The sequence below is a fragment of the Streptomyces sp. NPDC091271 genome (genome assembly GCF_044757505.1).
In the GTDB taxonomy this organism is placed as follows: Bacteria; Actinomycetota; Actinomycetes; order Streptomycetales; family Streptomycetaceae; genus Streptomyces.
In genome coordinates this window covers 873,953-927,950 of the sequence record NZ_JBIVVD010000002.1, presented here as the reverse complement: position 1 = coordinate 927,950, position 53,998 = coordinate 873,953, and the positions used below count along the sequence as shown (strand labels likewise).

General features: G+C 70.9%; 58 protein-coding genes, 1 pseudogene and 1 riboswitch (2 of these 60 cut by a window edge). Of the genes and pseudogenes, 20 read left to right on the top strand and 39 right to left on the bottom strand.

Annotation, left to right across the window (positions count from 1 at the left end; all coding sequences use genetic code 11):
• The 5 genes from ACIQM3_RS11305 to ACIQM3_RS11285 form a co-directional block, all read right to left on the bottom strand.
• Positions 1-193, bottom strand: the 5' end (the start) of a protein-coding gene (locus ACIQM3_RS11305; RefSeq protein ID WP_401622077.1) for an SAM-dependent methyltransferase. It extends 608 nt beyond the left edge of the window; only the first 193 of its 801 coding nucleotides appear in the window; it begins with the start codon at positions 191-193; the stop codon falls past the left edge of the window.
• A gap of 124 nt (positions 194-317) precedes the next feature.
• On the bottom strand, positions 318-1,154 hold the full coding sequence (locus tag ACIQM3_RS11300; protein ID WP_401622074.1) for an SGNH/GDSL hydrolase family protein: 837 nt from the start codon (positions 1,152-1,154) through the stop codon (positions 318-320).
• A 114-nt stretch (positions 1,155-1,268) separates the two neighbouring features.
• Positions 1,269-2,288, bottom strand: coding sequence for a hemolysin family protein (locus ACIQM3_RS11295; protein ID WP_401622071.1), 1,020 nt, complete (start codon positions 2,286-2,288; stop codon positions 1,269-1,271).
• Complete coding sequence (locus ACIQM3_RS11290) at positions 2,285-3,622, bottom strand: hemolysin family protein (protein ID WP_401622068.1); 1,338 nt, start codon at positions 3,620-3,622, stop codon at positions 2,285-2,287. The genes ACIQM3_RS11295 and ACIQM3_RS11290 overlap by 4 nt, the downstream gene beginning before the upstream one ends.
• A gap of 209 nt (positions 3,623-3,831) precedes the next feature.
• Entirely contained in the window at positions 3,832-4,251 is a 420-nt protein-coding gene (locus tag ACIQM3_RS11285) for a GNAT family N-acetyltransferase (protein ID WP_401622065.1), read from the bottom strand.
• Between the two features lie 121 nt (positions 4,252-4,372).
• Between ACIQM3_RS11285 and ACIQM3_RS11280 the strand changes: the two genes are divergently transcribed.
• Positions 4,373-4,600 carry a hypothetical protein gene (locus ACIQM3_RS11280; RefSeq protein WP_014157595.1) on the top strand — a complete coding sequence of 76 codons (228 nt, stop codon included), beginning with the start codon at positions 4,373-4,375 and terminating at the stop codon, positions 4,598-4,600.
• A complete protein-coding gene (locus tag ACIQM3_RS11275; protein WP_401622062.1) occupies positions 4,597-4,968 on the top strand; it encodes a fic family toxin-antitoxin system, toxin component in 372 nt (123 codons plus the stop codon). The genes ACIQM3_RS11280 and ACIQM3_RS11275 overlap by 4 nt, the downstream gene beginning before the upstream one ends.
• 9 nt (positions 4,969-4,977) lie before the next feature.
• Here the strand turns inward: ACIQM3_RS11275 and ACIQM3_RS11270 are convergent, their stop codons facing one another.
• From ACIQM3_RS11270 to bioB, 4 genes are all read right to left on the bottom strand, one after another.
• Positions 4,978-5,673: a class I SAM-dependent methyltransferase gene (locus tag ACIQM3_RS11270; protein WP_401622059.1), complete on the bottom strand. Its 696-nt coding sequence runs from the start codon at positions 5,671-5,673 to the stop codon at positions 4,978-4,980.
• A gap of 65 nt (positions 5,674-5,738) precedes the next feature.
• On the bottom strand, positions 5,739-6,428 hold the full coding sequence (gene bioD / locus ACIQM3_RS11265; protein ID WP_401622056.1) for a dethiobiotin synthase: 690 nt from the start codon (positions 6,426-6,428) through the stop codon (positions 5,739-5,741).
• A gap of 1 nt (position 6,429) precedes the next feature.
• Positions 6,430-7,734: an adenosylmethionine--8-amino-7-oxononanoate transaminase gene (locus ACIQM3_RS11260; RefSeq protein WP_401622053.1), complete on the bottom strand. Its 1,305-nt coding sequence runs from the start codon at positions 7,732-7,734 to the stop codon at positions 6,430-6,432.
• Positions 7,727-8,890, bottom strand: coding sequence for a biotin synthase BioB (gene bioB / locus ACIQM3_RS11255; protein WP_401622050.1), 1,164 nt, complete (start codon positions 8,888-8,890; stop codon positions 7,727-7,729). The genes ACIQM3_RS11260 and bioB overlap by 8 nt, the downstream gene beginning before the upstream one ends.
• A 144-nt stretch (positions 8,891-9,034) precedes the next feature.
• On the opposite strand from bioB, the gene ACIQM3_RS11250 reads away from it, so the two are divergent.
• On the top strand, positions 9,035-10,183 hold the full coding sequence (locus ACIQM3_RS11250; protein WP_401622047.1) for an 8-amino-7-oxononanoate synthase: 1,149 nt from the start codon (positions 9,035-9,037) through the stop codon (positions 10,181-10,183).
• On the opposite strand, the gene ACIQM3_RS11245 is transcribed toward ACIQM3_RS11250, so the two are convergent.
• Both ACIQM3_RS11245 and ACIQM3_RS11240 read right to left on the bottom strand, forming a co-directional pair.
• Positions 10,176-10,382: a DUF397 domain-containing protein gene (locus ACIQM3_RS11245; RefSeq protein ID WP_401622044.1), complete on the bottom strand. Its 207-nt coding sequence runs from the start codon at positions 10,380-10,382 to the stop codon at positions 10,176-10,178. The two genes, ACIQM3_RS11250 and ACIQM3_RS11245, sit on opposite strands and share 8 nt — an antisense overlap.
• Positions 10,319-11,272, bottom strand: a complete 954-nt coding sequence (locus ACIQM3_RS11240; RefSeq protein WP_401622041.1) for a helix-turn-helix domain-containing protein — start codon at positions 11,270-11,272, stop codon at positions 10,319-10,321. Before ACIQM3_RS11240 ends, ACIQM3_RS11245 begins: the two co-directional genes overlap by 64 nt.
• 230 nt (positions 11,273-11,502) lie before the next feature.
• Here ACIQM3_RS11240 and ACIQM3_RS11235 point away from each other — a divergent pair, with 230 nt between their 5' ends.
• A complete protein-coding gene (locus ACIQM3_RS11235; RefSeq protein ID WP_401622038.1) occupies positions 11,503-11,934 on the top strand; it encodes an ATP-binding protein in 432 nt (143 codons plus the stop codon).
• A gap of 82 nt (positions 11,935-12,016) precedes the next feature.
• Here the strand turns inward: ACIQM3_RS11235 and ACIQM3_RS11230 are convergent, their stop codons facing one another.
• Positions 12,017-12,931 carry a LysR family transcriptional regulator gene (locus ACIQM3_RS11230; RefSeq protein WP_401622035.1) on the bottom strand — a complete coding sequence of 305 codons (915 nt, stop codon included), beginning with the start codon at positions 12,929-12,931 and terminating at the stop codon, positions 12,017-12,019.
• A gap of 72 nt (positions 12,932-13,003) precedes the next feature.
• On the opposite strand from ACIQM3_RS11230, the gene ACIQM3_RS11225 reads away from it, so the two are divergent.
• Positions 13,004-13,645, top strand: a complete 642-nt coding sequence (locus ACIQM3_RS11225) for a LysE family translocator (protein ID WP_401622032.1) — start codon at positions 13,004-13,006, stop codon at positions 13,643-13,645.
• Between the two features lie 18 nt (positions 13,646-13,663).
• Here the strand turns inward: ACIQM3_RS11225 and ACIQM3_RS11220 are convergent, their stop codons facing one another.
• The 3 genes from ACIQM3_RS11220 to ACIQM3_RS11210 all read right to left on the bottom strand — a co-directional run bounded on the left by ACIQM3_RS11220 (position 13,664) and on the right by ACIQM3_RS11210 (position 15,625).
• The gene (locus ACIQM3_RS11220) at positions 13,664-14,134 is read right to left on the bottom strand and encodes a C40 family peptidase (RefSeq protein WP_401622029.1); all 471 of its coding nucleotides are present in this window, start codon (positions 14,132-14,134) and stop codon (positions 13,664-13,666) included.
• A 3-nt stretch (positions 14,135-14,137) separates the two neighbouring features.
• Positions 14,138-14,334: riboswitch (cyclic di-AMP (ydaO/yuaA leader) on the bottom strand.
• Positions 14,335-14,673: 339 nt separating this feature from the next.
• Positions 14,674-14,982, bottom strand: coding sequence for a hypothetical protein (locus ACIQM3_RS11215; RefSeq protein ID WP_401622026.1), 309 nt, complete (start codon positions 14,980-14,982; stop codon positions 14,674-14,676).
• A gap of 7 nt (positions 14,983-14,989) precedes the next feature.
• Complete coding sequence (locus ACIQM3_RS11210) at positions 14,990-15,625, bottom strand: ATP-dependent Clp protease proteolytic subunit (protein WP_401622023.1); 636 nt, start codon at positions 15,623-15,625, stop codon at positions 14,990-14,992.
• A 79-nt stretch (positions 15,626-15,704) separates the two neighbouring features.
• Here ACIQM3_RS11210 and ACIQM3_RS11205 point away from each other — a divergent pair, with 79 nt between their 5' ends.
• On the top strand, positions 15,705-16,004 hold the full coding sequence (locus tag ACIQM3_RS11205) for a type II toxin-antitoxin system Phd/YefM family antitoxin (RefSeq protein WP_401622020.1): 300 nt from the start codon (positions 15,705-15,707) through the stop codon (positions 16,002-16,004).
• 101 nt (positions 16,005-16,105) lie between these two features.
• Here the strand turns inward: ACIQM3_RS11205 and ACIQM3_RS11200 are convergent, their stop codons facing one another.
• Entirely contained in the window at positions 16,106-17,101 is a 996-nt protein-coding gene (locus ACIQM3_RS11200; RefSeq protein ID WP_401622018.1) for an ABC transporter permease, read from the bottom strand.
• A gap of 110 nt (positions 17,102-17,211) precedes the next feature.
• Here ACIQM3_RS11200 and ACIQM3_RS11195 point away from each other — a divergent pair, with 110 nt between their 5' ends.
• From ACIQM3_RS11195 to ACIQM3_RS11160, 8 genes are all read left to right on the top strand, one after another.
• Complete coding sequence (locus ACIQM3_RS11195; RefSeq protein ID WP_401622015.1) at positions 17,212-17,832, top strand: TetR/AcrR family transcriptional regulator; 621 nt, start codon at positions 17,212-17,214, stop codon at positions 17,830-17,832.
• 139 nt (positions 17,833-17,971) lie between these two features.
• Entirely contained in the window at positions 17,972-18,274 is a 303-nt protein-coding gene (locus tag ACIQM3_RS11190; protein WP_104790628.1) for an urease subunit gamma, read from the top strand.
• Between the two features lie 14 nt (positions 18,275-18,288).
• Positions 18,289-18,600 carry an urease subunit beta gene (locus ACIQM3_RS11185; protein WP_393756989.1) on the top strand — a complete coding sequence of 104 codons (312 nt, stop codon included), beginning with the start codon at positions 18,289-18,291 and terminating at the stop codon, positions 18,598-18,600.
• The gene (locus ACIQM3_RS11180) at positions 18,593-20,314 is read left to right on the top strand and encodes an urease subunit alpha (RefSeq protein ID WP_401622012.1); all 1,722 of its coding nucleotides are present in this window, start codon (positions 18,593-18,595) and stop codon (positions 20,312-20,314) included. Before ACIQM3_RS11185 ends, ACIQM3_RS11180 begins: the two co-directional genes overlap by 8 nt.
• Before the next feature lie 17 nt (positions 20,315-20,331).
• The gene (locus tag ACIQM3_RS11175; RefSeq protein WP_401622010.1) at positions 20,332-20,997 is read left to right on the top strand and encodes an urease accessory protein UreF; all 666 of its coding nucleotides are present in this window, start codon (positions 20,332-20,334) and stop codon (positions 20,995-20,997) included.
• A gap of 43 nt (positions 20,998-21,040) precedes the next feature.
• Positions 21,041-21,718: an urease accessory protein UreG gene (ureG, locus tag ACIQM3_RS11170; protein WP_401622008.1), complete on the top strand. Its 678-nt coding sequence runs from the start codon at positions 21,041-21,043 to the stop codon at positions 21,716-21,718.
• On the top strand, positions 21,715-22,500 hold the full coding sequence (locus tag ACIQM3_RS11165) for an urease accessory protein UreD (RefSeq protein WP_401622005.1): 786 nt from the start codon (positions 21,715-21,717) through the stop codon (positions 22,498-22,500). The genes ureG and ACIQM3_RS11165 overlap by 4 nt, the downstream gene beginning before the upstream one ends.
• 154 nt (positions 22,501-22,654) lie before the next feature.
• Positions 22,655-24,232 carry an alpha/beta hydrolase gene (locus ACIQM3_RS11160; protein ID WP_401622002.1) on the top strand — a complete coding sequence of 526 codons (1,578 nt, stop codon included), beginning with the start codon at positions 22,655-22,657 and terminating at the stop codon, positions 24,230-24,232.
• 81 nt (positions 24,233-24,313) lie between these two features.
• On the opposite strand, the gene ACIQM3_RS11155 is transcribed toward ACIQM3_RS11160, so the two are convergent.
• From ACIQM3_RS11155 to ACIQM3_RS11115, 9 genes are all read right to left on the bottom strand, one after another.
• On the bottom strand, positions 24,314-25,342 hold the full coding sequence (locus ACIQM3_RS11155) for an NAD-dependent epimerase/dehydratase family protein (RefSeq protein WP_401622426.1): 1,029 nt from the start codon (positions 25,340-25,342) through the stop codon (positions 24,314-24,316).
• An 87-nt stretch (positions 25,343-25,429) separates the two neighbouring features.
• Positions 25,430-26,140, bottom strand: a complete 711-nt coding sequence (locus ACIQM3_RS11150) for a lysophospholipid acyltransferase family protein (RefSeq protein ID WP_401621999.1) — start codon at positions 26,138-26,140, stop codon at positions 25,430-25,432.
• Between the two features lie 368 nt (positions 26,141-26,508).
• The gene (locus tag ACIQM3_RS11145) at positions 26,509-26,895 is read right to left on the bottom strand and encodes a polyketide cyclase/dehydrase (protein ID WP_401621996.1); all 387 of its coding nucleotides are present in this window, start codon (positions 26,893-26,895) and stop codon (positions 26,509-26,511) included.
• 15 nt (positions 26,896-26,910) lie between these two features.
• A complete protein-coding gene (locus tag ACIQM3_RS11140; protein ID WP_401621993.1) occupies positions 26,911-27,165 on the bottom strand; it encodes an HU family DNA-binding protein in 255 nt (84 codons plus the stop codon).
• Positions 27,166-27,371: 206 nt separating this feature from the next.
• Complete coding sequence (locus tag ACIQM3_RS11135) at positions 27,372-27,530, bottom strand: hypothetical protein (RefSeq protein WP_107103313.1); 159 nt, start codon at positions 27,528-27,530, stop codon at positions 27,372-27,374.
• Between the two features lie 67 nt (positions 27,531-27,597).
• Entirely contained in the window at positions 27,598-28,548 is a 951-nt protein-coding gene (locus ACIQM3_RS11130) for a cytochrome c oxidase assembly protein (protein ID WP_362927752.1), read from the bottom strand.
• A gap of 111 nt (positions 28,549-28,659) precedes the next feature.
• On the bottom strand, positions 28,660-29,685 hold the full coding sequence (locus ACIQM3_RS11125; protein WP_401621989.1) for a 6-phosphofructokinase: 1,026 nt from the start codon (positions 29,683-29,685) through the stop codon (positions 28,660-28,662).
• Positions 29,686-29,884: 199 nt separating this feature from the next.
• Positions 29,885-30,613: a type 1 glutamine amidotransferase gene (locus tag ACIQM3_RS11120; protein WP_393756960.1), complete on the bottom strand. Its 729-nt coding sequence runs from the start codon at positions 30,611-30,613 to the stop codon at positions 29,885-29,887.
• A 34-nt stretch (positions 30,614-30,647) separates the two neighbouring features.
• Positions 30,648-31,886 (bottom strand): MurT ligase domain-containing protein, encoded by a 1,239-nt coding sequence (locus ACIQM3_RS11115; RefSeq protein WP_031094061.1) that lies wholly within the window; start codon positions 31,884-31,886, stop codon positions 30,648-30,650.
• Between the two features lie 114 nt (positions 31,887-32,000).
• Here ACIQM3_RS11115 and def point away from each other — a divergent pair, with 114 nt between their 5' ends.
• A complete protein-coding gene (gene def / locus ACIQM3_RS11110) occupies positions 32,001-32,555 on the top strand; it encodes a peptide deformylase (protein ID WP_401621985.1) in 555 nt (184 codons plus the stop codon).
• A gap of 21 nt (positions 32,556-32,576) precedes the next feature.
• On the opposite strand, the gene ACIQM3_RS11105 is transcribed toward def, so the two are convergent.
• A complete protein-coding gene (locus ACIQM3_RS11105; protein ID WP_362927748.1) occupies positions 32,577-33,227 on the bottom strand; it encodes a TetR family transcriptional regulator in 651 nt (216 codons plus the stop codon).
• Between the two features lie 174 nt (positions 33,228-33,401).
• Between ACIQM3_RS11105 and ACIQM3_RS11100 the strand changes: the two genes are divergently transcribed.
• Positions 33,402-34,628, top strand: coding sequence for an acyl-CoA dehydrogenase family protein (locus ACIQM3_RS11100; RefSeq protein WP_401621982.1), 1,227 nt, complete (start codon positions 33,402-33,404; stop codon positions 34,626-34,628).
• A 285-nt stretch (positions 34,629-34,913) separates the two neighbouring features.
• Here the strand turns inward: ACIQM3_RS11100 and ACIQM3_RS11095 are convergent, their stop codons facing one another.
• From ACIQM3_RS11095 to ACIQM3_RS11085, 3 genes are read right to left on the bottom strand one after another with little or no spacing between them, the layout of a single operon-like run.
• A complete protein-coding gene (locus ACIQM3_RS11095; RefSeq protein ID WP_401621979.1) occupies positions 34,914-35,402 on the bottom strand; it encodes a glutathione peroxidase in 489 nt (162 codons plus the stop codon).
• A 31-nt stretch (positions 35,403-35,433) separates the two neighbouring features.
• On the bottom strand, positions 35,434-35,985 hold the full coding sequence (locus tag ACIQM3_RS11090; RefSeq protein WP_401621976.1) for a GNAT family N-acetyltransferase: 552 nt from the start codon (positions 35,983-35,985) through the stop codon (positions 35,434-35,436).
• A 19-nt stretch (positions 35,986-36,004) separates the two neighbouring features.
• Positions 36,005-36,583 carry a helix-turn-helix domain-containing protein gene (locus ACIQM3_RS11085; RefSeq protein WP_401621973.1) on the bottom strand — a complete coding sequence of 193 codons (579 nt, stop codon included), beginning with the start codon at positions 36,581-36,583 and terminating at the stop codon, positions 36,005-36,007.
• A gap of 129 nt (positions 36,584-36,712) precedes the next feature.
• Between ACIQM3_RS11085 and ACIQM3_RS11080 the strand changes: the two genes are divergently transcribed.
• Positions 36,713-37,147, top strand: a complete 435-nt coding sequence (locus tag ACIQM3_RS11080) for a hypothetical protein (RefSeq protein ID WP_401621970.1) — start codon at positions 36,713-36,715, stop codon at positions 37,145-37,147.
• Here ACIQM3_RS11080 and ACIQM3_RS11075 read toward each other — a convergent pair.
• The 4 genes and pseudogenes from ACIQM3_RS11075 to ACIQM3_RS11060 all read right to left on the bottom strand — a co-directional run bounded on the left by ACIQM3_RS11075 (position 37,101) and on the right by ACIQM3_RS11060 (position 41,558).
• Entirely contained in the window at positions 37,101-38,435 is a 1,335-nt protein-coding gene (locus ACIQM3_RS11075; protein WP_401621967.1) for a chloride channel protein, read from the bottom strand. The two genes, ACIQM3_RS11080 and ACIQM3_RS11075, sit on opposite strands and share 47 nt — an antisense overlap.
• A 130-nt stretch (positions 38,436-38,565) precedes the next feature.
• Positions 38,566-39,993 carry a DUF2252 domain-containing protein gene (locus ACIQM3_RS11070; protein WP_401621964.1) on the bottom strand — a complete coding sequence of 476 codons (1,428 nt, stop codon included), beginning with the start codon at positions 39,991-39,993 and terminating at the stop codon, positions 38,566-38,568.
• Positions 39,994-40,101: 108 nt separating this feature from the next.
• Positions 40,102-40,741, bottom strand: a pseudogene (locus ACIQM3_RS11065) (DUF389 domain-containing protein); the annotation flags it as partial.
• 127 nt (positions 40,742-40,868) lie between these two features.
• A complete protein-coding gene (locus ACIQM3_RS11060) occupies positions 40,869-41,558 on the bottom strand; it encodes a hypothetical protein (RefSeq protein ID WP_401621962.1) in 690 nt (229 codons plus the stop codon).
• Between the two features lie 48 nt (positions 41,559-41,606).
• Here ACIQM3_RS11060 and ACIQM3_RS11055 point away from each other — a divergent pair, with 48 nt between their 5' ends.
• Positions 41,607-41,837, top strand: coding sequence for a DUF6011 domain-containing protein (locus ACIQM3_RS11055; protein WP_401621959.1), 231 nt, complete (start codon positions 41,607-41,609; stop codon positions 41,835-41,837).
• A gap of 19 nt (positions 41,838-41,856) precedes the next feature.
• On the opposite strand, the gene ACIQM3_RS11050 is transcribed toward ACIQM3_RS11055, so the two are convergent.
• Positions 41,857-42,732 carry an acyl-CoA thioesterase gene (locus ACIQM3_RS11050; protein WP_401621956.1) on the bottom strand — a complete coding sequence of 292 codons (876 nt, stop codon included), beginning with the start codon at positions 42,730-42,732 and terminating at the stop codon, positions 41,857-41,859.
• Between the two features lie 34 nt (positions 42,733-42,766).
• Entirely contained in the window at positions 42,767-45,280 is a 2,514-nt protein-coding gene (locus ACIQM3_RS11045) for a DEAD/DEAH box helicase (protein ID WP_401621953.1), read from the bottom strand.
• Between the two features lie 156 nt (positions 45,281-45,436).
• Between ACIQM3_RS11045 and ACIQM3_RS11040 the strand changes: the two genes are divergently transcribed.
• Both ACIQM3_RS11040 and ACIQM3_RS11035 read left to right on the top strand, forming a co-directional pair.
• Positions 45,437-46,228, top strand: coding sequence for a metal-dependent hydrolase (locus ACIQM3_RS11040; protein WP_401621950.1), 792 nt, complete (start codon positions 45,437-45,439; stop codon positions 46,226-46,228).
• 54 nt (positions 46,229-46,282) lie between these two features.
• Positions 46,283-47,818 carry an ATP-dependent DNA ligase gene (locus tag ACIQM3_RS11035; RefSeq protein WP_401621947.1) on the top strand — a complete coding sequence of 512 codons (1,536 nt, stop codon included), beginning with the start codon at positions 46,283-46,285 and terminating at the stop codon, positions 47,816-47,818.
• Positions 47,819-47,864: 46 nt separating this feature from the next.
• Here ACIQM3_RS11035 and ACIQM3_RS11030 read toward each other — a convergent pair whose 3' ends face one another.
• The 4 genes from ACIQM3_RS11030 to ACIQM3_RS11015 all read right to left on the bottom strand — a co-directional run.
• On the bottom strand, positions 47,865-49,226 hold the full coding sequence (locus ACIQM3_RS11030; RefSeq protein ID WP_401621944.1) for an NAD(P)/FAD-dependent oxidoreductase: 1,362 nt from the start codon (positions 49,224-49,226) through the stop codon (positions 47,865-47,867).
• A gap of 177 nt (positions 49,227-49,403) precedes the next feature.
• Positions 49,404-51,185: an ABC transporter ATP-binding protein gene (locus tag ACIQM3_RS11025; protein WP_401621941.1), complete on the bottom strand. Its 1,782-nt coding sequence runs from the start codon at positions 51,183-51,185 to the stop codon at positions 49,404-49,406.
• Positions 51,182-53,005 (bottom strand): ABC transporter transmembrane domain-containing protein, encoded by a 1,824-nt coding sequence (locus tag ACIQM3_RS11020; RefSeq protein ID WP_401621939.1) that lies wholly within the window; start codon positions 53,003-53,005, stop codon positions 51,182-51,184. Before ACIQM3_RS11020 ends, ACIQM3_RS11025 begins: the two co-directional genes overlap by 4 nt.
• A 150-nt stretch (positions 53,006-53,155) precedes the next feature.
• Positions 53,156-53,998, bottom strand: partial view of a Gfo/Idh/MocA family protein gene (locus ACIQM3_RS11015; protein ID WP_401621936.1) — the 3' portion only. 600 nt of this gene lie beyond the right edge of the window; only the last 843 of its 1,443 coding nucleotides appear in the window; its start codon lies beyond the right edge, outside the window; it ends in the stop codon at positions 53,156-53,158.

The window sequence follows — 53,998 nt, the reverse complement described above, 5'->3', positions numbered from 1 at the left end:
GGGCCTGGAAGCGGCGGGAAGCCCGGGCGATGTCGATGATCTGCGGATAGAGCTCTTCCATCGCCGCGCCGAGCCGACGGTCCACTTCGTAGTTGTCCTTGCCGCCCAGCCAGTAGTTCCAGACCCGCGCCGAGTGAGGCGTGCCGGTGTCGATGCCGTCCGCCGGTTCCTGGATGTCCGGTACGCCGCTCATGGGCACTCCCCGCTCCGGTGCCCAGGGAGTTCCTGCGCGCTGAGCGCCCATGCTGCCCCACCGGTCACATGCGCAACAGAAACAACTGCGCCAACCGGTCAGCCGTTCAGCGGACGCGCACCGGTCAGCCGTCCAGCCGACGCCAGCCGCTCACCGGCCCCGGGCTCGCCGTGTCCGCGGGAGTGATCCAGTACGCCTTGCCCAGCTCCGAGTCGTACTGCGCGCCTGCCCGGCCGTCCCCGGACGAGCGCCCGGTCAGGCGCCGCCCGATCCAGGGCATCAGATGGTGCCGGGCGAACCGTACGTCGTCGATCCGCCGCTGTGCCCACCGGGCGGGCGCGGACACCGGCATCGGGGTCTGCCAGTCGCTCTCCGCGGGCAGCCCCAGCGTCTGCCAGACAGCCTCCGCGACCCTGCGGTGTCCCTCGGCCGTCAGGTGCAGCCGGTCCACGTCCCACATCCGTGGATCCCCCAGCGACGCCGCGCCGTACAGGTCGGTCACCACCGCGCCATGGCGCTCGGCCAAGTCGCCGACCAGCGAGAACAGCTCCTCCATGCGCGGACGGAAACGTTCCATCACCGGACCGTTCCGGCCCGGGCTGCGCATCAGCACCAGGGTCTTGCACGCCGGTGCGAGTCGCTCCACCGCCTCCTCCAGCCGGCCGCGGACCATGCCCATGTCGCACTTCGGCCGCAGGGTGTCGTTGAGCCCGCCGACGAGCGTGATCACATCCGGCTGCAGTGCGGCGGCGATCGCGACCTGCTCGTCCACGATCTGGCCGATGAGCTTTCCCCGTACGGCGAGATTGGCGTACCGGAATCCGGGTGCGCGTGCCGCGAGACGGGCGGCGAGGACGTCGGCCCAGCCGCGGTAGGAACCGTCGGGCAGCAGATCCGACATGCCCTCGGTGAACGAGTCGCCGACCGCGACGAGACTGGTGTAGGAGGCATTCAATTCCATGGCGCTGCCGATCGTACCGCGACCGAGGCCCTCACCAGGGGCGCGGAAGCACGGAAGAGGGGCGCGACCTGGGTCCGCCCCTCTTCGTACCGTCATCCGACGTTGACGCGGGCGTCAGCGGGGCTGCGGCCTGCCCACCAGCTCACGCAGTACGTCCTCCATCGTGATCATGCCGGCCAGCCGGCCGTCCTCGTCGAGGACGGCGGCCAGGTGCGTACGACTGCGCCGCAGCGCGGTCAGCACGTCGTCCAGAGGTGTCGCCGCACGCACCCGGGCGATCGGCCGCAGGGCCGTCACCGGGAAGGGCACATCGCGCGGCGTGGCGTCCAGAGCGTCCTTCACGTGGAGGTACCCGATGATGCGCTGCTCGCTGTCCATCACCGGGAAGCGCGAGAAGCCGGACTCGTGCGAGAGCCGCTCCAGCTCCTCCGGGGTCGTGCCGACCCTGGTGTAGAGCACCCGGTCGACCGGGAGGAGCACGTCCTGGACCGGGCGCCGGCCCAGTTCCAGCGCGTGGCGCAGACGGTCCGCCGAGCGGTCGTCGACGAGCCCGGAGTCCTCCGCGTCCTTGACGAGGCGTGCCAGTTCGTCGTCGGAGAAGGTCGCGGAGACCTCGTCCTTGGTCTCCACCCGCAACAGCTTGAGCAGCGCGTTCGCGAAGGCGTTGATCGCGAAGATCACCGGCTTGAGCGCCCTCGCGAGCGTGACCAGCGGCGGTCCGAGCAGCAGCGCCGTGCGGGCCGGCTCGGCCAGCGCGATGTTCTTCGGCACCATCTCGCCGAGCAGCATGTGCAGATAGGTCGCCACGGTCAGGGCGATGACGAACGAGATCGGGTGCACCAGCCCGTGCGGTACGCCGACCCCGTCGAAGACGGGCTCCAGCAGATGGGCGATGGCGGGCTCGGCGACGATGCCCAGCACCAGGGTGCAGAGTGTGATGCCCAGCTGTGCCGCCGCGAGGAGCGCCGAAACGTGCTCGAGCCCCCAGATGACACTGCGGGCCCGCCGGTTCCCGGCTTCGGCCTCGGGCTCGATCTGACTGCGGCGTACGGAGATCAGCGCGAACTCCGCGCCGACGAAGAAGGCGTTGACGACCAGGGTCAGCAGGCCGATGAAGAGCTGGACGGCGATCATCGTTCGTCCTCCGACGGCTCGTCGCTGCCGGGCAGCGGGGCGTGCAGCAGCGCACGCGCGGCGCGGTGCCCCGAAGCGTCCACCACGTCGATGCGCCACCCGGTGAGCTCGACGGTGTCGCCGACCACCGGGATGCGGCCCACCTCCGTGGCGATCAGACCGGCCAGCGTCTCGTACGGTCCGTCCGGTACCCGAAGCCCGATGGTGCGGAGCTGGTCCGTGCGGGCCGCTCCGTCGGCGGACCACAGGGTGCGTCCGTCCGCGTCCTCGCCCGCGGCCGCCAGGTCGGGGGTCTCGTGCGGGTCGTGCTCGTCCCGCACCTCGCCGACCACTTCCTCCACGATGTCCTCCAGCGTCACGACTCCCGCCGTGCCGCCGTACTCGTCGATGACGACGGCCATGGCCAGCTTCCCGGAGAGCCGGTCCAGGAGGCGGTCGACGGTGAGTGTCTCCGGCACGAGCAGTGGTTCGCGCAGCATGTCGGACACCCGCTTACGGGGCCGCTGGTCCGCGGGAACGGCCAGCACGTCCTTGATGTGGGCGACGCCGACCACCGTGTCCAGGCTGCCCCGGTAGACGGGGAACCGGGACAGGCCGGTCGCCCGGGTGGCGTTCGCGACGTCCTCGGCGGTCGCCTGGACCTCGAGCGCGGTGACCTGGACGCGGGGGGTCATCACGTTCTCCGCGGTCAGTTCGGACAGGTTGAGGGTGCGTACGAAGAGTTCGGCGGTGTCCGCCTCGAGCGCGCCCTCCTTGGCGGAGTGGCGCGCCAGAGCCACCAGCTCCTGCGGGCTGCGAGCCGATGCCAGCTCCTCGGCCGGCTCGAGGCCGAAGCGCCGGACGATCCGGTTGGCGGTGTTGTTGAGGTGACTGATGAAGGGCCGGAAGACCGCCGTGAACGCGCGTTGCGGCGCTGCGACCGTCCGGGCGACGGCCAGGGGGGAGGAGATCGCCCAGTTCTTCGGGACGAGCTCACCGACCACCATCAGGACGACGGTGGACAGCGCCGTACCGATCACGAGTGCCAGCGAGGAGGACACGCCGGGCGACAGCCCTGTCGCTTCCACCGGCCCCCGGATCAGCTTGGAGATGGACGGCTCGGAGAGCATGCCCACGATCAGGTTGGTGACGGTGATGCCGAGCTGTGCGCCGGAGAGCTGGTAGGTGAGGCTGCGTACGGCCTTGAGTGCTCCCGCCGCACCCCGGTCCCCTCGCTCGACCGCCCGTTCGAGATCGCCGCGCTCCACGGTGGTCAGGGAGAACTCCGCCGCCACGAACGCTCCGCAGGCGAGGGAGAGCAGTACCGCCACGAGGAGCAGGAGCACTTCGGTCATCGGTTCACCTCCGTCCCATGATCGGGCAGGGGCAGAAGGTTCGCGCGATGTCGGCAGTGTCTACTACTGGGGGGCTCGCCCATGGGCGGACGCTCACACCTTTCGAAAGTGTCGGACGGTCGAGATTACATAGTAAAGGATCGGCAAAATGCCCTGTACGGGCGGACGGACCGCGGCAGGACAGGGGCCCTCGGTGGTTCCGGGCGTGGTCACAGGGACTTGACCCAGCGCCGCCAGTGGTCCTCGCGATGGTAGCCAGCCGCGCCCCACGCGTGATGGGCCCGCTCGTTGGATTCCAGGACCATGGCGTCGACCCGGCGGCCGCCCAGGCCCATGAATCGTTGTTCCGCGGCTTCCAGCAGTGCGGTCGCGACGCCCTGCCGGCGGCAGGCGGGATGTACGGCGAGCCGGTACGCGGAGCATCGCCATCCGTCGAAGCCGGCTATGACGGTCCCGGCGATCCGGCCGTCGCGTTCCGCGAGGAGCAGGGCCTCGGGGTCCCGCGTGATCAGCCGGGCGACCCCGTCGTGGTCGTCGGTGATGCTGGTGCCCTCCGCGGCCTCGCGCCAGAAGGCCAGGACGTCGTCGATGTCGGAGAGGGCCGCGCAGCGGATATCGAGATCGGTCATGGCCAGAGCCAATCAGAGCGCTCGGGGGAAGGGCGAACTGTTTCGCCCCGGGTCCTGTCGGGTGCGTCGCCCCGCCCCTCTCCTCTTGCGAGTGCTAGCGCACACGCGCTAGCGTGATGGCGTGCCCAAGACTCAGCTGAACGTTCGAGTGGACGAGGCCACCGCCGAGGCGGCGCGACAGCGCGCCCTTCAGCGGGGGATGAGCGTGAACCGCTACATAGAGGAGCTCGTCAAACAGGATGCGGGCGAGGTGGGACACACCTTCGTCGAGGCCGCGGCCGACTTCATGAAGCAGTACGAGTCGGTGTTCGCCGAGGAGTTCGGCCCGGAGCGCGAAGGCACCCGTTGAACCTGCAGATCGACCTTTCCTGGCTGCTGATGGTCGCCGAGCACAAGACGCCCGGTGATCCGCAGGTCGCCGACTGGGGTGCGCTCGTGGCCGCCGTCAGCCGGCACGAGGCGGAGATCTTCGGCAGCCCCGTCTACAGCGACCCGTACTCCCGGGCGGCCGCCCTGCTCCAGCTGCTCCTGCACGTGCCCGCGCTCGAGCACTCCAACGCCATGTTCGCCTCCGCCGTCGCCTACGGCTATCTCGTCGCCTCGGGGCTGAAGGTCATCACCTCTCCCGAGCAGGTGCGCGATCTCGCGCGGCTGGTGAAGGAGGGCAAGGCCGACGTCCGGACCATCGCCGAAGAGCTCCGCCGGTGGAGCCTTTGACCGGCGTTCTCAGCCTGCCTCCGCCGAGCGGTCCACCACAGCCGACCGGCGGGCCACGCCGAGCACACACGGCGAGCTCGGCAGCTGAACGCCCGTGTCCGGGATACGGAACCTGCGGCACGTCTCCAGCTCGAAGCCGGCCTTTTCGATGGCGGCCACGGTGTCCCGCGCCGTGTGACAGCCCCCGAAGAGCAGCGGCCAGAAGGTGCGGTCCGCCGCCCGCTGCGCGGTCGCCAGCGCCCGGCCCGGGGCCAGGGTGTGCTCGAAGAAGCGCAGCTCACCGCCCGGCCTCAGCACGCGCTTGATCTCCGCCAGCGCCCGGGGCAGGTCCCGCACGGTGCACAGGACCAGTGAGGCCACCGCCGCGTCGAACGCCTCACTCTTGACCGGCAGCGCCTCGGCCGTGCCCGGCACCACGTCGACCGGCACCTCCGCGCGCAGCGCCGCACCGGCCGCCAGCTGCCGCAGGCTGCGCTCGGGCTCGATCGCGACGACTTCGGAGACGGCCCCCGTGTAGTGCGCGAAGTTGAGGCCGTTGCCCGCGCCGATCTCGAGGACACGGCCGGAGAGACCCGCGAGAAGCTCGTCGCGACGGTCCGCCACACCTCCCTTGAGGTCTGCCGCCACGCTCATCCGGGCGTAGAAGCGGGCGAAGACCGGGTGGTGCACCGCGTCCCGGGGGACAGGTGTGCTGCGCCGACGCATGATCGGGCCTCCTCGGAGGGCACGTGGATACGGCTCTCCTCAGATTCTCCCCCGTAGGGCCCCGCTCAGCCGCTTCTACGGTGACCGCCGAGTTCCGGGGCCAGCCAACCCGCCGCCCGCGCCCGGAAATCGGCCGGTTCCAGCGCTCCGGAGCCGGCCGGTACCGCGCCGAGCAGCGGGGCGCGCGCGGCGACCGGGAGGTCCTCGATGTTGCACCGCGAGGCCAGGTCAGGATCGGCCGGCATGCTCCCCACCACCACTCCGGGACACGTGAGTCCCCGGGCCCGCAGCGCCTCCGTCGTCAGGGCGGTGGCGTTGAGCGTGCCCAGGCCCGCCGGGGCCACCACCAGCACGGGCGCCGCCATCAGCCGCGCGGCGTCCGCGAGCGTGGCCCCCTGCTCGTCGTAGCGGACGAGCAGCCCGCCCGCGCCCTCGACCAGCACCAGGTCGTGCTCCGTCGCCAGCTTCTGGGCGGCCTCGGCGATCTCGTACGGGCGTACGGGGGTGAGGCCTGCCCGGCGTGCGGCTGTCTCCGGTGCCAACGGCTCAGGGAACCGGGCCAGTTCGACGGCCGTCACATGAGCGCCGGCCAGCCGTGCCACCTCGGCGGCGTCCCCCGGCTCGCCCGGTGCGAGACCCGTCTGGGCGGGCTTGAGGACCGCGACCCGGCGGTCCCGGTAGGCCGCCGCAACCGCCGCGGTCACGATCGTCTTGCCGATCTCGGTGCCCGTTCCGGTCACCACGAGGATCGTCATCTCAGCCCTCCTTCGCCGCGGCGCACACGGCCCGGCAGATCCTTGCCACATCGTCGTCGCCGGTCACGTACGGCGGCATCGTGTACACGAGATCGCGGAACGGACGCAGCCAGACGCCCTCGCGCACCGCGGCCCGTGTCGCGGCCTCCATGTCGACCTCGTGATCGAGCTGCACTACCCCGATCGCGCCCAGCACCCGGACGTCCCGTACGCCCGGAACACCGGCGGCCTCCGCCAGCCCCTGGCGCAGTCCCGTGCCGATCCGCTTCACCTCAAGCTGCCAGTCCTGGCCCAGCAGGAGATCGACGGAGGCGCAGGCCACCGCCGAGGCGAGCGGATTACCCATGAACGTCGGCCCGTGCGCGAGCACCGGCACATCCCCGCTTGAGATGCCCTCCGCCACCCGCGAGGTGCACAGCGTCGCCGCGAGCGTCAGATAGCCCCCGGTCAGCGCCTTGCCGACACACATGACATCCGGGGAGACCCCGGCGTGCTCCGCCGCGAACAGCTGCCCGGTACGGCCGAACCCCGTCGCGATCTCGTCGAACACCAGCAGCACGTCATTCGCGTCGCACGCCTCGCGGAGCACCCGCAGGTACGCGGGGGAGTGGAAGCGCATCCCGCCCGCCCCCTGCACCACGGGCTCCACGATGACCGCCGCCGTCTCGTCGGCGTGCGCGGCCACCAGCTCGCGCAGATGCCTCACGTAGGTCTCGTCGGGCTCGGCGTCGAAGCCGTCCGGAGGGGTGTCCGCGAAGATCTGCCGGGGGAGGGATCCCGACCACAGCTCGTGCATCCCGCCCTCGGGGTCGCACACCGACATCGGCTGCCAGGTGTCACCGTGATAGCCGCCGCGCCAGGTCAGCAGCCGGTGCTTGGCGGGCCGCCCCGCCGAACGCCAGTACTGCAGGCACATCTTCACCGCGACCTCGACGGAGACCGAACCCGAATCGGCGAGGAAGACGTGCTGCAGCGGCTCCGGAGTGATCTCCACCAGCCGGGTCGCCAGCCGGACGGCGGGCTCGTGGGTGAGCCCGCCGAACATCACGTGACTCATCCGGTCCAGCTGGCCGCGGGCGGCCTCGTTGAGCACCGGATGGTTGTAGCCGTGGACCGCGGACCACCAGGACGACATGCCGTCCACCAACTCCTGCCGGCCGTGGGCAGGTTCGGCGAGGCGAAGACGTACCCCGGACGCGGACTCCACGACGAGCGGCTCCTGCCGGCCCGGCATCGGGCCGTAGGGGTGCCAGACGTGGGCCCGGTCCAGGGCGCGGAGTTCGGCGGGGCGGAGCGGATCAGGCATTGGGCGCGAGGTCCGTCCCGGTACCGCGACGGCGGACCGTCACGAGATCCGTACGCGCCGCCAGGGCCTCGGAAGGCTCCGGAGCGGCCTCGGCGGTCTCACCGCACGGAGCGCAGCCGCCCTCGTGCGAACCGCAGCCGCCGCCCGTCGGAGCGCGGTGCTCGGGAAGCGTCGTGGTGTCCGCCCCCTCCACCTCGAAACCGGCGTCCGCGATCATGTCGAGGTCGGACTGGCCCGACTGGCCCTCGGTGGTCAGGTAGTCACCCAGGAAGATCGAGTTGACCAGGTTCAGCGCCAGTGGCTGCATCGAACGCAGATGGACCTCACGGCCGCCGGCGAGCCGCACCTCGACGTCCGGGCAGACGAACCGGACCATCGCCAGGATGCGCAGGCACCGCTGGGGAGTGAGGTGCCACTCCTTGGCGAGCGGGGTGCCCTCGATGGGGATCAGGAAGTTCACCGGCACCGAGTCGGGGTCGAGGTCGCGGAGCGAGAACACGACATCCACCAGGTCGGCATCGCTCTCACCCATCCCCGCGATCAGCCCCGAGCACGCCGACAGGCCGGCGGCCTGGGCCTGCTGCACGGTGTCCACCCGGTCGGCGTACGTATGGGTGGTCGTGATCTGCCCGTACGTCCCCTCCGAGGTGTTGAGGTTGTGGTTGTACGCGTCGGCGCCCGCCGACCTCAGCCGGTCGGCCTGGCCCTGCGAGAGCAGACCGAGGCACGCACACACCTCGACGTCCTCGTGCTGCTCCTTGATCGCCTCGATGGTCTGCGACACCCGGTCGACGTCCCGGTCCGTCGGCCCCCGGCCGCTCGCCACCAGGCAGACACGCTTCGCGCCGCCGGCCACCCCGGCGGCGGCGGCCTTCGTGGCCTCGTCGGGTTTCAGCCAGGTGTACTTGAGGATCCCCGCCTCGGAACCGAGCCGCTGCGAACAGTACGAGCAGTCCTCGGGGCAGAGCCCGGACTTCAGGTTCACCAGATAGTTGAGCTTCACGCGCCGCCCGAACCACTGACGGCGTACCTTTCCGGCCGCGGCCACCACGTCGAGCAGTTCGTCGTCGGTCGTCGCCAGCACGGCGAGCGCTTCGTCACGGGTCGGCAGTTCGCGCCGCAGCCCCTTGTCCACCAGCGTATTCAGCAGGTCCATGGCCTTGATCCTGACGTACGGCACCGTCATCGGCCAAGGAGGAACCGGACAGTAGAGCCGGTCGATGCTGTGTGTATTGCCACACCCTGGCCTGTTGCGCACCCGGTTAGGGTCTGTGAGCTGCCTACAAAAAGGGACCCGCTCATGTCCTACGCCCCGTTCGACTGGATCGACGACGACGCCCGTCGCCGTGCCGACGCCGGACTCGTCCGGACGCTGCGCCCCCGGCCCGCCGAAACGGAAGTGCTGGATCTCGCGAGCAACGACTACCTGGGTCTGAGCCGGCACCCCGACGTCACCTCGGCCGCCGCCGAGGCGGCACGGACATGGGGCGGGGGTGCCACCGGCTCACGGCTCGTCACCGGATCCACCGCGCTGCACGCCGAACTCGAACGCGAACTCGCCGACTTCTGCGGATTCGAAGCCGCCCTGGTGTTCTCGTCCGGTTACGCGGCCAACCTCGCCGCCCTCACGGCGCTCACCGGACACGACTCGCTGATCGTGTCCGACGCGGGTAACCACGCCTCGATCGTGGACGGCTGCCGGCTCGCCCGGGCCGCCACAGCCGTCGTGCCGCACGCGGACCCCGAGGCGGTGCGGAAGGCGCTCCTCGGCCACGGCGGGCGGGCTCTGGCTGTGACCGACTCCGTCTTCTCGGTGGACGGGGACGCCGCCCCGCTGGCAGCACTCGCAGGTGTCTGCCGCGAAGCCGGCGCGGCCCTCCTCGTGGACGACGCTCACGGACTGGGTGTCCTGGGCGAGGGCGGGCGCGGCGCGCTCGCGGCCGCCGGACTGGCGGGCGGCGAGGGGGTCGTCGCCACCCTCACCCTCTCCAAGTCGCTCGGCAGCCAGGGGGGAGCGGTGCTCGGCCCCGCGCGGGTCATCCGCCATCTGGTCAACACGGCCCGTACGTTCATCTTCGACACCGGTCTGGCACCGGCGGCCGTCGGCGCGGCTCTGGGCGCCCTGCGGCTGCTGCGCCGCGAACCCGGACGCGCGGCGAGGGCCGGGGCGGTCGCCGTCGAGCTGTACGACCGGCTGACGGCGGCCGGACTGACCGCCGTGCGCCCCGACGCCGCCGTCGTATCGGTCCGAGCGCCCTCGGCGGAGTCCGCGGTGCGGTGGGCGGCCGACTGCCGCACGGCGGGTCTCGCGGTGGGATGCTTCCGGCCGCCGTCGGTGCCGGACGGGATCTCCCGGCTGAGGCTGACAGCCCGGGCGGACCTGACGCAGGATCAGATCTCGACAGCTGTGGGCACGATCCTTTCCACCGCACCGGGGCCCGTCAGCTGACCGCGCGGGCGTCCAGTCCGGCGACGAAGGACGTCCACGCCGTCGCCGAGAAGTGAAGCGGCGGCAAGGACGTGTCCTTGGAGTCCCGTACGGCGAGGTCGTCATCGCCGGTCGGCGCGGTTTCCACGCAGTTGTTCATGCCGGTGCTGCGGCTGCTGCGCCGCCACCTGGGTGCGGGCTGTGCGAGACGGTCGGACATCGTGGCCCCCTCGGGCAGTCTGAAGGTTCCGGCTGATCACCGCGGCCTACCGCGGCGATGAGGTCCAGCGAACGCTCGGGCGATAGTGCGTGAGCCTGCATCGTGCGGAAGGCCGAGCTGTACGCCTCAAGGTCTTCTTTCCGCTCCAGATAGAGACTACTCGTCAAGTGGTCGAGAACGACCACGTCTAGGTCAGAAGTGGTCGGAAATGAAAAAATAACGAAAGAGCCTGTGAGGCCGATATAACTCCCGGCCTCGAACGGCAGTAACTGCAGTGTCACGTGCGGAAGTTGAGCGACTTGCCACAGATGGAGGAGCTGTTCCTCCATGACCCGAGGGCCGCCGACCCCTCGCCTCAACACGGCTTCGTCGAGTACGGCGCTGAGCCGCAGCGGCCGGGGTGCGTGGAGGACGCTCTGCCGGGCGAGTCTGACCTCCACGAGGGAGTCGAGTTGTGCGGGCGGCAGTCCGTCCAGCGAGGACCGGGTCACCGCCCGCGCGTAGTCGGCGGTCTGCAGCAGGCCCGGGACCACGGAGGTCTCCAGTGTGCGGGCGGCATCGGCCTGGGACTCCAGGCTGATGAAGTCGCGGTACTGGGGCGGGATGAGCCCGCGATAGGCGTGCCACCAGCCGCTTCCGCCTCCGCCCGCCGAGCCGGCGAGCGTCTGGAGCAGGGAGCGCAGCTGACGGTCGTCCACACCGTAGGCGTCCAGAAGGCGGGTCACGTCGCCGGGCGTCACCCCGCTCGCCCCCGTCTCGATCCGGCTCACCTTCGACTGGTGCCAGCCCAGCATTCCGGCGGCGTCCCGGCTCGTGAGTCCCGACGTGTGACGCAGGCTGCGCAGCTCCTCACCGAGCTTGCGACGGCGTACCGCAGGGCCGTTTCGCATGGCGGCCTCCTCCCGTTGTACGGAGAGCCGCCCGGGCGGGTCCGGCTCGGAAAGGGGCCAGTGTTACGCCCGTACACGACTAAGTGGGCGGAGTTCACCGTAATGAGCGATAGATATATGCATATCTTGGTGGATCGCCGTCATGGAGGGCGGCATCGGTGGCAGTCTGGCGCGAAGCACAATCCAGGCCGGCCACGGGCCGGTCAGGGCGGGAAAGGGACGGCGTCGCCATGGCAGACCATCAGGAAGCAACCGTCACTCTGCCGAGCGAGCCGGCCTCGGTCTCCACAGCCCGGAGACATGTGGCCCGGGTGCTCGCCGAATGGGGCCTGGCCGAGGACGGCGACACCGCCGACACCATCCGACTGATCGTCTCGGAACTCGCCACCAACGCCGTCCAGCACACGTTCGGGCAGTCACCCACCTTCACGGTGGACCTCCGCCTCGACCGGGACGTGGAGTTCTATCTGGGTGTGACGGACAGCCACCCCCGCTGGCCCCAGCGGCTGCCCGCCGCGGTCCGGCAGGACAACGGCCGCGGCATGGTGATCATCCGGGCCCTGACGAAGGAGCGCGGCGGGCGGCTCAGCGTCAGCCCCACCCCGGACGGGGGAAAGACCGTTTCGGTCGCTCTACCTTGGCCGGTTCCCGCCCAGTCCTGACACCGTCGGGCAGGCGCCCGTGCGTGCGGGCGGGCAGGAAGTACGGGTGGTGAGGTCCGGGCCGTGTGGCGCGGGGCCGTCATCACGCGGCGGACGCCCGGCCGAAGCCGCTGCGCAGCAGCGCCATCAGCGTCGTCGCGGCCGCGGTGTTCCGGTCCCCCCGGTGCACCACGGAGATCGTCCGCCGGAAGGCGGCGGGTTCAAGGCGCCGGACGGCGAGCGGCGCAGGGGACATCGCGGCCACCATCTCCGGTACCACCGCCACGCCGATCCCCGCGCTGACCAGGGCGCACACCAGTGCGTAGCCGGGCGACTCGCAGACCACGGCAGGGGTGGCCCCCGCCTCCGCCAGCGCACGCTCCACCCCGCGACGCGGGGGATGGTCGGGCGCGCTGCTGATCAGCGGCCGGCCCGCGAGTTCGGCCACGGGCAGCGGGCCGCTGCCCTCGGACAGCATCTGCCCGAGGGCGGTGACCAGCACCAGCTCCTCGATGAGCAGCGGCTCGGCGGACACCCCTGCCGGGAGCGGATCGGCGGCCGCGGGCTCGTACGCGTGGGTCAGCGCCAGGTCCACGTCGCCGGCCGCCACGGCGGCGACACCGGCGGGCGGCTCGTAGTCCGTGACGGCCAGTTCCACGTCGGGGTGGGCGCGCCGGAACGCGGTGAGCACCGGCGGCAGCAGATGGATCCCGGCCGTCACGAACGTGCCGACCCGCAGCCGGCCGCCCGACAGCCCTGCCAGTCCGGCCAGCTCGTGCCGCGCCTGGTCCATCTCGTCGAGGATGCGTCTGGCCCGTCCTGCCAGCAGCTCACCGGCGGCCGTCAGTCGTGCCCCTCGGTGGTGACGGACGAGGAGTGCGGCTCCGGTCTCCTTCTCCAGCTTGGCCAGCTGCTGCGAAAGGGCGGGCGCGGTGTAACCCAGCCGCGCCGCTGCACGCGTGATCGATCCGGCCTCGGAAACCGCCACCAGCGCGGCCAGCCGTGTCGGGTCGTACATTAAGCGTTCCTTTTGGCAGACCCAGAAGATTGCAAGTACACGCTAAGGGCTGGGATCGGTCAGGGTGGACCCATGGACGCACAACTGCTCGCCTTCGTCGCCGTGGCCGCGGGAATGGTGGCCCTTCCCGGCGCCGACTTCACCGTGGTCGTACGCAACGCGCTCACATCCCGGCGGTCCGGGCTCGCCACCGCCGCGGGAGTCGCCGGAGGGCTTGTGGTGCACACCGCGCTGGCCGCGGCCGGGCTCGCCGCCGTGCTCGTGGCGATGCCCGCCCTGTTCCGCACCGTTCAGCTGCTCGGCGGCGCGTACGTGCTCTACCTCGGTCTCAGCGGCCTGTACGCGATGCGCCGGCAGGCCACCACCGGAACCGCTGCCGAGGAGGTGAGCGAGGGCAGGACGCTGCCGGGAGCCGGAAGGTCACTGCGCCAGGGTTTCCTGACCAACGCCCTCAACCCGAAGGCGCCCGTGCTCTTCCTCAGCCTGCTGCCCCAGTTCGTCCCCGAGGGGGAGCCACCGCTGCCCAGGACACTGCTGCTGGCCTCGGTGGTCGTCCTGCTCGCGCTCGTCTGGTTCCCGGCCGTCGCCCTGCTGGTGGACCGCATGGGCCGGTGGCTGCGCCGGCCGCGTGCCGCCCGGGTGATCGAGGGTGGCAGCGGCACGGCGCTCACCGCGTTGGGACTCGTGCTGGTGACGGGCCCCCTGCTGCACTGAACGGAAAAGGGAGGGACCTCAGCGGACCCTCCCGTACAAAACGTTTCCGGACCAGATCTTCTCCAGCCGGACCACGGCGCCGGTCTTCGGCGAATGCCAGATCTTCCCGCTGCCGGCGTAGATGCCGACGTGGTACACACTGCGGCCCGCGTGGAAAAAGACCAGGTCGCCGCGTTTCCGCTGCGACCTGGAGATATGGCGGGTCTTGTTGTACTGCTGCTGAGCCGTGCGGGGCAGTTTCTTGCCGGCCTTCTTGAACGAGTAGAGCGTGAGCCCGGAGCAGTCGAACCTGTGGGGGCCCGTGGCGCCCCATCTGTAGGGCGCGCCCTTCTTCGAGGCCGCGATCTTGAGTGCCGTCGTCGAGTGGGCGGCGGCCTCGGCGTCGTTCACGAGACCGGGAGTCATCATGGTGGTGCCTACGGCGAATGTCAGGACCGAGGCCGTACCGACCCGGGCGAACAGTGACGGGACATGAACCTGCGCAGTCATGCGCAACCCTTCGTCAGCCGCCTGTGAAGGATGACCTGTCGGGTTCGGGCTGGCGAAGTTGCCCGGCCGCGCGAAGCGGCTTCACCCCGAGGGCCGTCCGGAACTCCGGTCGGCCCGTTGTGCTCGGGTCCTCCACTCCTGCCGATCCACTCCTGTCGACCAGGCATCCGGGCGGCGGCAGGACTCGGCGTCCGCCCGGACCGCCCCGCCGCGGTGGCGGGGGCTTGTCGTCCCAGGGATCTTTACGCACACGCCGCCGGATTTCCTCGTTGAAGTGCCGATATGTGAGAGTCGTCACGACTGATCCGATCGGGTGGACACAGCCGGTCCGGAGTCGGGGCGGTCGCACCGGACCAGCCGCGCACCAGCGACGGAACGACAGATTCCGTTCAGTGTCCGCGCCTGTCACGCAAGTTGGGCTGTCCCTCGGGCGGGGGACCTTCTACGCCGATCGAGCGAGGAAAACTCGTCAGGCCGCCGGGCGTGTCGAAAACAGGCGCCGAAAAGCGGGTGCGGCGGCCGAGTCGGGCCCGGAGCGCTCAACTCGACGACGCGGGAGGCACGGCGACCCGACCGGCGCGGCGCTCGCCGTCCAGCAGCCGCAGTGCCCTGGCCAGAGTGTCCGCGTGGATCTGGGACTCACCCCGTTCGTGCATCAGCACGAGTGCGTCACGGAGGGCGGTGGCCCGGGAGGCGAGAGCCTGAGCCGCCCGGAGCGCCCCGTACGTGTCGCTGCCGCGTGCGGGGTTGATGCGGCCGAGCTGGTCGAGCACCTCCAGGTAGCAGTCGATGAACTCGGCCTCCGCGCGGGTCAGGGCGGGGAGCGGCGGGAACTGGGGTGAGAGCATCGGGCGTTCACCTCGCGGGATGCGGCGGCTGGGACGGCGTGCGGTTCTCCACGACGTGGTCCACCAGTCCGAACGCCAGGGCGGCCGGGGCGTCGAGGATGGTGTCCCGTTCGATGTCGGCGCTGATCTCCTGTGTGGAACGGCCTGTGTGGCGGGCCAGCATGGCCGTGAGCATCTCGCGCTCGCGCTCCAACTCGCGGGCCTGGATCTCGAGATCGGAGGGCTGGCCCTGCACCGGTTCGTCCAGGGCGGGTTGCTGGATGACTACCCGGGCGCCCGGCAGGGCATGTCGGCGTCCGGGCGTGCCGGCCGCGAGGAGCACCGCGGCACTCGAACCCGCCTGGCCGAGGCAGAAGGTCTCCACCTCGCAGGCGAGGAAGTGCATGGTGTCGTAGATCGCGGTCATGGCGTTGAAGGAGCCGCCCGGCGAGTTGATGTAGAGGGACAGGGGCCGGTCGGGGTCCGCGTGCTCCAGATACATGAACTGCGCGATCAGGTCGGTCGCCGCGGTGTCGTCGACCGGCGTGCCGAGAAAGACGATCCGCTCGGACAGCAGCTTCGAGTACGGATCCATGCTCCGGGAGCCGTAGGCGGTGCGCTCGGTGAACTCGGGCAGGACGTAGCGGGCGGCGGGACGGAACATGGCGATGCCTCTCCTCGGACCACAGCGAATCGCAGTACGTAAAAAATGTACAGGACGTACAGGAGGTTAAGATGGGGGTATGGCCTACGAGATTCCGGTGACGCAAGCCCGGGCGGAGCTCGCCGAACTGATCAACCGCGTCGTCTACGGGGGTGAACGGGTCGTGGTGACGCGGCACGGAAAGCCCCTGGTGGCTCTGGTCTCGGCCGCTGACCTGCAACGACTCGAGAACGATGAGGCGGCGGCACAGGAGGTGGCGACCGAGGAGCAGGTGATCAGTTCGGTCTCCTCGTTCCGCTCCGTGTCGTCTGCTGAAGGCGAACAGCACCGATTCGGGCTCGCGGCGGAGTACCGCGGCCACGAGGACCGGGACCGCTGACGCCCCCCCGCGGAACCCCGGGCCCCTGTCTGCCGCCGACGCACGAAAAACCGAGCCCCCGCCTGTCCTGGCGGGGGCTCGGCTCGTCCGGCGGGTGTCCGTCAGCCGGTGAGGACCGGTTCCCGGCGACGGCCGGGGAGTTCGGCCGGCCTGCCGGCTTCCGGCTGCCGCCGTCCGCCGATCAGTACGGCCGCCAGGCCGAGCAGGGCCCAGGCCGTCAGGGTCAGTGCGGCCCCGCCCGCCGCGGCGCCGTCGAAGAAGGCCACCGACCTCAGCAGTGAGCCACCCGCGCCCGGCGGGAGCCACTGGCCGATCGTGCCGACCGGTTCGGGAAGCAGTTCAGGCGCGCTCGTGACGCCCGAGAAGGAGTTGCCGAGCAGCACCATCAGCAGCGCGCCCACGCCGATGCCCATCGAGCCGACCAGTGCCGCGAGCCCTGCGACGCCGGAGGAGATGGCCAGCACGGTGAGTCCGACGGCGCCGGCTTCCGTCCACCAGTCACCCGTCACCACGCCCAGCCAGCTGTGGGCGACGGCCGTGGCGACTATGCCCACCAGTCCCGCCGCGCCGACAAGGGCCACGGCCGCCCTGGCGCCGCGCAGCCTCATGACGGTCACCATCGCCCCCGCGGCGACGCCGGCGAGTGCCAGCGGGAGGATGCTCGCGCCGAGCGCCGCGCCGCGCGGATCCGCCTCGGGTGCGGCGACGACATCCGTGACCGGCACGGCCGTTCCCGACGGAGCAGCCCCCTTGGCCGCCTCGGTCAGCAGCTGGGAGACGACAGGGCTCGCCGCGGAGGCGGTGAGCAGCCGTGGGCCCTCCTCGGTGACGACGACGGCGCCGTATACGACCCGGTCCTCGATGGCGTCGCGGGCCGCGGCCTCGTCGTCGTAACGGTGGATCTCGAAGGCTCCCGCACGCTGTTCGAACTGCCTCTGCAGCTGGTCGGCCGCCGGTGCGGCGCCCGCGACACCCACGGGCAGATCGCGCGGGGCGATCCGGGCTGCGGGCCAGGAGAACGCCCAGAGGCTGATTGTCGCGATCAGCGGGACGAGGAGGATGACCGTGACCGCGCGGCGGTTCGGCGCAGCAGGCATGACGACTGCCTCAATTCAAAGAGAAGGATCGTTCGTTTTTTAGATGGTGACCTACTGTCTCTCCGGCCGGGACGCTTGTCAAGAAGGAACGTTCGTTTTAGATTGAGGTCATGGCACGTGTATCCCAGGAGCACCTCGACGCCCGCCGCCGGCAGATCCTCGCCGGCGCCGCGCGCTGCTTCGCCCGCAACGGCTTCCACGGCACCTCGATGCAGGACGTGCTGAGGGAGGTCGGGCTGTCGGCCGGAGCCGTATACCGCTACTTCGCGGGCAAGGAGGACCTTATCGGGGCCATCGCCGACGAGGCGTTCCGCTTCATCCGGAGCGCCTTCGAGGAGGCGGCGGAGCTCACTCCGCCCCCCACTCCCGATGTGCTCCTCGGCAGGGTGCTGCGCGGGGTCTTCGAGGGGCAGATCTACGGGATGGAGCGCCGTGCGTGCGCCGCGCTCATCGTCCAGGCGTGGGCCGAGACCCTGCGTAACGACCAGTTGGCGAGGACGCTCGAGGACGGTTACGCCGGCATGCGCGCGGCATGGGCGAAGCTGGTGCACGCCTACCGCGCGGCCGGTCTCATGCACTCCGACGTTCCGGCCGATGATGTCGCCCGCACCATGATCGCCACAGCTCAGGGTTTCATGGCGCAGGAGGCCCTCTTCGGTGGAGTCGAACCCGCCGTCCTGGAGAACGGGTTGCGCGGGCTGATGTCCATGGATCAGTCAAAGATCAGTTAACGCGCCGGAAAAACTTCCGCCCTAACGTGCAATACCTGGTCGCGGAATCCTCTTCATCGTTCAACAGAGTGTTGAAGGCGGGATAGGGTCCCGCTGCGTCCGGGGCAGGTACCGGGCGGGAGACGAAGAGGGTGGAAGCGTGCAACTGACTCCGCACGAACAGGAACGCCTGCTCATCCATGTGGCGGCCGATGTCGCCGAGAAGCGCAGGGCGCGCGGACTGCGGCTGAATCACCCCGAGGCGATCGCGCTGATCACGTCGCACCTTCTGGAAGGTGCCCGCGACGGCCGGACCGTGGCCGAACTGATGGCCTCCGGGAGAAAGGTCCTCACCCGCGACGACGTCATGGACGGCATCCCCGAGATGATCCACGACGTCCAGGTGGAGGCCACCTTCCCGGACGGAACCAAGCTCGTCACCGTCCACGAACCGATCGTCTGACGGGGGAACGGCCGATGATTCCCGGAGAGATCCTGTTCGCGGAGGGGCGGATCGCGCTCAACGAAGGGCGCCCCGCCACCCGCCTCACCGTCCTCAACGCCGCGGACCGGCCCGTCCAGGTCGGCTCGCACTACCACTTCGCCGAGGCCAACCCCGGCCTGGACTTCGACCGCCGCGCCGCCCACGGGCTGCGGCTGAACATCGCCGCCGGGACCGCCGTGCGCTTCGAACCCGGTATCCCCGTCGATGTCGAACTCGTCCCGCTCGCAGGTCTGCGTATCGTCCCCGGACTGCGCGGCGACACCGGAGGTTCCCTCGATGCCTGAACTCAGCCGCCCCGTGTACGCCGACCTGTTCGGGCCCACCACCGGCGACCGCATCCGGCTCGCCGACACCGATCTCGTCGTCGAGATCGAGGAGGACCGCTCCGGCGGCCCCGGACGGGCCGGTGACGAGGCGGTGTTCGGCGGCGGCAAGGTGATCCGCGAATCGATGGGGCAGGCGCGGACCACCCGCGCCGAAGGGGCTCCCGACACCGTCATCACCGGCGCCGTCATCATCGACCACTGGGGCGTCGTCAAGGCCGACGTCGGCATCCGTGACGGCCGGATCACCGGGATCGGCAAGGCCGGCAACCCGGACACGATGGACGGCGTCCACCCCGAGCTGGTCATCGGCCCCGAGACCGAGATCATCGCGGGCAACGGCAAGTTCGTCACCGCCGGTGCCATCGACGCGCACGTCCACTTCATCTCGCCGACCCTCGTCGACCAGGCTCTCTCCTCCGGGATCACCACCCTCGTCGGCGGAGGCACGGGCCCGGCCGAGGGGACCAAGGCCACGACGATCACCCCGGGACCCTGGCACCTTGCCCGGATGTTCGAGGCGCTTGAGGCATACCCGGTCAACATCGGTCTGCTCGGCAAGGGCAACACGATGTCCCGGGAGGCCATGCACTCCCAACTGCGCGCGGGCGCACTGGGGTTCAAGATCCATGAGGACTGGGGCGCGACCCCCGCCGTCATCGACGCCTGCCTGGGTGTGTGCGAGGAGACCGGCGCCCAGCTCGCCATCCACACGGACACGCTCAACGAGGCCGGGTTCGTCGCCGACACGCTGGCCGCCATCGCGGGGCGCTCCATCCACGCATACCACACCGAAGGCGCGGGCGGCGGGCACGCTCCCGACATCATCAGCGTGGTCTCGGAGCCCTACGTCCTGCCCAGCTCCACCAACCCGACCCGGCCGCACACCGTCAACACCATCGAGGAACACCTCGACATGCTGATGGTCTGCCACCACCTCAACCCCACGGTGCCGGAGGACCTCGCCTTCGCCGAGTCCCGGATCCGGCCCTCGACCATCGCGGCCGAGGACATCCTCCACGACCTCGGAGCCATCTCGATCATCTCCTCGGACTCCCAGGCGATGGGCCGCATCGGCGAGGTGATCCTGCGTACCTGGCAGACCGCCCATGTGATGAAGCGGCGGCGCGGAGCCCTGCCGGGTGACGGTCCCGCCGACAACCACCGGGCACGTCGATATGTCGCCAAGTACACGATCAACCCGGCGGTGGCCCAAGGACTGGACCGGGAGATCGGTTCCGTCGAGACCGGAAAGCTCGCCGATCTCGTGCTGTGGGACCCGGCGTTCTTCGGCGTCAAGCCGCAGACCGTGATCAAGGGGGGCCAGATCGCCTACGCGCAGATGGGCGACGCCAACGCGTCGATCCCCACCCCGCAGCCGGTCATGCCGCGCCCGATGTTCGGCGCCGTGGGCCGCGCACCCTCGGCCAACTCGCTCAACTTCGTCTCCTCCGCCGCCGTCGAGGCCGGGCTGCCGGAACGCCTGGGGCTCGGCAAGGAGTTCGTGCCGATCACCAGCACCCGAGGCGTCACCAAGGCGGACATGCGGGAGAACGACGCCCTGCCCCGGGTCCAGGTCGACCCCGACAGCTTCGCCGTCACCATCGACGGCGATCCGGTCGAACCCGCCCCCGCCGCCGAGCTCCCCATGGCCCAGCGGTACTTCCTTTTCTGAGGGCAGGACAGCACTCCATGACGACTCGCGCAGCCCTGCTCGTCCTCGCCGACGGCCGTTTCCCCGCAGGAGGGCACGCCCACTCCGGCGGGGCCGAGCCGGCCGTCAAGGCGGGACGCATCCGGAACGCCGAGGACCTGGCGGACTTCTGCCTGGGCCGGCTTCACACCACCGGGCTCACCTCAGCCGCCCTGGCCGCCGCGGCCGCCCACGGCCTGGACCCGCTCGCCCTCGACGAGGCCGCCGACGCCCGGACGCCCTCGCCGGCCCTCAGGAACGTCGCCCGCAAGCTCGGCCGGCAGCTGATGAGGGCGGCGCGAGCCACCTGGCCGAGCGCCGAACTGGCCGCGCTCGCCGAGGCCCGGCCGCGCGGCGCCCACCAGCCCGTCGTCCTCGGGCTCACGGCACGGGCCGCCGGCCTCGACCCCGCGGACGCCGCACACTGCGTCGCCTACGAAGCGGTCAGCGGCCCGGCCACGGCGGTGGTACGTCTGCTGTCCCTTGACCCCTTCGAGGCCACCGCGGTCCTCGCCCGGCTCGCGCCCGCACTCGACCGGGTCGCCGAACAGGCCGCCGAGGCCGCCCGGCGCGGCATCGACGCCCTGCCGGCCGCCTCCGCCCCGCTGCTCGACATCTCCGCCGAGGCCCACGCGGCCTGGTCCGTCCGCCTGTTCGCGTCCTGAACCCCGCGAACCCCAGCTCACCGTCATCACCAGGAGCCGCACCATGCATCTCGACCACGCGCACACCGGCCCGGCCGCCGTCAGTGCCGACTCCACCCGCCCCGACGGCACCCGCCGCGCGCTTCGGATCGGCCTGGGAGGACCGGTCGGATCCGGCAAGACGGCCACCGTCGCCGCCCTCTGCCGCGCCCTGCGCGACCGGATCTCCATCGCCGTCGTCACCAACGACATCTACACCCGCGAGGACGCCGCCTTCCTGCTCCGCAACGCGGTGCTGCCGCCCGAACGCATCCAGGCCGTCGAGACCGGGGCCTGCCCGCACACCGCCATCCGCGACGACATCTCGGCCAACCTCGAGGCGGTCGAGGATCTGGAGGCCTCCGTAGGCCCCCTCGACCTCATCCTCGTCGAATCGGGCGGCGACAACCTCACCGCGACCTTCTCCAAAGGGCTCGTCGACGCACAGGTCTTCGTGATCGACGTCGCGGGCGGCGACGACATTCCCCGTAAGGGCGGCCCCGGCGTCACCACCGCCGACCTGCTCGTCATCAACAAGACCGACCTCGCCCCCTACGTCGGCTCCGACCTGGGCAGGATGGCCCGCGACGCCGCGGAGCAGCGAGGTGACCTTCCCGTGGTGTTCACCTCCCTGACCGGCGCCGACGGTGTCGGGCCCGTCGCCGACTGGGTGCGGGCCCGGCTCGCGGACTGGACCGCATGAGCGTCACGGCCATCGCCCGGATCACGGCTTCCGCCGACGGGCGGGGATCCACCGTGCTGCCGGTCCTCGAGAGCGAAGGCCCGCTCGCCCTGCGCCGGACCAGATCCCCGGATGCCACGTACGCGCGGGTCACCGTGGTCGGCGCGATGAGCGCTCCCCTCGGCGGGGACCGGCTCACGATCGAGGCGCGGGTGGAGGACGGCGCACGGGTGACGGTGGACTCCGCCGCGGCCACCGTGGCGCTCCCCGGGGCCGGCCCGGACGCATGCGCCGCCTCGTACGACGTGCGGCTGAGCGTGGGGGAGGGGGCCGAACTCCACTGGCTCCCCGAACAGATCGTCTCCGCCCACGGCAGCGATCTCGACATGACCACCCGGGCCGAACTCGCCAACAGCGCCCGCCTGGTGCTCCGTGAGGAACAGATTCTGGGCAGGCACGGTGAACCCACCGGCCGGCTCTCGACGCGTCTGACCGTGCGGAGAGCCGGCCGTCCGCTGCTCGACCAGCAACTGTCCTACGGGCCGGGAGCGCCGGGAGGCTGGGACGGCGCGGCCGTCCTGGGCGGCCACCGCGCCGTCGGGCAGCTGCTTGTCGTCGACCCCGCCTTCGACGACGGTCTTCCCGCACCGCGACTGCTCGGCCCCACCGCCGCGGTCACCCCGCTGGCCGGGCCCGCCGTCCTGGTGACCGCGCTCGCAGCCGACGCGCGGCTGCTGCGCGCGGTGCTGGACGAGGCGCTGGAGGGTCTGCTGAAGGAGGGAAAGGCCCTTCGGGAGCCGTGAGTTCGCTCAGCGGGACAGGACGCACCGGTTATTGGTTCGGTAAAGAAACATGCGTACGCCCTGTTCTCAGCGACCTCACAGACGAAAGGATCCTCCTGGACATGTGAACCAGCGCGCCGCCACCGGCGGCGCATCACGCAGGGGGAGGTTCCACTTGAGACGCACAGCGGTGCTCGGTTCGGCCGGCACACTGATCGCGGGCGCGCTCATAGCGGGGGCGATAGCCGCACCGGCCGCCGGTGCCGACAGCCGGCACCACGGCGACCAGGAGGCGCGCGGTGTCCAGATCGCCGCCGTCCGGGCCGCGAAGGCCGGAATCGACTGGACGGACTGTCCGGCCGACTGGGCGATCGCCGCACCCATCCAGTGCGGCTGGGTGAGCGTTCCGCTCGACTACGCCGAGCCGAACGGCAAGCGGATCAAGCTGGCGGTCGACCGGCACGTCAGCACGGGCACGAAGGACGAACGCCAGGGCGCACTCGTCTACAACCCGGGAGGCCCCGGCGGCTCGGGCATGGCGTTCCCGAAGCGCATCGTCACCAAGAACCCGCTCTGGACGAAGACCGCGAAGGCGTACGACTTCGTCGGCTTCGACCCGCGCGGGGTCGGCCACTCCGCGCCGATCTCCTGCATCGATCCCCAGGAGTTCGTGAAGGCCCCGAAGGCCGATCCGGTGCCGGACAGCGAGGCCGACAAGCGGGCCCAGCGCAAGCTCGCCGCCGAGTACGCCGACGGCTGCGCCGAGCGCAGCGGTGACATGCTGCCGCACATGACGACGCCCAACACCGCACGCGACCTGGATGTCATCCGCGCCGCGCTCGGCGAACGGAAGCTCAACTTCCTGGGTGTCTCCTACGGCACCTACCTGGGCGCGGTCTACGGCACGCTCTTCCCGTCGCACGTACGCCGCATGGTCGTCGACAGCGTGGTCAACCCGGCGAAGGACAACATCTGGTACGAGGCCAACCTCAACCAGGACATCGCCTTCCAGACGCGCTGGAACGACTGGAAGACATGGGTCGCCGAGAACGACGCGGCCTACCACATCGGTGACACGCCCGAGAAGGTCGAGCAGGCGTGGCTGACCCTGCGCGCCGCGGCCAAGAAGAGTCCGATCGGCGGCGTCCTCGGCCCCGCCGAACTCATCGGTTTCTTCCAGGGCGCGCCGTACTACGACTCCGCCTGGGCACCCACCGCCCAGGTCTGGAGCGACTACCTGGGCGGCGACACCCAGGCGCTGATCGACGCCGCGGCGCCCGACCTGTCGGACACCGCCGGGAACGTCAGCTCGGAGAACAGCAACGCCGTGTACACGGCGGTCGAGTGCGCGGACGCCAAGTGGCCCACGAGCTGGAAGAAGTGGGACCGCGACAACACCCGGCTGCACAAGGACCACCCGTTCATGACCTGGGCCAACGCCTGGATGAACCTGCCGTGTGCGACCTGGCCGTCCAAGCAGCAGACCCCGCTGGACGTCCGCACCGGCAAGGGCCTGCCTCCGGTACTGATCGTGCAGTCCACACGCGACGCCGCCACCCCGTACGAGGGCGCCGTCGAGCTGCACAAGCGCTTCAAGGGCTCCCGTCTCATCACCGAGAAGGGCGCCGGTTCGCACGGTGTCACGGGCCTGGTCAACCCCTGCGTCAACGAGCGGGTGGACACCTACCTGCTCACGGGGAAGACCGACCGGCGCGATGTGACGTGCACCCCGCACGCCACACCGACTCCGTGATCACCACCTGACGTGAGCGGGCGGCCGATGTCTTCCGGCGGCCGCCCGCTCACCCCCCACCCCGGGCCGGTGCAGCGCCGCTCACGCTCCCCGGTCGTACCGGTCCAGCCAGGCGTCCTCGGCCGCGTAGTCGAAGAGCGCCTCGCCGTAGTTGCGGGCCATCGCCGGGAAGGCCTGCTTCCAGTCGCGTCCCTGCAGCTGGGCGACCAGCCATTCGACGGTCTGCGGCAGCGACTCGACATACCCCGTGACCGGGCGGTAGCCCAGCTCCCGTTCGGCAGCGGCCATGTCGTACACGATGGGATGCGTACCGCTCCACGGCGTCTCCCCGATACCGCCCTCGGGCGGCGCACCCGCCACCAGCACCGTCTCGGTCTCCACACCGAGCACTTCGTCGACGGCCGAGCCGATCTCGGCGACGGTCGGCGCCTGCGGGTCCGCCGCGTTGAGCACCCGGGGAGCCGGGCGCCGGGCGGCGAGGCGTATGAGCTCGGCGATGTTGGACACATGGGCCGGATGGAACCGGCTCGCCCCGTCGTACGCGAGGACCCGCCGTCGGCGTCCGTCCACCGATCGCTTGACGAAGTACAGCTCGCGCGGAGTCCGGCAGTGCGTCCCGTGGATCGCGCCCGCCCGGAGGAGCGTCACCGGCAACGCGTCGCCGGCCGCGAGCAGTTCCTGCTCCAGCGCTGTCTTCCGCGTCCCGTACGTCGTGTCCTCAGGGGCGACCGTGCGCTGTGTCTCCGGGACCGGCACCGGATACTCCGGGAAGCCGTCGGGCTCGCCCTGTGTGTCGAAACTGCGGCTCCGGTCGTCCTCGTACACCGCGCCGCTGGATATGACGACCGCGGAGCCGACCCGGCCCGCGAGCCCGACGAGCTGCGCGGCGTGGTCCCGGCGGAGGGCGACCATGTCGACCAGGACATCACAGCCCTCACCGAGCGCCGCCTCCAGCGCCCCCTCCTTCTCGCGGTCCACCGCGACGGTGCGGACCCCCTCGTCCCAGCCGCTGTCCCGGCCGCCCCCGCGTGAGGCGGCGACCACTTCCCAGCCGTCCTCGGCCAGAGCCCGCACCGCGGGACGGCCGATCTGTCCCGTGGCTCCCAGCACGAACGCTCGTCCTCTGCTCATACGGGGAACGCTACTGGCGGCCCCGTCGGCCGGACCAGAGGAATCTGCCCACAGCAGATTCCCCGCTCAGCGTGGCCGACGTGGGAACTTCCTGGTCTCCTCGGCCTGCGCCGCCTTCGCCTTGACCGCGTACTCGTCGACGTACTCCTGCCCGGAGAGACCGAGGATGGCGTACATGATCTCGTCCGTGACCGCACGGATCGCCGCCTTCTGGTCCTCCAGCCCGGCGTAACGGGAGAAGTCCAGCGGCTCACCGAACCGGATCGTGACCCGCTTGACCTTGGGCATCTTCTGACCGGGCGGCTGGATCTCGAACGTGCCGACCATCGCACAGGGGATGACCGGTACGCCCGCCCTGATCGCCATCACCGCGACACCGACCTTGCCCTTGTACAGCCGTCCGTCGTGCGAGCGGGTGCCCTCCGGATAGATGCCGAGCAGTTCACCCTTGCTCAGCACCCCCAGCCCCTCGCGGATGGCAGCCTGTCCGGCCTCCTTGCCGGACCGGTCCACGGGGATCTGCCCGATGCTGTGGAAGAACGCCGCTGTCAGCTTGCCCTTGATGCCGGGGCCGGTGAAGTACTCGGCCTTCGCGAGGAACGTGATGCGGCGCCGGAGGATGGCGGGCATCAGGAAGTGGTCGGAGAAGGAGAGGTGGTTGCCCGCGACGATGGCTGCGCCGTCGTCGGGAATGTGTTCCAGCCCCTCGATGCGAGGCCGGAACACCAGCCGGAGCAGGGGGCCCAGCACGACATACTTCAGGACGTAATAGAACACAGCATCTCTCCTAGCCTTCCGGACCGGGCTGTTGGCCGCGTTCTGCCAGGTCACGCATAGTGTTGTCGCTCGTGTGGCCGACGCGTCGGTGCGGCTCACGGCGGACCGGCCTCCTCCGACTGGTACCCGCTTCTCGTCGCCTCACCTGACGCGCCATCAGTCGATGGTGCGTACGGATTCCGTCGTTTCTCTCCGGCGGAGATCGTAGCTCTGTTCCGGGTGCTTCCGGGAAGTCCTGCGGAGCGGGGGCGGGCACCAGACCGCCGTGACGTGGCGGGAGCCAGCGAAAGGGTCCTCCGAACCTGTCGGAGGACCCTTCCGGATCAGGTGTGGCTTCGCGCCGGGTCCCGCGTCAAGGGGCCGTCCCGTCACCCTCGGAGCAGGCGCCCCAGCGCCCACCGCGCCGGGCCGGCATAGGCTGCGACAGCGACAGCGGGTCCCTCGATCCGGAGCGTCGTGGCCGTGCAGCCCGGCAGGCGCAGGACCTCGTGACGCAGCCGCAGGAGCACCGGGCCCAGCCGGACCCTCCAGGCCCACCGCCACCGTTCCTCGTCCACCGACTCGACGACGAACGCCGCCGTGACCCCGAACAGGGAGACGATCTCACCCCGGGTGCCGGGCCTGATCCATTCGTCGTTCACGCGCACCGCCCTGATCTGCGGCGACCAGGACGGCCATCGGGCCGGCGTGACGTAGCGCAGCCAGACGTCCTCGGCCGCCGCGCGGCCTTCGGCCCGTAGCGTCACAGCTGCCATCGGACCGGACCTCGCTCATCCGGCCTGGTCGTGGATGAACTCGTTGAGGGCCTTGCCCGGCCGCAGGGAGGCCTCGCCGCCCACGTCGTGGAAGCTGCCGAAGCCCACCAGGGTGACCGCTCTCCCCGCCTTGAGGGCTTCGGCGATCGCGCCGGGCTCCGCGACCGTGCCGAACAGGGCGTCCACGACCCGGCCGATCTGCTCGGCCGGCACCTCGCCGTCCTCCGCCGTCTTGCGTCCGATCGCCTCGATCAGCCCGGCCCTGTCCATGCGAAGCACCCACTTCCCGCCGACGGAGACGCGCGACAGACACGACCTCGCGGTCCACGTCGGCCGGTCACGCGCCACACAGTGTCACCAGGGTGACACCGGTGGCGCACCTCCGCACGGCGCCGTACGCCGGCCGGGTGCGGAGGCCGGCGGACCTTTCGCCGGCGGGGGCGGGAGGCGCAGCCGCGGGCCGGCCGCTCCCTTCGTCAGGTGTCGCGGGTGGCGAGCATCCCCAGAGTGGCGAGCCCGAGGACCACCCAACCGAACCAGAGCCAGCCGTTGCTCCCCAGTGCCACTGTGTACGCCGTCACCGCGACCAGCGCGCCGACCGTGAGCACTCCCATGGTTTTCGTGGATCCAGGCATGAGCGCACGCTCCTCACCCGGCCGCACGGCCGGTGAAGCCATGGTCACCCCTCGGGGGCGCCCACCGCTACTGGCCGCGCGCCTGCAATGACGCGAGATAGGCGTTGTACGCCTTCAGTTCCTGATCGCCGTCCCGGTCGGCGGCACGGTCGGAACGCTTGGCCGTCCGCTGCTCGGAGCGGTACCACTGGAAGACCAGCGCGATCAGCACCAGCACGGACGGGATCTCGCTGAAGGCCCAGGCGATCCCGCCGGCCGCGGACTGGTCGCCCAGGGCGTCGATACCGAGCGAGGCCGGGGGGTTCTCGTACGCCTTCACCATCGGCTGGCTCGCCATCATCAGCGCGATCCCGAAGAACGCGTGGAACGGCATGCCCGCGAAGAGCTCCAGCATCCGCATCACGTAACCGGGCCGGTGCGGGCCGGGGTCGATGCCCATGATCGGCCAGAAGAACACCAGGCCGACCGCCAGGAAGTGCACCATCATCGCGATGTGGCCCGTCTTCGACCCCATGAGGAAGTCGAACAGCGGAGTGAAGTAGAGCCCGTACAGGCTCGCGATGAAGAGCGGGATCGTGAAGACCGGATGCGTGATGATCTTCATGTAGCGGCTGTGGAGCAGCTTGAGCAGCAGCTCGCGCGGTCCTGTACGGTCCCGCCCGGCCACGGGCAGCGCCCGCAGGGCCAGCGTCACCGGGGCGCCCAGCAGCAGCAGGATCGGCGACACCATGCTGATCACCATGTGCTGAACCATGTGCACGCTGAACATGACCATGCCGTAGTCGTTCAGCCCCGTACACATCACCAGGGCGATGGACAGCACACCGATGACGAAGAACACGATCCGGTTCACCGGCCAGCCGTCACCCCGGGCGCGCAGCCGCGCGACCCCGTAGCCGTACAGGGCGAGGGCGGCGACGCAGCCGACCAGGAAGAACGGGTCCGCGGAGAACTCGAGCCCGCGTCCCAGCGTGAACGGCGGCAGATCCATGTTCATGCCGTGCCCGCCGTGATCCATCTGTTCACTCCCGCTGGGGACGTCCCCGTTTCGTGCCGGTTGTCCGGTCCAGACTAGAACCGCCCCCGGCCGCGGGTGCGGCCGGGGGCGGTTCAGCGGGTGTCGTGACGGTCAGAGTACGACCTGCGCCTCGGCGTAGCGCTCGGCCGGGACCGTCTTCAGGGTCTCCACGGCAGCCGCCAGGGGGACCATCGTGATGTCCGTGCCGCGCAGCGCCGTCATCATGCCGAACTCGCCGCGGTGAGCGGCCTCCACCGCGTGCCAGCCGAAGCGGGTGGCCAGGACGCGGTCGTACGCGGTCGGGGTGCCGCCGCGCTGCACATGGCCGAGGATCACGGGGCGGGCCTCCTTGCCGAGGCGCTGCTCCAGCTCGCCGGAGAGCTGCGTCGCCACGCCGGCGAAGCGCTCATGGCCGTAGATGTCCTTCTTGCCCTGGTTGAACTCCATGGAGCCCTCCCGCGGCTTCGCACCCTCCGCGACGACGACGATCGCGAACTTCTTGCCGTCCGAGAAGCGCTTGCCGACCAGTGCGGTCAGCTCGTCGATGTCGAAGGGCCGCTCGGGTACGACGATGGCGTGCGCGCCGGCCGCCATGCCCGAGTGCAGCGCGATCCAGCCGGTGTGGCGGCCCATGACCTCGACGATCAGCACCCGCTGGTGCGACTCCGCCGTGGTCTTCAGCCGGTCCAGCGCCTCGGTCGCGACGCCGACGGCCGTGTCGAAACCGAAGGTCACGTCGGTGGAGGCGATGTCGTTGTCGATGGTCTTCGGCACACCGACGATGGGCAGACCGGCCTCGGAGAGCAGATTGGCGGCCTTCAGCGTGCCCTCGCCGCCGATCGGGATGATCGCGTCCAGGCCCAGGTCGGCGACATGGCCCTTCGCCCGCTCCACGCCGTCACGCAGATGCGCGGGCTGGACACGGGAGGAGCCGAGGATCGTGCCACCACGCGCGAGGATGCCGCCGACCGCGTCGAGGTCGAGCTTGCGGTAGTCGCACTCGAGGAGGCCCTTCCACCCGTCGTGGAAGCCGATGACCTCGTCGCCGTGGTCGACGACCGCGCGGTGTACGACGGAACGGATGACGGCGTTGAGGCCGGGGCAGTCGCCACCGGAGGTGAGCACACCAATTCGCATTGCCCGGGAAACCTTTGCAACGTGGGCCGACGCCGGACCACGTCGTCCGGTTGGATCCCCGCCACCCTACCGGCGCGGGGTGGCCGGACCGAACCCACTGTCCGACTGCTGGACGTCCACCGGATGTACACCGGCCCGGCACACGCGGACCGGCCCCCGGAGAGGCCGGTCCGTACGGGCCGCGTCAGGCGGGGCTGGGTCAGGCGGGCTGGGTCGCCGCGGCGATCCGCTCGGCGCGCAGCGCCTCGTACCACCGGTCGTCGCTCGGCGGCAGGGCGTTGACGTCCAGGGCCAGCTTCAGCAGCAGGTCCGCGATCAGCGGGTTCCGGGCCAGCACCGGCCCGTGCATGTACGTACCGAAGACGGTGTCGTTGTACGCGCCTTCCGTGCCGTCACCCGTGCCGTTGCCCCGGCCGAGACGCACCCGGGCGAACGGGCGCGCCGAGGGACCGAGATGCGTGACCCCCTGGTGGTTCTCGAAACCGGTCAGCGGCGGCAGCCCCAGGTTCGGATCGATGTCGCCGAGCACGTCGCCGACGCACCGGGCGCCCTCACCACGGGTCGAGACGACGTCGAGCAGCCCGAGGCCGGGCTCGCGCTCGCCGAGGTCGTTGATGAACTCGTGGCCGAGGATCTGATAGCCCGCGCAGACCGAGAAGATGATCGCGCCGTTCGCCGCGGCCCTGTTCAGCCCGCCGTCACGGCGCAGCCGCTCCGAGGCGAGCCGCTGCGGCCGGTCCTCACCGCCGCCGATCAGATAGATGTCGCCCGACGTCGGGATGGGCTGGTCGCTGCGTACGTCCACGCGCGCCACGTCGAGGCCGCGCTGGCGGGCACGGCGCTCCACCACCAGGGCGTTGCCCTGGTCGCCGTAGGTGCTGAGGAGGTCGGGGTAGACCCACACCAGCCGCAGGCTGTTGTTGCTCATGCTTCGTCCTCTCCGGGGGTTGCCCGCGCGGGGGTCAGTTGCCGACACGACGGCGCAGATCCTGGAAGGCGGTGTAATTGGCGATGACCTCGATGCGGCCGGGCGGAGCCATCTGGACGGCCTCGTCCAGGGTCTCGCAGACGCGGAAGTCCAGTCCGGCCACCTCGAGCCGGACCGCGAGGTCCAGCTTGCGGTCACCGAGCACGAAGATCGGGTGACCGTAGAGCTGGGTGTAGTCGACGTCCCACAGCCAGGAGGTGTCGGTGCCGTCGGCGCCACGCGCGTTCACGGACAGGATCACCGGGGTCGGCGGCGGGTCGATCAGGGAGAACGTCTCGAGCCAGCCCGCCGGGTTCTTCGCCAGCAGGAGCCGGAGCTCACGGCCGAGGAAGGTGACGACGTCGTAGCGGCCCGCCACGGCCTGCACCTGGTACATGCGCTCCAGGGCGACCTGCGGCGGTACGCCGAAGACCGCGGCCACGGCGGCCGAGCTCGTGGCGTTGGCCTTGTTGGCCCGGCCCGGCAGCTGGAGGTGGATCGGCCACGCGGAACCGTGCGGGTCCAGGACGTAGTCGCCGTTCAGCGCCCAGCTCGGGGCGGGGCGGCGGAAGCCGCACTCGCCGCAGAACCAGTCGTCGCCGGGGCGCTGCATCACACCGCCGCAGGACGGGCAGGACCAGGCGTCGTCCTTCCACGCCTGCCCCGCCGCGACCCACACGACATTGGGGGAGGAGGAGGCGGCCCAGACGATCAGCGGGTCGTCGGCGTTGGCCACGATCACGGCCTTCGAGCCCGACAGGCCCTCACGCCACTTCTCGGCCAGCATCCGGGTCTCCGCCGCGCGGTCCAGCTGGTCGCGGGAGAGGTTGAGCAGCGCGATGACCTTCGGTGTCGTGTCGCGTGCCACACCCGCGAGGTACTTCTCGTCGACCTCGATCACGCCGTACCGCGCGTCGGAGCCACCTGCCAGCGCGGAGGTGATCCCCGCGGGCATGTTGGCTCCGAGTGCGTTCGACACGACGGGACCGGCCGCCGTGAGCGCTTCCGCGATCAGCCGGGTGGTGGTCGTCTTGCCGTTCGTCGCGGACACGAGGATCACGTCCAGGTGCTGCGCCAGCCGCCCGAGCAGGTCGGGGTCGAGCTTGAGCGCCACCCGGCCGCCGATCACCGATCCGCTGCCGCGCCCCGCAGCGCGCGACACCGCCGCCGCTGCCTTGCCCGCCGTCACGGCGAGCTTGGCCCGCGGCGACAACGGCTCCGTGTTGCCTGCCATCGTCCTAGATCCTCCTTGCGTAAGTCCTCGCCCAGCCTATCGATGTCCGGCGCGCCGACCGCACCTCGGCACCAGGGGGAACGTGGAGGTCACGTGGAACGTACGCTTCTCCCCATGCGAAACCGCCCGATCCCCGGCAGTACCGGACGCGTTCGCGCCATGACTCTGCTCGGCGCCCCGGTGCTCCACAGTCCGTGCGACGACGTCACCGACTTCGGCCCGTCGCTCGCCCGGCTGGTGGAGGACATGTTCGCCACCATGTACGCCGCGAACGGTGTGGGGCTCGCCGCGAACCAGATCGGCTCCCCCCTCAAGGTGTTCGTCTTCGACTGTCCGGACGACGACGAGGTCCGGCACCTGGGCCACGTCGTCAATCCCGTACTGGTCGAGGCGGACGGCATCACCGTACGCGGACCGGAGGGATGTCTCTCGCTTCCGGGGCTCGAAGCCGCGACCCCGCGTTTCGACCATGCGGTGGTCGAGGGCCGGACGGTGACGGGGGAGCCGGTGCGGATCGCAGGCACCGGATGGTTCGCCCGCTGCCTGCAGCACGAGTGCGACCACCTCGAAGGATCGGTCTACACGGACCGGCTCACGGGGCTGCGCCGGGCCAGGGCGCTGCGTGCGGCCCGACGGGCGCCCTGGGCGCGTACGGCCGCCGACGACTGAGCTCCGGAGCCGGCCGGTCGCTCAGAACCCCTGGCCGCCGGGTAGGTCGCCGGCCTCGGCGAGCCTGCCCCAGAGCAGGTCGGCGAGGCTGCGTACCAGCTGTTCCCGCGAGCACGGCCGGTCGCCCAGCCACCAGTCGCCGGCCGCGTGCATCATGCCGACGATGCCGTGACCCCAGATGCGGGCCATCTGCTCGCTGTCCGGACCGAGATCGACCCGCTCCGCGATCACCTTCCCCAGCTCCTCGCCGAGGCGGCGCAGCAGCGGCGCGGAGTGACGGCCCACGTCGAAGCCCTGTTCGGGCGAGGGGGCCGCGTCGTCGGACGGGTGCATCAGGAAGCGGTAGACCTGGGGGCGCGCCTCGATCGCCGCGAGGTAGGTGTCCAGGGTCGACTCGACCCGTTCACGACGCTCGGAGGGCGCGTCGAGCGCGGCCCGCAGAGCGCTCAGCAGCGCGTCGGTGTGGCGTTTGGCGAGCGCACGGTAGAGGCCGCCCTTGTCGCCGAAGTGCCGGTAGAGGATGGGCTTGGTGATCCCGGCCTCCGCGGCGATCGCGTTCATCGACGCCTTCGGGCCGTCCCTGAGCACCACTCGGTCCGCGGCTTCGAGCAGCTCCCGGCGGCGGCGTTCGGCCGCAGTCCGCTGCCGTTCGGCCCCTCTTGTGGTCTCCATGTCGTTTCTCCCGCCCCACCCAACTGTCCTGCGATCTCGTCACGCCCGGGCAACGTAACACCCTGGGTCCGTCGGGCGCGGATCCGCAGCTGACTGGTTGACAGAGGCTACTTGCTGGTAACAGACTGATGTTACCGCTAGTAACGGTTTTATCCGGAAGTGCATGGAGGGAACATGGCCGAGTTCACGCTCGAGCTCAACGACGACCAGAAGCAGGTCCGTGACTGGCTGCACGGATTCGCCGCCGAGGTGATCCGGCCGGCCGCTTCGGAGTGGGACGAGCGTGAGGAAACGCCCTGGCCCGTCATCCAGGAGGCGGCCAAGGTAGGCATCTACTCCCTCGACTTCTACGCCCAGCAGTTCTTCGACCCTACGGGCCTGGGCATCCCCATGGCCATGGAGGAGCTCTTCTGGGGTGACGCGGGTATCGCCCTGTCGATCGTCGGCACCGGCCTGGCGGCCGTCGGCGTCCTCGCCAACGGCACCGAGGAGCAGATCGGCACCTGGATCCCCCAGATGTACGGGGACGCCGACGACGTGAAGGTCGCGGCCTTCTGCTCCTCCGAGCCGGACGCCGGTTCCGACGTCGCCTCGATGCGCACCCGCGCGGTGTACGACGAGGCCAAGGACGAGTGGATCCTCAACGGCACCAAGACCTGGGCGACCAACGGTGGTATCGCCAACGTCCACGTCGTCGTCGCCGTCGTCGACCCCGAGCTGGGCTCGAAGGGCCACGCCTCCTTCATCGTCCCGCCGGCCACGCCCGGCCTCTCGCAGGGGCAGAAGTTCAAGAAGCACGGCATCCGCGCCTCGCACACGGCTGAGGTCGTCCTCGAGGACGTCCGCGTACCCGGCCACTGCCTGCTCGGCGGCAAGGAGAAGCTCGACGAGCGCCTCGCCCGGGCCCGCGAGCGCGCCAGGTCCGGCGGCGAGCGCGTGAAGAACGCGGCGATGGCGACGTTCGAGGCCTCCCGCCCGGCCGTCGGCGCCATGGCGGTCGGCACCGCCCGCGCCGCCTACGAGGTCGCCCTCGACTACGCGAGGACACGGACCCAGTTCGGCCGCCCGATCATCGACAACCAGGGCATCGCCTTCCAGCTGGCCGACATGCGTACGCAGATCGACGCGGCCCGGCTGCTCGTCTGGCGCGCCTCCTGGATGGCGAGCGCCGGCAAGCCGTTCACCGCGGCCGAGGGCTCGATGTCGAAGCTCTACGCGAGCGAGACGGCGAAGACGGTCACCGCCCAGGCCGTGCAGATCCTCGGTGGCAACGGCTTCACCCGTGAGTACCCGGTCGAGCGCATGCACCGGGACGCCGCGATCTACACCATCTTCGAGGGCACGAGCGAGATCCAGCGCCTGGTCATCGCCCGCACCCTGTCGGGGATGCCGATCCGCTAGCCACGACCGTTCGTGACCGGCCGCCGGCTTCGGCCGGCGGCCGATTCGTCGTCGTGGAGTGTGCGCGGGCAAGCGGGCGGCCGGGTCGTCGCGCCGGGTGGACGCCGGTTCCCCCGGGTCAACCGATCAAGTCCAGGACGGGCGCACTCATGAGGCCCGAGGCCGGGCGGCGTACGCGCAGCCTTTCCGAGCACCTGCCGGACGCTCCGCCGCGTGAAAGCGCGTGGCCGGTGAGGCCGAAGGGCCGGACCGCGTACCGGTCCGGCCCTCGTGCTGTCCGTACCGCTACCGCGGCAGCTGCGCCTCGACGGCCGCCACGACCTCGGGCGCCTCCGGCTCGGTACGGGGGCGGATCCGGGCGACCGGCTCACCGGCCGGGGAGATCAGGAACTTCTCGAAGTTCCACTGGACGTCCCCCGCCGCGCCCTCGGCGTCGTCGAGCTTCGTCAGCTCCGCGTACAGCGGGTGCCGGTTCTCGCCGTTGACGTCGATCTTCTCCAGTAGCGGGAAGCTGACCCCGTAGGTGGTCGAGCAGAACGTCTGGATCTCCTCCGCGGTCCCCGGCTCCTGGCCCGCGAACTGGTTGCAGGGCACCCCGAGAACGGTGAAACCACGGTCCGCGTACTCCTTCTGGAGCCTTTCCAGGCCGGCGTACTGCGGAGTGAGCCCGCACTGGGAAGCGACGTTCACCAGCAGGACCGCCGAACCCTTGTAGGCGCCCAGGGTGGTCGGTTCGCCGGCGAGCGTACGGAGCGGGATGTCGTGCAGCGTCATGTGATGTCTCCTCGGTGGCGTGGCGTCCCTCTCATTGTGACGGCCCCTTCGGGGGAGCCTCCCGCGGGTCCAGCGCCCGGTAGTAGAGCGTGGTCGCCTTGAGCGTGCCGTACGGGTCCGTCGCGTAGTCAGGCACCGAGCCGCAGGGCGTCCACCCCGCCGAGCGGTAGAGCCTCTCGGCATCGCTTCCCGTCTCGGTGTCCAGGACCAGCAGCGTCAGCCCCTCGTCGGCGGCGGACCGCTCGAGCGCGGTGAGCAGGGCCCGGCCGACCCCCCGGTTCCGGGCCGACGGCCTGACCACGAGCTTCGCGACCTCGGCGCGGTGGCGGGCGTTGGGCAGGGGCGCCTTGACCAGGCCGATCGTGCCCACCAACCGCTCGTCGTCCCGGGCGATCCAGACCTGGTGGCTCCCCGACTCGACGGCGGCGGCCCGCTCCCGCCACCAGATGGCGGCCGCCGCCCGGTCCAGCGGGGCGAGGAAACCGACGGAGGCCCCTCCCTCCACCGCCTCGATCAGCAGGGCGGCGAGCTCATCGGCGTATGTGATCAGTTCGGGGCCGGACACGGGGACGATCTCGGTCATGAAGCGGGTCCTTTCACATTCACGGCAGGACAATCATCAGTGCGTAGCGGACGCGTAGCGGGCCCGGACAGCGGAAGTGCGAGGGGCCGCGCAGCCGGAAGCGCAGGCAGTCGCCCTCGTGCACGGTGTGCGTGGTTCCGCCGACCGTGATCTCGACCGTGCCCTCGAGCACCCAGATGTGCTGCTCCACACCGGGCACCGGCGCGTTCTCGTACGAGAGCGCCGCGCCGGCGTCGAGCGTGCCTTCGACGACCTCGGCGCGCAGACCGGGGTGCGGCGGCGAGACGGAGCGGCGCACGAACCCGGACGGCTCGTCCCGCCACACCGGCTGCCGCGCGGCCGGGACCAGCTGCGGCGGCTCCGCCTCCACCTCCATCAGCAGCCGCGACATCGTGCGCCCGTACACCGTGCACAGCCGGCCGAGCACGGCGGTGGTGGGACTGAGCTCCCCGCGCTCCAGCCGCGACAGGGTGGAGCGACTCACACCGGCGCGGCGGGACAGCTCGTCCAGCGACCACCCGTGTTCGGTGCGGAGCGCACCCAGCCGTACCGCGAGGCGGTCGTCGACGCTGTCGGGCGGCACCTCGGGCTCTCTCATATGCGGGAGCTTATCTCTGTTCTGAGAAGAGTGCCGATCAGGTGATGCCGTGTCAGGCTGATAAACGGAACATAAGCCGTGAAGTGACCCGATCGGGTCGCTCATCGGCTGGGAGCCGAGGAGGCCCACATGGCTGGAAGTGCAGCAAGCGGAACGAAGGTGGGGCACGACACCGCCGGCGGGCGCGGAGCCCAGTCCGGCTGGACCGTGTTCGCGGCGGTGATGATGATCTTCGGTGGGGCCATGGCAGTCCTTGAGGGCATCGCCGCCATCGCCAAGGACGATCTGTTCGTCTCGACGCGCAACTACGTGTTCCAGTTCAGCCTCACGGGCTGGGGCTGGGTGCATCTCATCCTGGGGATCGTCGTCGTCCTCGCCGGTGTCGCCCTCTTCAGCGGGGCCCTCTGGGCGCGCGCCGTCGGTGTCGTGCTCGCCGGGCTCCTGGTGGTCGCCCACTTCCTGTGGCTCCCCTACTACCCGTTCTGGTCGCTGGTGCTCATCGCCATCAACATCTTCGTCATCTGGGCGCTGTGTGTGGGTCCTCAGAAGAGCGTCCGAGCCTGAGCGTGAGGACGTAGGACACCACCACGGAGACGATCACGAGCGGCATCACCGTCACGCCCTCGGATCCCAGCAGCAGTGTGGCGAGCAGTACCGAGGTCATCGGCAGCCTGAGCATCGCCACGCACATGGCCCCGATGCCCATCGCGAAACCCGAGGTGTCGTTCAGGCCCGGCAGGTGCGACAGTGCGAGCCCGCCCGCCGCGCCCAGGAACATCGACGGGAAGATAGGGCCGCCCCTGAAGGCGCTCAGCGAGGTCGAGTACGCGAGCGCCTTGCAGATGATCAGCACGAGGAGCGTCCCCACCGTGTACGTGGCGTCCTCGGCGAGCAGGCCGCCGAGGGCGTCCTGGCCCGAGTACAGCACCTCGGACGCGCTCCTTCCCGTGCTCTCGGCGTAGAGGAGTGCGAGGACACCGACGACCAGGCCCATCACCACGGCCGCGATCACCCGCCGCTGCTCGACCCGCCCCTGCAAGGCCAGGGAAAGTCTCCTGATGCCCGTGCCCACCAGCGCGGCCGCGGCCCCGAGAACGAGGGCCCAGCCGAACTCGGCGACGGTGGGCTGGGGGGCGTGAGGGACATGGGGGAGGGTCAGGGAGTACGTGCCCAGGCCGGTCCACGATCCCAGGCCGATGAAGATGAGTGACCCGATACCGGAGGCGAGAAGCCCTGGAACGAGCACCATGCCGAGCATCATTCCGGCGAGGCCGGACGCCTCCATCAGCAGGAAAGCGCCGAGCAGCGGCGATCCCAGGAGAGCGCTGACCGCGGCGAAGCTCCCCGCGGCCGCCACCATCGCGGTCGCACTCGGCTGGATGCCCGGCTTCAGCAGGCGCGCCGCGCAGACGGCCAGCCCCCCTCCGAGGGCGATGAGCGGGGCCTCGGGCCCGAGGACCGCGCCGAGACCCAGGGACGCCAGCGCGGCGAGCGCGACTCCTGGCAGTTCCGCGGCGGTCGGTGCCCCCGTGTTCACGAAGCCTTCGGCCGGCTTGTGGCCGCCCGTTCCCGGGAGGTGGCGGATGGCCAGTCCCGTCAGCAGGCCCGCCACGGCGAGCAGCGGGACCGGCCACCACGACGGCGTGCTCCCGAAGCCCAGCGCGTGGGGCAGATCCTTGTAGGTCAGGGACTGGAGCTCGTGGACGAGCGCCAGGAAGCCGAACGCGGCCGCGGAGATGGGGACTCCGAGGAGCGCCACCATGACCAGCAGTACGGCGTATCCCCGGGTGCGCACCACGGTGAGAGGATCCGGGTGTTCGGTCCCGGGCGCTGCCCCGGGTTCGGCCGACATCGGCATGGTCTCCTCAGCGTCGGGTCCCTGCCGGAACATGCTGTCCCGCCGGGATCCACACGGTGATACCACGATGTGGCGTTCTGTCCGTGATGTACCCACTGTCCATGCCCGGCGATTCGGGACTCCGCTACCGTGCGTCCGCCCCGGCGGAGGGAAGAGCGCCCGCCGCCACCGCGTCGACCAGCGCCCTGTGATCCCGCTCGTTCCGGTCGGCGTACAGCTCGGCGAACGTCGACAGTGCCCGGTCGAACACGTCACCGTGCCCCAGATAGGCCGCGATGGCTATCCGGTCACCGGATCGTGCGTGGGCACGGGCCAGGGTCGTCCCGCACAACTCACCGAAGGCGGCCATCCCGCGCGGCACCATGAGTTCCGGTTCGGCGATGCCCTTCCAGTCGCGCAGCTGGCGTACGTAGAAGTCCCGGCGCCGCCCGTCGATCCCGTCCACCCGCTCCCAGCCGAGGAAGATGTCGCCCGCCGCCTGCATCAGGCGCTGGCCGGCCACCACGCGCTCGCCCTGGTTCCGGTACGCGCTCGGCCCCGCGAACGGCGCGAGTACCGAGGTGTCGGCCTCCTTGGCCTGCAGGAAGAGCGGATCACCGCCGTCCCGGCCGAGCAGGAGAATGATCCAGCAGCGGGTTCCGACGCTGCCCACCCCCACGACCTTGCGGGCCATGTCGACCGGCTGGAAGTCGGCGAGCAGGGCGCGCCGGTCCGACGGGAGGCTGCGGCCGTAGCGTCGTACGAGTCGCCGGAACTGCTGCTCCGTGGCGTCGCGCTCGTCCCGCAACAGGTCCGCGACCGGTACGAGCAGCGGCGGATCCGCCGAGAGCCGGAGCCGCCCACCGGACACCTCGGTGAGCTTGTCGAAGGCCTGCAGGCTGTCCCGGGTGCGGGCCTTCGCGGTCACTCCGGCCAGGCGCTCGCGGCCTTTGGCGGCCAGTTTGCCGGCGCCCACCGCCCGGAGCTGGTCCTCGTCGATCCGCGTGTACCAGACATCGAGGTTTCGCATGCCCGCGAACCGGATCATCGACTCCCGGTAGGACCGCACCGTGGCCCGCACGATGCGCTTCCGCTCGCGGTCCGTGAATCCGTTCGCACGCCCCGCGATGACGAAGCTGGCCGCGAGGCGCTTGACGTCCCACTCCCAGGGGCCGGGCAGCGTCTCGTCGAAGTCGTTGATGTCGAACAGCAGGTGGCGCTCGGGTGAGGCGAGCAGCCTGAAGTTCAGCAGGTGGGCGTCGCCGCAGAGCTGGGCCCGGAGTCCGGAGTCCGGCGTCCCGGCGAGGTCGGAGGCCATGACGGCCGCGGCGCCCCGGTAGAAGCGGAACGGCGACTCCGTCATCCGCCCGTAGCGGATCGGGACGAGCTCGGGGACGCGGGCCGCCGACTGTGCCTCCAGCACCGTCAGCGGATCGGGCCGGTCCGGCGGCGGGTCGAAGACGCCGTGGCTCGAACGGGGCGCCCTTCCACGGGCCGCCTTGCCGAGAGCGGCCCGTTCCTCGGGCGTCGCGCCAGGTACGGCACGGAGTGGTGAAACGGCTTCCCGGGGCATGTCGGCCCTCCTGGCGCGAGCGGGGCCGTGCGGCCCCGCTTCCCATCATCCCGGGCCGGCGGGATTCCGGCCGCTCAGGAGCCACTTCTCAGGTCTGCCCGCCGTGCGCAGGGCGCTCGTGCGGGCCTCGGTGAGCGACACGATGCCCACCACGCCGGCCAGGGCGGCGACGGCGACGGAGAAGAAGTTCGGGGTGTTGATCAGATCGGACACCGGTCGCAGTCCCAGGTCGAAGGCCTGGGACTGCAGACCGAATCCGCGGATGAGCAGACTGAAGAGGAAGGTGACCGCGATCGTCAGCAGAAGGCCCGCGCACAGGGCGGGACAGCCCCTTGCGCACCATGGCCCGGTCGCCCCGGTCGAAGCCCAGCGCCACGGCGACGATCGCTCCGTATTCGGGACCGACGACCATCGCCCCGACGATCAGGATCTGGGAATTGGTGACGATACCGACCGATCCGATGAGCCCCGCGATGACCAGGTACAGGCAGAAACTCGGTGCATACCTGCCCTCGGACCGGATGCGCGCCTCCACCTGGTCCCGGACCGGAGCGTGCGCCGTCGCGCCGAGCCGGCGCGACGCACCCTCCGAGGCCCGTCCGGAGAAACGCCATGTCGACCGGCTCGATGACGACGGAGCCCCGCAGGTCGATCTGGAGGTCGCGGCGCACGGACCGGTGGGCGACCTGCGGACAAGCGCGCTGATCGCGTCACAGGGGGTCGTCGGCCGGTTCGCCGCCCCGCGCTTCGGCCCCCCGAGCACCTTCGCCGCCCTGCTCGACCACGATCGCGGAGGCTGCGTCCGCTGTCGCCCGAGGACGCGGAGAGCTACGCCGGGCCCTGACGAGGCGCTCGACCGGCAGCGGGACCGACCGTCAGTCCTTCGCGTCGTCCCACTCCGTGCCGAGCAGCGGGCTGTCGAACGTGCGCAGCACGGCCACGAGCACCGCACCCAGCCGCCGGTCGTACCCGGGCGTGTGCAGGTGCACCGTGTCGCCCTTCGACCTGAACTCCAGCGCGGCCCGCCCGCCCGCACGCCACACGATGCGGCGGGGCCCACGCGCCGCGTCACCGTCGCCGCTGAGCAGACTCACCACAATGATCAACGTCTGCAGCGGGGACAGCAGCCACCACACGCACCACCAGAGGATCCGGCCCTTGAAGCCCACCGCCTCCTGGCCACCCGCCGCAGTCACCGTCCAGCGGGTACGCAGCCCCCTGCCCCGCAGTGCCTTCTCACGGACGATCGTGCCGATCAGCTCCCCCTGCGCCCCGAGCACCTGGTAGGCCGCGACACCGCTCCCGGCGGACACCGTCACCAGGGTGGCGAGCCGCTCCCGGCGGTGCTCGTCCGCCCACAGGACGAAGAAGCGCGCACCGCTTCCCCGTGCCGCCCGGTAGGCGGGTATCCCGCCCGGCGGCAGTTCGCGCTCCACGTACGCCGCGACGCGCTCGGGCGCCGGCCCGTCCGCGCACAGCACCTGGTGCCCCACCGGAGCGGCGATGCCGCCCCCGGCCGGCCCCTCGCCCCGTGGCGCGGGCACCATCCTCAGTACGCTGCTCACCGCTGTGCCCCTCCGTGGTGTGTCACACCGGCCTGAGAGGATCCGAATGTGGAACCGCCCGAGCCCTTTCCCGAACTCTTCCCCGGACCCCAGCCGGACGCCGGCCGTCGCGAGGGCCGGCGCCCGGTGAGGTGCGCCCTCTGCGGGCGGCCCCTCACCGGCGCGGAATCACGCCGCACGGGGCTGGGCCCCTCCTGCGACGCCAAGCTGCACCCGGCGGGCCCGGACATCCGGACCCGCCGCCACGAGGTCGACCAGGACCCGCTGCCCGGCACCTGACCGACCCCGTTCGCAGGGCCTACGCGCCGTCGAGACGGCGGAACAGCCCCTCCTGCACCACGGACACCAGCAGCTGCCCCTGACGGTCGTAGATCCGCCCCCTGGCCAGGCCGCGCCCACCCGTGGCGATCGGCGACTCCTGGTCGTAGAGGAACCACTCGTCCGCCCGGAACGGCCGGTGGAACCACATGGCGTGGTCCAGCGACGCCATGTCGAAGCCGCGCGGCCCCCACAGCGGCTCGACCGGGATCCGTACCGCGTCCAGCAGCGTCATGTCGCTCGCGTACGTCAGCGCGCACGTGTGCACGAGCGGGTCGTCGCCCAGGGGGCCGACCGCGCGCATCCAGACCGCGCTGCGCGGGTCCGCGTCCCTGACCTCGTCCTGGGTCCAGCGCAGCCGGTCGACATAGCGGATGTCGAAGGGCTGGCGGCGGGCCATGCGCTCCAGCGCCTCCGGCAGACCGCCCAGGTGCTCGCGCACCTCGTCGGCGACCGTCGGCAGCTCGTCCGGACCGGGCACCACGCGGGCCGGCGGCAGCTGGTGCTCGAAGCCGGCCTCCTCCGGGCGGTGGAAGGACGCCGTCAGATTGAAGATCGTCCGGCCCTGCTGCACGGCCGTGACCCGGCGCGTGGTGAAGGACCGGCCGTCCCGCACCCGCTCCACGTCGTAGACGATCGGCACGCCGGGACGGCCCGGACGCAGGAAGTAGGCGTGCAGCGAGTGGACGGGACGGTCCCCGTCGGTCGTGCGGCCGGCCGCGACCAGCGCCTGGCCCGCGACCTGCCCGCCGAAGACCCGTTGCAGGGACTCGTCGGGACTGCGGCCGCGGAAGATGTTGACCTCGATCCGCTCCAGGTCGAGCAGATCGACCAGGCTGTCGGCGGGGTTCGTCATGCGGTTCTTCTCCACTCTCCTGGCCGGCGCGCCGTCACAGCTGGCCCACGGCCGTGACCCGGACGACCGCCCGGCCCTCCTCGTCGGAGGCCGCGAGATCGACCTCCGCACGAATTCCCCAGTCATGGTCCCCTGCCGGGTCGGCGAAGGCCTGCCACACCCGCCAGAGACCGTGCTCCTTGTCCTCGTCGATCTTCAGCAGCTTCGGGCCGCGCGCGTCCGGGCCCGTACCCAGCTCCTCGTGCGCTTCCCAGTAGTCGTCCATCGCCTCGCCCCAGGCGTCCTCGTCCCAGCCGGAGTCGGCGTCCAGCTCGCCCAGGTCGCGGACCCGGTCCAGCGCGGCCAGCTCCACCCGGCGGAACATCGCGTTGCGCACCAGCACACGGAAGGCACGGGCGTTGGCCGTCACCGGCTTGACCTCGTCGGCCCGCTCCTGCGCCTGCTCGGCGGTCTCCACCTCCGGGTTGGCCAGCTGCTCCCACTCGTCCAGCAGGCTGGAGTCCACCTGACGCACCATCTCGCCCAGCCAGGCGATCAGATCCTCCAGGTCCTCCGACTTCAGGTCGTCGGGGATGGTGTGCTCGAGGGCCTTGTACGCGCTCGCCAGATACCGCAGGACGATGCCCTCGGTGCGGGCCAGCTCGTAGTTCGAGGTGAACTCCGTGAAGGTCATGGCCCGTTCGTACATGTCGCGGATCACCGACTTCGGCGACACTGGGTGGTCACCGACCCACGGGTGGCTCGTGCGGTACACGTCGTACGCGTGCCAGAGCAGCTCGCTCAGCGGCTTGGGGTACGTGACCTCCTGGAGCAGCTCCATCCGCTCCTCGTACTCGACACCGTCCGCCTTCATCCGCCCGATGGCCTCGCCCCGCGCCTTGTTCTGCTGGGCGGCCAGGATCTGCCTCGGGTCGTCGAGCGTCGACTCGACGACGGAGACCATGTCCAGGGCATACGAGGGGGATTCGGCGTCCAGCAGGTCGAAGGCGGCCAGCGCGAAGGTGGACAGCGGCTGGTTGAGCGCGAAGTCCTGCTGGAGGTCGACGGTGAGCCGTACGATCCTGCCCTCGGCATCGGGTGTGTCGAGCTGCTCCACCACGCCGCCGTCGAGCAGCGAGCGGTAGATCGCGATGGCCCGGCGGATGTGCCTCAGCTGCGCCTTGCGAGGCTCGTGGTTGTCCTCGAGCAGATGACGCATCGCCTCGAAGGCGTTGCCCGGGCGGGCGATCACCGAGAGCAGCATCGTGTGCGTGACCCGGAAGCGGGAGGTCAGAGGCTCCGGCTCGGACTGGATCAGCTTGTCGAAGGTGGTCTCCGACCAGGCGACGAAGCCCTCGGGGGCCTTCTTGCGGACCACCTTGCGCTTCTTCTTGGGGTCGTCGCCCGCCTTCTTGACGGCCTTCTCGTTCTCGATGACGTGCTCGGGAGCCTGTGCGACGACGAAGCCCGCCGTGTCGAACCCGGCCCGGCCGGCCCGGCCCGCGATCTGATGGAACTCACGTGCCCGCAGGGTGCGCACGCGGGTGCCGTCGTACTTGGTGAGAGCGGTGAAGAGCACCGTGCGGATGGGGACGTTGACACCGACACCCAGCGTGTCCGTGCCGCAGATGACCTTCAGCAGGCCCGCCTGCGCGAGCTTCTCGACGAGGCGGCGGTACTTGGGGAGCATGCCCGCGTGGTGCACCCCGATCCCGTGCCGCACGTAACGGGAGAGGTTCTGGCCGAACTTGGTGGTGAAGCGGAAGTTGCCGATCAGGTCGGCGATCTTCTCCTTCTCCTCCTTCGTGCACATGTTGATGCTCATCAGCGACTGGGCCCGCTCCACCGCGGCGGCCTGCGTGAAGTGCACGATGTAGACGGGCGACTGCCGGGTGTCCAGGAGCTCGGTGAGCGTCTCCGTGATGGGTGTCAGGCGGTACTCGTAGCTCAGCGGCACCGGCCGGGTCGCGGAGCGCACCACGGACGTCGGGCGGCCGGTCCGGCGGGTCAGGTCCTCCTCGAACATCTTGACGTCGCCGAGGGTGGCCGACATCAGGACGAACTGTGCCTGCGGGAGCTCCAGGATCGGGATCTGCCACGCCCAGCCGCGGTCCTGCTCCGCGTAGAAGTGGAACTCGTCCATCACGACCTGGCCGATGTCGGCGTACTTGCCGTCACGCAGCGCGATCGACGCGAGCACCTCGGCGGTGCAGCAGATGACCGGGGCGTCGGCGTTGACCGAGGCGTCCCCGGTCAGCATGCCGACGTTCTCCGTGCCGAAGAGCTTGCACAGGTCGAAGAACTTCTCCGAGACCAGCGCCTTGATGGGCGCGGTGTAGAAAGTGACCTTGTCCTGGGCCAGTGCCGTGAAGTGCGCACCCGCCGCGACCAGGCTCTTTCCGGACCCGGTGGGGGTGGAGAGGATCACGTTGGCCCCGGAGACCACCTCGATCAGCGCCTCCTCCTGAGCCGGATAGAGGGTGATGCCCTGCGATTCGGTCCATGACGAGAAGGCCTCGAAGAGGGCGTCCGGGTCTGCGGTCGGGGGCAGCTGATCGATAAGGGTCACGCCCCCATCTTGCATGCCTCCGGCCCGGATGAGGGAACCGGAGGAGCCGGTGAAGATCACGGACGATACGCTTCCCACTCAACTCGGCTGCCGCACACAGACGATGGCGGCCCGGCCTGGACACACGGCCGAATCACGATGGGGGCGGGAACAGCCATGATGGGACCGGCACACTCTCTGTCAGGGGCAGCGGCCTGGCTGGGGGTGGGCGCCGCGGCCGCCGCCATGGGCCACACGATGCCCTGGCCCGTCCTGGTCGTGGGCGCCCTGATCACCGCCGGCGCCGCGCTCGCCCCGGACCTCGACCACAAGTCGGCCACCATCTCCCGGGCCTTCGGACCGATCTCCAAGGGCGTCTGCGAGATAGTCGACAAGCTCTCGTACTCCGTCTACAAGGCGACCCGGGGCCCCGGCGACCCGCGCAGGAACGGCGGCCACCGCACCCTCACCCACACCTGGCTCTGGGCGGTGCTGATCGGCGGCGGAGCCTCGGCCGCCGCCGTCTTCGGCGGCCGGTGGGCGGTCCTGGGCATCCTCTTCGTCCACCTCGTGCTGGCCGTGGAAGGCCTGCTGTGGCGGGCGGCCAGGGTCTCCAGCGACGTCCTCGTATGGCTGCTGGGTGCCACCAGCGCCTGGATTCTCGCGGGGGTGCTCGATCAGCCGGGCAACGGTTCGGACTGGCTGTTCAGCGCGCCCGGCCAGGAGTACCTCTGGCTCGGACTCCCGATCGTGCTCGGTGCCCTCGTCCACGACATCGGCGACGCCCTGACCGTCTCGGGCTGCCCGATCCTGTGGCCGATACCGCTGGGCCGTAAGCGGTGGTATCCGCTCGGGCCGCCGAAGGCCATGCGGTTCCGGGCCGGCAGCTGGGTGGAGCTCAAGGTGCTGATGCCTCTCTTCATGATCCTCGGGGGAGTGGGCGCCGCGGCGGCGCTCAACGTCATCTGACGCCGGAGCGCTCTCCGGGGGGCGGTGGGCCCGCCGCCGTAGCACCATGGCGGCATGCTGCTCGCCAGGCTCGCCCATGTGTCCCTGGAGGTCGCCGCGACGTCGGCCCGTACCCGGAAGACGGCCCTGCTGGCCGGGCTCTTCCGGGAGGCGGGGCCGGACGACGTCCCGGTCGTCATCCCCTACCTCGCCGGGCGCCTCCCGCAGGGCCGGCTCGGGATCGGCTGGAGCGCCCTGCGCCACGACGTGACGCCCGCCGACACTCCCACGCTGACCGTCACGCAGACCGACGCGGAACTGACGGCCATCGGATCCCTCGGCGGCCCGGGCTCGCAGGCAGCCCGCAAGGAACGTCTGACCGGCCTTCTCGCTGCCGCCACCGCCGACGAGCAGCGCTTCCTTCGCGCACTGCCCACCGGTGAGGTACGGCAGGGCGCGCTGGACGCCGTCGCCGTCGACGCCCTGGCCGACGCCGCCGGAGCACCGCCCGCCGACGTACGGCGCGCCGTCATGCTCGCCGGGTCGCTCGGACCCGTCGCCCGTACGCTGCTCGCGGAGGGCCCCGGGGGCCTCGCGTCCTTCCGGCTCACCGTCGGACGGCCGGTCCAGCCCATGCTCGCGCACACCGCCCGCTCGGTGACCGAAGCGATCGACCGGCTGGGGTCCTGCGCCGTCGAGGAGAAGCTGGACGGGATCCGCGTACAGGTGCACCGCGACGGCGAGCGGGTCGGCGTCTACACCCGCACCCTCGACGACATCACCGACCGGCTCCCCGAACTCGCAGCGGCGGTGACCGGATTCCCCGCAGGCCGGTTCATCCTCGACGGCGAGGTGATCGCGCTCGGGGACGACGGGAGGCCCCGGCCGTTCCAGGAGACCGCCGGCCGGGTCGGATCCCGGCGCGACGTCGCCACCGCGGCGGGCGCGGTCCCCGTGGTCCCCGTCTTCTTCGACGTGCTGTCCGTCGACGGCCGCGAGCTCCTCGACCTCCCCTTCGCCGAACGCCACCGGGAACTGGCAGGGCTGGTCCCCGAGCCGATGCGCGTACGCCGCGTCGTCGTGGAGGACCCGGCGGACGAGGCGCAGCGCGAGGCGGCCGTGGCGTTCTCCGAGGCCACACTGGCCCGCGGCCACGAGGGCGTCGTCGTCAAGGGCGACACGGCGGTGTACAGCGCCGGCCGCAGGGGCGCCTCCTGGCTCAAGGTGAAACCCGTGCACACCCTGGACCTCGTGGTGCTCGCCGCCGAATGGGGCCACGGCCGGCGCACCGGGAAGCTCTCCAACCTGCACCTGGGGGCACGCCGGGAGGACGGCACGTTCGCGATGCTGGGCAAGACCTTCAAGGGGCTCACGGACACGGTGCTCACGTGGCAGACCGAACGGCTCCAGGAGCTGGCCACCGGCGACGACGGACACGTCGTGACGGTGCGCCCGGAACTCGTCGTGGAGATCGCCTACGACGGACTCCAGGCCTCCACGCGCTACCCGGCGGGCGTCACGCTGCGGTTCGCCCGTGTCCTGCGCTACCGCGAGGACAAGCGGGCCGAGGAGGCGGACACGGTCGACACGGTGCTCTCCCGCCGGACATGACCCCGGCCCCCGCCCCGCGGCGGGGACAGGGGCCGGGCGGGGCGGTTCAGCCGCGGACGTCGGCGCCGGCCGTGTGCGCGCGGATCTCCTCCGGCGTGAGATACGCGTCCGTGTACTCGAAGTCGCGCAGGGTGGCCTGCTTGCGGGCCTGGAACCCCGTCCGCACGAAGTCGTCACCGGCGATCGCGTTGAGCAGCCAGTTGGTCATGACCCGGGTCTTCGCGACATTCGTCCGCAGCGCAGCCCAGTGGTAGCCGCGCGCCGCGGCCTGGGCCGGCAGGCCCTTCAGCTCGATGCCCAGCGGTTTGGACACCGCGTCACGGCCACCGAGGTCCACGACCAGACCGAGGTCCTTGTGGACGTACGGCTGCAACGGACGGCCGCGCAGCGAGGCGATGATGTTGTCCGCGAGCTTGCGGCCCTGGCGCATGGCGTGCTGCGCGGTGGGCGGGCAGATCGCCCCGTCGCCCTTGGCAAGGTCCGGCACCGCCGCCGCGTCGCCGAGCGCGAAGACGCCGTCGCTGCCGGGCAGCGTCATCTCCGGCGTCACGGCGAGCCGGCCGCGCACCGTCTCGGCGTCGAGCGTGGCGACGAGCGGACTCGCCGCGACGCCCGCGGTCCAGATCAGCGTGCGGCAGGGGAGCACCCGGCCGTCCGTGAACGTCACCTTGTCCGGCCCGGCCTCGGCCACGGAGACACCGAGCGAGACCTCGATCCCGCGCTTGCGCAGGATCTCCAGGGCGCTGAGACCGAGCTTGTCGCCGAGCTCCGGCATGAGCTTCGGCGCGATGTCGATCAGATGCCACTTGATCAGCTTGGGGTCCAGCCTGGGGTAGTGCTTGACGGCGTTGGTGGTGAGCAGCTGCAGACACGCGGCCGTCTCCGTGCCCGCGTACCCGCCGCCCACCACCACGAACTGCAGCCGGGACGCCCTCTCCTCCTCGTCGTGACTGGCATCGGCCAGATCGAGCTGGGAGATGACGTGGTCCCGGATGTAGGCGGCCTCGGCCAGGGTCTTCATGCCCCGGGCGTTCTCGACCAGCCCCGGGATGTCGAAGGTCCGGGTGACGCTGCCCGCGGCCAGCACGATGTAGTCGTACGGCTCGTTCACGATCTCGTCCGTGATCTTGCGGACCACACAGACCTTCGCCTTCGTGTCCACCCCGATGGCCCCGCCCGGCACGATCCGGGTGCGATGGCGCCGGCTGCGGCGCAGGGAGACGGCGACCGACTGGGGGGTGAGCACCCCGGAGGCGACCTGGGGGAGCAACGGCAGGTAGAGCTGGTACGAGAACGGGGTGACGAGCGCGATGTCCGCCTCGCCGGGCGCGAGGGTGCGCTCCAGCCGACGCACGCACTCGACCCCGGCAAAGCCGGCGCCGACAACGAGAATCCTGGGTCGTGCCACGGTGTGCGTCCCTTCTCGGGTTTACGCGGTCATCGCTCGCCTGCCCCGTATCCGAGGCCAGTCACTCCCTCATCCTTACCGGAGGGGACCGAGTTCGCCTCTTGTGCGCCGGGGCCCTGCCGCCGGGACGGTGACGCGCGGCAGGGCCAGGCCGGGACGGCGACGGCCGCCCGTCGCTCAGCCGTGCCAAGACCTCCAGAGCGACGCGTAGGCACCCTCCGCGGCCACCAGCTCGTCGTGGCTGCCCAGTTCGCTGATCCGGCCGTCCTCGACCACCGCGATCACATCCGCGTCGTGCGCGGTGTGCAGCCGGTGCGCGATCGCCACCACCGTGCGGCCGTCCAGCACCTGCGCCAGCGACCGCTCCAGGTGCCGGGCCGCCCGCGGGTCGAGCAGCGACGTCGCCTCGTCCAGCACCAGCGTGTGCGGATCCGCCAGGACGAGGCGGGCCAGGGCGATCTGCTGCGCCTGAGCCGGGGTGAGGGCCAGACCGCCCGAGCCGACCTCCGTGTCCAGACCCGCGTCGAGAGCCTTCGCCCAGCCGTCCGCGTCCACGGCGGCGAGCGACGCCCACAGCTCCGCGTCCTCGGCGCCCGTACGGGCGAGCAGGAGGTTGTCCCGGAGCGAGCCCACGAACACGTGGTGCTCCTGGTTGACGAGAGCCACATGGGTCCGTACCCGCTCGGCCGTCATCCGGGACAGCTCGGCACCGCCGAGCGAGACCGAACCGGCCCGGGGCGCGTAGATCCCCGCCAGCAGCCTCCCCAGCGTGGACTTGCCCGCACCCGACGGACCGACCAGCGCCAGCCGCGTACCCGGGGCGACGTCCAGGGACACCTCGTGCAGGACGTCGACGCCCGCGCGGTAACCGAAGTGCACCTCCTCGGCCTTCACCTCCCGGCCGTCGGGACCGACGAGGTCGTCACCGGCGTCGGGCTCGATCTCCCGTACACCGACGAGCCTGGCCAGCGACACCTGGGCGACCTGCAGCTCGTCGTACCAGCGCAGGATGAGACCGATCGGGTCCACCATCATCTGCGCCAGCAGCGCCCCCGTCGTCAGCTGTCCGACGGTGATCCAGCCCTCGATCACGAACCAGCCGCCGAGCATCAGCACCGCGCCGAGGATCGTCACGTACGTGGTGTTGATGACCGGGAAGAGCACCGAGCGCAGGAAAAGGGTGTACCGCTCCCATGCTGTCCACTCCGCGACCCGACGGTCCGACAGCGCGACCCTGCGGGACCCCAGCCGGTGGGACTCGACGGTCCGCCCGGCGTCGACGGTCTCGGCGAGCGCGGCCGCGACCGCCGCGTACCCGGCCGCCTCCGAGCGGTACGCCGAGGGCGCCCGCCGGAAGTACCAGCGGCAGCCGACGACCAGCACGGGAAGCGCGATCAGGACGGCCAGCGCCAGCGGCGGGGCGGTGACGGTCAGCGCGCCGAGCAGCAGCCCCGCCCAGACGACCCCGATCGCCAGCTGCGGCACGGCCTCACGCATCGCGTTGGCCAGCCGGTCGACGTCCGTGGTGATCCTGGACAGCAGATCACCCGTACCGGCCCGCTCCAGGACACCGGGCGGCAGGCCCACCGAGCGTACGAGGAAGTCCTCGCGCAGATCGGCCAGCATCTCCTCACCGAGGATCGCCCCGCGCAGCCGCATCGCCCGCGTGAACACGGTCTGCACGACCAGCGCCAGGGCGAACACCGCGGCGGTGCGCTCCAGATGGAGGTCGGTGACACCGTTCGACAGGTCCTCGACGAGCCCGCCGAGCAGGTAGGGCCCGGTGATCGACGCGATCACCGCGATCGCGTTGGCGGCGATCAGCACCGCGAACGCCCTGCGGTGGCGCCGCAGCAGGGCGCGTACATACGTCCGTACCGTCGTCGGCGTACCGACCGGCAGGGTCGTCGCCGACTGCGGTGCGGCCGGGTCGTACTCCGGTGTGGCCAGGCCGATCATGCCGTCTCCTCGATTTCCTCGGCCGCCCGGAGGCCGCCGGACGCGGGGATCCCGTCCCGCGCAGCGGCTTCGTCCTCGGTCTCACGGGTCACGACCGCGCGGTACCGGTGGTCGTCCCGCAGCAGTTCGCGGTGCGTCCCCGCCGCGACGACCGTGCCCTCGTGCAGGAGCACGACGCGGTCGGCGACGTCCAGCAGCAGCGGTGACGAGGCGAACGCCACCGTCGTACGGCCCCGGCGCAGCAGCTCGACACCGGCGGCGACCCTGGCCTCCGTATGGGAGTCCACGGCGGACGTCGGCTCGTCGAGCACGAGCGCCTCCGGGTCGGTGACCAGCGACCGGGCCAGCGCCAGCCGCTGCCGCTGGCCGCCGGACAGGGACCTGCCGCGCTCGGTGATCCGGGTGTTCATCGGGTCTCCGTCCGCGTCGACGGACGCCTGCGCCAGCGCGTCCAGCACGTCACCGCACCGGGCGGCGTCGAGCGCGTCCTCGGCCGACACGCCGCCCGAGGACGGGACGTCCAGCAGCTCCCGCAGTGTCCCGGAGAGCAGAACCGGGTCCTTGTCCTGCACCAGTACCGCGGCACGTGCGGTGTCGAGCGGCAGCTCGTCCAGCGGCACACCGCCGAGCAGCACCGAGGGGGCCGGCACGGAAACGTCGTCGTCCGGCTCGGTGTGGCCACCGAGCCGCTCCGCCAGCCGTCCCGCCTCGTCGGGATCGCCGCAGACCACAGCGGTGAACAGGCCCTGCGGCGCCATCAGTCCGGTCACCGGGTCGTACAGATCGCCCTGGGGCACGGCGGTGTCCGCCGTCGGGGGGCGGGTACTGCGACGCAGGGACAGCACCCGGACCGCGCGCTGCGCGGACGGCCGCGAGAAGGAGTACGCCATGGCGATCTCCTCCACGTTGCGCAGAGGGAAGAGCATCAGGGTCGCCGCGCTGTACACGGTGACCAGCTGGCCGACGTCGATCCGGCCGTCCCGGGCCAGCGTCGCGCCGTACCAGACCAGCGAGATCAGCAGAACTCCTGGCAGGAACACCTGGATCGCCGAGATGAGCGCCCACATCCGCGCACTGTGTACGGCCGCCTCGCGGACCTCCTGGGACGCACGCCGGTAGCGGTCGAGGAACAGCTCCTCGCCGCCGATGCCACGCAGCACCCGCAGCCCGGCGACCGTGTCGGAGGCCAGCTCCGTGGCCCGGCCCGCCTTCTCACGCTGGAGATCCGCCCGGCGGGTGGCCCGGGGGAGCAGCGGAAGTACGGTCAGGGCGAGGACCGGGGTGGCGATCGCGACCAGCACACCGAGCGAGGGCAGGTAGAAGACCAGCCCGACGCAGATCAGCACCAGCGCGGTCGCAGCAGCCAGGAAGCGCGACAGGGCCTCGACGAACCATCCGATCTTCTCGACGTCGCCGGTGGAGACCGCGACCACTTCTCCGGCCGCCACCCTCCGGGTCAGCGCCGAGCCGAGCTCGGCGGTTCTGCGCGCCAGCAGCTGCTGAACCCGCGCCGCGGCGGTGATCCAGTTGGTGACCGCCGTCCGGTGGAGCATGGTGTCGCCCAGGGCGATGAGGATGCCCAGGACGGTGAGGAGGACGCCGGCCCTCGCGAGGTCACGGCCGGACCGGTCGATGACGGCCTCCACCGCCAGGCCGACGGCGAGCGGGAGGCCCGCGATCGCGCAGTGGTGGAGCAGCCCCCAGGCGAGGGACTTGAGCTGGCCGGTGAGCTGGTTCCGCCCGAGCCAGTAGAGAAAACGGGGGCCTGACCTTACATCGGGATCGCCGGGATCCGAGTACGGAAGATCGCGAATCTGCATGACGTCCCAAGGATCGGAAGCGGAGATCCGTGGAGGACCTCGTGGAACAGTGGGGACCAAACCGTGCAAGGTTCGCTTCCTGACCCCACTCGGGGCAAGCGATTATTTCGGTGCGGGGGATCGGGCCCCGGCGACGGGGCCCGATCCGGCCTACTCGTCGGGCTGTTGGGAGTCCATGCCCGAGCGTGCCTTCTTCCACTCGCCGCGGGTGAAGTCCGGGATCTGCTGCGGGGCTCCCCCGGCCTTGATGGAGAGGTGGCTCAGCGGGACCGGCGCGGTCCAGGTGGCCGCGTCGTACACGTCGAAGTCGGGTACGAGCCCGAGGCGCATGCACTGCATCAGCCGGAACACCAGCATGTAGTCCATCCCGCCGTGACCACCGGGCGGGTTGGCGTGCTCCTTCCACAGCCAGTGGTCCCAGTCGGCGTACGCGGAGAAGTCCGCCCACTGGTCGTCGGTGTGATCGGGCTCCAGATAGATCCGGGCCGGGTAGTCCTCGAAGACGCCCTTCGTGCCTCCGAGGTTGTTGATCCGCGAGTAGGGGTGGGGCGTCGACACGTCGTGCTCCAGGCGGATCACCCGGCCCTTGGCCGTCCGGACGAGACTGATCGTCCGGTCGCTCTCGATATAGGTCTCCTTCCAGCTCGGGTCACCCTTCGGCATGTGCTTCTCGCGGTACTCGGCGAGGCCGAGCGAGGGGGAGCCGACGCTGGTGATGGACACCGCGCGGTCGCCGCGATTGACGTCCATGTAGTTGGCCACCGGCCCGAATCCGTGGTTCGGGTAGAGATCACCGCGCAGGCGGGTGTGCCACAGCCGTCGCCACGGGCCCTCGTAATAGTCGGGGTCGAACATCAGCCCGCGCAGATCGTGGTTGTACGCGCCCGCGCCGTGCAGCAGATCGCCGAAGAGGCCGGCGTGCGCCATCCGCAGGACCCGCATCTCGTTCTGCCCGTAGCAGCAGTTCTCCAGCTGCATGCAGTGCCGCCGGGT

Bases quoted from the DNA above. Each gene is read 5' to 3' on its own strand.
- ACIQM3_RS11125 (WP_401621989.1), bottom strand. From the start codon at position 29,685: ATGCGAATTGGTGTGCTCACCTCCGGTGGCGACTGCCCCGGCCTCAAC.
- ACIQM3_RS11230 (WP_401622035.1), bottom strand. From the start codon at position 12,931: ATGTACGACCCGACACGGCTGGCCGCGCTGGTGGCGGTTTCCGAGGCC.
- ACIQM3_RS11205 (WP_401622020.1), top strand. From the start codon at position 15,705: ATGGCCTACGAGATTCCGGTGACGCAAGCCCGGGCGGAGCTCGCCGAA.
- ACIQM3_RS11235 (WP_401622038.1), top strand. From the start codon at position 11,503: ATGGCAGACCATCAGGAAGCAACCGTCACTCTGCCGAGCGAGCCGGCC.
- ACIQM3_RS11260 (WP_401622053.1), bottom strand. From the start codon at position 7,734: ATGCCTGATCCGCTCCGCCCCGCCGAACTCCGCGCCCTGGACCGGGCC.
- ACIQM3_RS11115 (WP_031094061.1), bottom strand. From the start codon at position 31,886: ATGGCAGGCAACACGGAGCCGTTGTCGCCGCGGGCCAAGCTCGCCGTG.
- ACIQM3_RS11300 (WP_401622074.1), bottom strand. From the start codon at position 1,154: ATGGAATTGAATGCCTCCTACACCAGTCTCGTCGCGGTCGGCGACTCG.
- ACIQM3_RS11290 (WP_401622068.1), bottom strand. From the start codon at position 3,622: ATGACCGAAGTGCTCCTGCTCCTCGTGGCGGTACTGCTCTCCCTCGCC.
- ACIQM3_RS11180 (WP_401622012.1), top strand. From the start codon at position 18,593: ATGCCTGAACTCAGCCGCCCCGTGTACGCCGACCTGTTCGGGCCCACC.
- ACIQM3_RS11135 (WP_107103313.1), bottom strand. From the start codon at position 27,530: ATGCCTGGATCCACGAAAACCATGGGAGTGCTCACGGTCGGCGCGCTG.
- ACIQM3_RS11090 (WP_401621976.1), bottom strand. From the start codon at position 35,985: ATGACCGAGATCGTCCCCGTGTCCGGCCCCGAACTGATCACATACGCC.
- ACIQM3_RS11225 (WP_401622032.1), top strand. From the start codon at position 13,004: ATGGACGCACAACTGCTCGCCTTCGTCGCCGTGGCCGCGGGAATGGTG.
- ACIQM3_RS11245 (WP_401622044.1), bottom strand. From the start codon at position 10,382: ATGTCCGACCGTCTCGCACAGCCCGCACCCAGGTGGCGGCGCAGCAGC.
- ACIQM3_RS11105 (WP_362927748.1), bottom strand. From the start codon at position 33,227: ATGGAGACCACAAGAGGGGCCGAACGGCAGCGGACTGCGGCCGAACGC.
- ACIQM3_RS11210 (WP_401622023.1), bottom strand. From the start codon at position 15,625: ATGTTCCGTCCCGCCGCCCGCTACGTCCTGCCCGAGTTCACCGAGCGC.
- ACIQM3_RS11040 (WP_401621950.1), top strand. From the start codon at position 45,437: ATGATGGGACCGGCACACTCTCTGTCAGGGGCAGCGGCCTGGCTGGGG.
- ACIQM3_RS11075 (WP_401621967.1), bottom strand. From the start codon at position 38,435: ATGTCGGCCGAACCCGGGGCAGCGCCCGGGACCGAACACCCGGATCCT.
- ACIQM3_RS11050 (WP_401621956.1), bottom strand. From the start codon at position 42,732: ATGACGAACCCCGCCGACAGCCTGGTCGATCTGCTCGACCTGGAGCGG.
- ACIQM3_RS11175 (WP_401622010.1), top strand. From the start codon at position 20,332: ATGACGACTCGCGCAGCCCTGCTCGTCCTCGCCGACGGCCGTTTCCCC.
- ACIQM3_RS11100 (WP_401621982.1), top strand. From the start codon at position 33,402: ATGGCCGAGTTCACGCTCGAGCTCAACGACGACCAGAAGCAGGTCCGT.
- ACIQM3_RS11035 (WP_401621947.1), top strand. From the start codon at position 46,283: ATGCTGCTCGCCAGGCTCGCCCATGTGTCCCTGGAGGTCGCCGCGACG.
- ACIQM3_RS11130 (WP_362927752.1), bottom strand. From the start codon at position 28,548: ATGGATCACGGCGGGCACGGCATGAACATGGATCTGCCGCCGTTCACG.
- ACIQM3_RS11185 (WP_393756989.1), top strand. From the start codon at position 18,289: ATGATTCCCGGAGAGATCCTGTTCGCGGAGGGGCGGATCGCGCTCAAC.
- ACIQM3_RS11220 (WP_401622029.1), bottom strand. From the start codon at position 14,134: ATGACTGCGCAGGTTCATGTCCCGTCACTGTTCGCCCGGGTCGGTACG.
- ACIQM3_RS11085 (WP_401621973.1), bottom strand. From the start codon at position 36,583: ATGAGAGAGCCCGAGGTGCCGCCCGACAGCGTCGACGACCGCCTCGCG.
- ACIQM3_RS11140 (WP_401621993.1), bottom strand. From the start codon at position 27,165: ATGGACAGGGCCGGGCTGATCGAGGCGATCGGACGCAAGACGGCGGAG.
- ACIQM3_RS11095 (WP_401621979.1), bottom strand. From the start codon at position 35,402: ATGACGCTGCACGACATCCCGCTCCGTACGCTCGCCGGCGAACCGACC.
- bioB (WP_401622050.1), bottom strand. From the start codon at position 8,890: ATGGACCTGCTGAATACGCTGGTGGACAAGGGGCTGCGGCGCGAACTG.
- ACIQM3_RS11070 (WP_401621964.1), bottom strand. From the start codon at position 39,993: ATGCCCCGGGAAGCCGTTTCACCACTCCGTGCCGTACCTGGCGCGACG.
- ACIQM3_RS11200 (WP_401622018.1), bottom strand. From the start codon at position 17,101: ATGCCTGCTGCGCCGAACCGCCGCGCGGTCACGGTCATCCTCCTCGTC.
- ACIQM3_RS11025 (WP_401621941.1), bottom strand. From the start codon at position 51,185: ATGATCGGCCTGGCCACACCGGAGTACGACCCGGCCGCACCGCAGTCG.
- ureG (WP_401622008.1), top strand. From the start codon at position 21,041: ATGCATCTCGACCACGCGCACACCGGCCCGGCCGCCGTCAGTGCCGAC.
- ACIQM3_RS11145 (WP_401621996.1), bottom strand. From the start codon at position 26,895: ATGGCAGCTGTGACGCTACGGGCCGAAGGCCGCGCGGCGGCCGAGGAC.
- bioD (WP_401622056.1), bottom strand. From the start codon at position 6,428: ATGACGATCCTCGTGGTGACCGGAACGGGCACCGAGATCGGCAAGACG.
- ACIQM3_RS11195 (WP_401622015.1), top strand. From the start codon at position 17,212: ATGGCACGTGTATCCCAGGAGCACCTCGACGCCCGCCGCCGGCAGATC.
- ACIQM3_RS11285 (WP_401622065.1), bottom strand. From the start codon at position 4,251: ATGACCGATCTCGATATCCGCTGCGCGGCCCTCTCCGACATCGACGAC.
- ACIQM3_RS11080 (WP_401621970.1), top strand. From the start codon at position 36,713: ATGGCTGGAAGTGCAGCAAGCGGAACGAAGGTGGGGCACGACACCGCC.
- ACIQM3_RS11165 (WP_401622005.1), top strand. From the start codon at position 21,715: ATGAGCGTCACGGCCATCGCCCGGATCACGGCTTCCGCCGACGGGCGG.
- ACIQM3_RS11215 (WP_401622026.1), bottom strand. From the start codon at position 14,982: ATGCTCTCACCCCAGTTCCCGCCGCTCCCCGCCCTGACCCGCGCGGAG.
- ACIQM3_RS11120 (WP_393756960.1), bottom strand. From the start codon at position 30,613: ATGAGCAACAACAGCCTGCGGCTGGTGTGGGTCTACCCCGACCTCCTC.
- ACIQM3_RS11295 (WP_401622071.1), bottom strand. From the start codon at position 2,288: ATGATCGCCGTCCAGCTCTTCATCGGCCTGCTGACCCTGGTCGTCAAC.
- ACIQM3_RS11270 (WP_401622059.1), bottom strand. From the start codon at position 5,673: ATGCGTCGGCGCAGCACACCTGTCCCCCGGGACGCGGTGCACCACCCG.
- def (WP_401621985.1), top strand. From the start codon at position 32,001: ATGCGAAACCGCCCGATCCCCGGCAGTACCGGACGCGTTCGCGCCATG.
- ACIQM3_RS11250 (WP_401622047.1), top strand. From the start codon at position 9,035: ATGTCCTACGCCCCGTTCGACTGGATCGACGACGACGCCCGTCGCCGT.
- ACIQM3_RS11020 (WP_401621939.1), bottom strand. From the start codon at position 53,005: ATGCAGATTCGCGATCTTCCGTACTCGGATCCCGGCGATCCCGATGTA.
- ACIQM3_RS11240 (WP_401622041.1), bottom strand. From the start codon at position 11,272: ATGCGAAACGGCCCTGCGGTACGCCGTCGCAAGCTCGGTGAGGAGCTG.